We start from the raw sequence: 57,671 nt of genomic DNA, 5'->3' as shown, positions 1-57,671 counted from the left end.
ATGCGTCACTATGGGGGCGATTCGATATCCGCCTCAGTGGCAGTCATCCCCTTTTACGGGTGGTTGAACGGATGATGAACTGGCGATCGAGGATGAGCGGTATCGCAACCGGGGATCAGGGTATATTTGTCCATCGGGCACTCTTCCGAAGGATTGGTGGATTTCCACAACAACCGCTGATGGAGGATGTGGAGATCAGCAAACGCTTGAAACGGCATGCTTCACCCCGCTGTTTGCACCAACAGCTGATCACCTCGAGCCGTCGCTGGGAGTCTGCTGGAATTTTACCGACAATCCTGTTGATGTGGGGATTGCGTCTCGCCTATTGGCTGGGTGTCAGTCCGCAACGACTGGCGGATTATTATCGCAATCATAGACACTGACCTCCGATGACCAAGCCATCCAGAGCTGTGCTCATCTTCTCCAAGCTACCCGAAACGGGCAAGGTGAAAACCAGACTGATACCGGAACTGGGTGCCGAGAGGGCAGCCGAACTCTATTGCCGACTGTTGGATCGTCAACTTGCCTGGCTGACAGCTGAGACGGATTACTCAATCCAACTTTGGCTTACACCTTCAATCGACCATCCTCTGATCCAACAGTGGGTCAACACACCGGCTCTGAGTCTCTTTTTACAGCAGGGTGAGGATCTGGGTGAACGTATGATGCATGCCGCCCACAGCGCCTTGCAAAGCTATCGGCAGGTCGTCCTGATTGGGGTCGATTGTCCGGCATTGACTCCGGTCCACCTGCAACAGGCCTTCGCCTGGTTGGAATCACACGATGGGGTATTGGGGCCAGCTCAGGATGGGGGATATGTGCTGTTGGGGTTGAAATCAACACCCCGGGCTCTGTTTAAAGACCATCACTGGGGGGAGGCCGATGTGGCCGAAACCACCCGGGAGGCTATGCAACAGCTGGGGTGGCGTTGGCGGGAATTGCCATTGCTCTGGGACCTCGATCGAGCCGAAGATTTGGCGCAACTCGAGACTCTGGGTATTCCACTGAACTGAATGGTGTGGAAACCTGCTGAGCCGTATCAGTTTACCGCGCGGTGACGTTTGATCTGCCAGAGCCCGGTCATAGCGATCAGCAACACAATAAGGATCAGTGCCGGCAGATCCAGGAGCGGTACTGCAATCGGGTTGGCCATCGTGGTCGCCCCCGGAATGAATGTCAGGGTGGTCGTCCAGGCGCCGCCATCGGAGGCCAGTGCCGTATAGGGAATCAGGGTTGTCAGTGTGGCAACACCATTGTTCCCAGCAATGTTCAAATCACCGGCGAAATTGGGTGTGTTGGTGAAGATCACATTGGTCCAGTCAGCTAGCGTGAAAGTCTGTGATCCGCCAGGGGTAGCGCCGCCGGTGATGGTCAGGGAACCGGAAATAATGTTGCCCAGGGGCAGCGGATTGCCATCGGCGACAACCGTGTCATCCCAGGTGAAAGAACCGTTCCCGGTTTCACCGCCGGTGCCAGTGAAGGTGAAGCTGTGCCTCAGTTCGATGGCAAAGGCATCGGATATGAACAGCAGAAGGGCGAAAAGAGAGAGCAGGCGATAGAGATTGTGTTTTGTCATCATCACTGTTCAATCACTTCAGGTGAAGCGGCCAGGCCAACCTAACTTACCCTGGTGATACCTATAAAAAACTTACCAACACAGTGCACTTTATACGCCACACCAGGCCAGTGCAATGTTTTAGGGCCTGTTAACACTAATCCAATGCGCCCTGCTGGGTCTGTTTTTGTGTCCAGCAAGGCGCATTGGATTAGTGTTAACAGGCCCTAGGCCTTTCCCAGGGATTTGGAACTGCTGGTAGGCCTGGATTCCCCCTCTGGCCCATAGGTCTTGTCGCTGTTTGCAAATCCCCTCAGAACATCCAGGGCGTGGGCAACCTGATGCTGGTTGAGCTGAACGGCTCCGCCATTGATCTCATTCTGCTTCTGGCACGCCTCAAGCCGGGATGTGAGTTGATTCCACTGCTCCTGCAGCGCTGCATTGTCAGGACATTGCTGAATAAACGCCTCTGTTCCTTTACGGTCCGGGGTGAAACCCAGGGAGCCGAGCAGCTGGTTGTGCTGTAACACGCTCTGTTCAATCTGCTGCAGTTGCTGTTGCTTTTGTCCCAGCAGCTCTTCCAGCTTTTTCGATGGTGAGGATTTCAGCAGTTCAAACTCCTGGCGCAGCAGGTTGAGTAGCTGCTGTGAAAGTTCGGCTTCTATCTGTACGATTCTGACGAAGCTCATCTGCTGTTGTGGATTGATCATGATGAGTGTGAGTAGGCCTTAGTGCAGTGAAAGTTCCATCGCCAACATTTTGTCGGCGCAGGTCTGGGGATCGATGGTAAAGCTGCCATTGGCCAGTGCCTGCTGCACGGCTTCAACTTTCTGCGCATCGACGATCGGCATATTGGCAATGCGTCCTTCGAGCTCCTGAAGTTTGCCTGCATCCCCCGTGATATTCAGGCTGTCACCTCCACCTGTGGTTGAAGCGGCGGTTGCCGCTTTGCCACCTTGGGCCTTGCCGCTGCCTTTTGCTTTGCCGCTTTTACCCGTACCTTTCAGGCTACGACTTGAAAGACTGTTGATTTGAATGGGCATCGCGATACCTCAGTTTCCCGGATCTGGACTATTCTGCCACGGGCAGGGAATATTCCAATCATGATTTCAGTTTTTTTTCACCTGATTGTTTGGATTGTATACCTCAGTCGACCATCACCAAACCCTTTGATACCACTCTGGCCTCTACCTGCTTTTTCGATTTGGTGTTCATAACGGTTATCAGATCACCAGGATTACCCTGTTTCATGGCTTTCCCCTGCATCCGTACCTGGATGCCACCGGCACCGGCCACAATGGTAACCGGATCGCCACGTTTGACCGTTTTTCTCACCACCAGCATGGATGGTGTGACCACCTGGCCCCGGCGAATGGTGCGCTTCGAAGTCTGACCGGTAACTTCTTCGACGGTCTCGAAATAGCCTCGCAGCAGGTGACTGGTATCAGAGACTTTGATTTTCAGGTCCTTGGTGGTGATCGCCTGTCCCCGGGGCAGGTCGCGAACCGCAACGACCACCGGTGCCTCAATGGAGACATTGGCAGAGATATAGATTGACCAGGGACTGGGTGTCTGACAGCGGACCCCCACGGTTGTGCGGCCCAGTTTGACCCCGCCTGGTGGACTGAACGCTTCCAGCGGCGCTTCGCAGCGGGCCAGCTTGAGGCGGTGGTCCAATGGGGTGATTTTTACACTCGCCCCTGCCGTATCCTGGACCAGTGTTGTCTCCAGGTACGCTTTGGCAGCCTTCGCGATCGCCTGGTGGGCGTGGTGTTCGCTTTCCAGTGGCTGGCCCGATAAGCTGCCGGATAGTAGCAGTCCGAGCAGCAGTGTAGAGCCAAGTGTGAAAGGGTTGATCATTCGGTTTCTCCATGCGCTTCCATTGTAATTATGCAAACAATGTGCCGAAAAGAACGATCATTGAACCTGGCCTAAAGGTCAACGCTGACAAGCCGCCATACTTATTACTGTACTTCAGCGAAAACTGCATATTTGAAGGTGGCAAACCATGGCGTCAATGTTAGACAGTGTTGACCAAAGGACAAAACTGGCCGGACAAAACCGTCTTGAACTCTTGCTGTTTCGTCTTGCGGGGCGTCAGGTTTTTGGCATTAATGTGTTCAAAGTGAAGGAGGTTGTGCAGTGTCCTCCCCTGACCGCATTGCCAAGAGCCCATGAGAATATCCGTGGTGTGGCCTCGCTGAGGGGAAATAACATCCCGGTGATGGATCTCTGTCATGCCATCGGCGGACCCAAAATGGGCAATGCCACGGACTATTTCATCATCATTACGGAATACAATCGCCGTCTGCTGGCATTTCTGGTGGGCAGTGTGGAGCGTATCGTCAACACCCACTGGGAAGACATTCTGCCGCCCCCGCAAGGGGTGGGCCGCAACAGCTATATGACAGCGGTTACCGAGATCGAGGGGACCCTGGTTGAGATCATCGATGTTGAGAAGGTATTGAGTGAAGTGCTGGGTATCGATGAAGAGATCACCAAACCGATCGATACCGAAGGGGCTGACCTGGAGGCCTACAAAGTGTTGGTGGTGGACGACTCCATGGTGGCCCGCAATCAGATCAAAAAGGTGCTCGAAGAGATTGGCCTTGAAACCATTCTGGCGAAAGATGGCAAAGATGCTCTGACGCACCTTGAAGCCTGGTCTGAAGAGGGTAAGGTGAGTGATTGGCTGGCGATGGTTATCTCGGATATCGAAATGCCGAAGATGGATGGATACTCCCTGGTGAGCGCCATTCGTGATAATCCCAAGCTTTCCGATCTGTATGTGATCCTTCACTCTTCACTGAGTGGTGTGTTTAATGAGAGTATGGTGAAAAAGGTTGGAGCAAATCAGTTCCTTGCCAAGTTCATGCCCGATGAGTTGGTTGGTACCGTAACCAAACGAATGAAAGAAATTTCATAAAAATTAAACACCTAGGCATAAAATAACAATTTCTACTATGTACAATCGACACGCGGCCATTTCGTCTGCTGACTATGATGCTTTTAAGGATTTTCTCCAGCAGGCCTGCGGTATTCTGCTGGGAAACGGCAAGGAGTATCTGGTCTCGAGTCGTTTGAACAGTGTGATGAAAGAGGCGGGCATTGCCACCCTTGGTGAACTGCTGAAGCAGATCAAATCACCCATTCACTCACGCCTGAAGGTAAAGGTCATCGACGCCATGACCACCAATGAGACCTTCTGGTTTCGAGATATCGGCCACTATATCCTGCTAAAGGAGACCATCCTACCGGATCTGAATCAACAGATGAGTGGTTCCATCCGAATCTGGTCCGCCGCCTGTTCCAGCGGCCAGGAACCCTACAACATCAGTATGATTGCGGATGAGTACCAGGCGGCGAAAGGACGGGGCCGTCAGGTTCAGATTCAAGCCACCGACATCTCCAGCAAGATCCTCGATGAAGCCCGGGCGGGGGTCTATTGCGGCCTGGCGGTTGAACGGGGGTTGACCCAGGAACAGCGGCAGCGCTTTTTCAATCCGAAAGGGGATTGCCTGGAAGTGAAGCCAGAGATCAAACGGCGGGTCAATTTCAAGCCGATGAATCTGGCCGACAGCTTCCACCCCATGGGGCGCTTTGATGTGATCTTCTGCCGTAATGTATTGATCTATTTTTCAAACGAACTGAAAAAAGACATCGTTGAACGGATGGCGGATATCCTCAACCCCGGCGGCTATCTGTTTCTTGGTTCCACCGAATCGATCAATCAGCTGACCAATCGGTTCGAGATGAAAGTTGGGCATGGCGGCATCTCCTACCGACTGAAAGACTAGGCTCAACAGGCCGATGTCTATCGGCGTCTCTCGCAAACGCTCTCCTGCCAAACGCTAGTCCGCTGTTTTCATCCTATCCGGTTCCTCAATCCAACGGCAAAGCTTGCCGTTTTGCGGCAGTCGCTTGCCGTCGCACAGGTCGGTAGGCTGTACGCGCGCTCGTTCAACCCAGCAATCACCCACTGTTTCAGCCAGTTAAAGCAATTGGCATGCTCCCTGCTACTTGCTCAGTGAGTCATTTTATCCAGTGGAGCATCTGATGGACTTCGACAACCTCTTCGGCATACATGAGCGGGCCCTGGTTCTGCGCTCCCAGAGAGCGGAGATCCTATCCGCCAATCTGGCCAATGCCGACACCCCGGGTTACAAGGCGAGGGATATCGACTTCAAAGCGATGCTGCAACAGCAGATGGGCGACGGCATGCGAATGGCCACCACCAGCAGCGGCCATATCCAGGCAGAGTCAGGAACCGTGCCACCGGCACAGCTGCTCTACCGGGTGCCGAGTCAGCCTTCACTGGATGGCAATACGGTGAATAGTGAGCGTGAGCATGCGGCCTTCGGTACCAATGCCATCGAATATCAGACCAGTCTCAATTTCGTCAACAGCAAGATCAGTGGTCTTCGTAAAGCGCTGAAGGGTGAATAGTCATGTCCATCTTCAAGATATTTGATACGGCAGCAACCGGCATGGGCGCCCAGACACTGCGCATGAATCTGGTGGCCAGCAACATGGCCAATGCGGATGCGGTAAGCAGCAGTCTCGATGAGACCTATCGTGCCAGACAGCCGGTGTTTCAGACCATGCTCGATCAGTTCAATCCGGATGCGGTTGCCCATGGTGTCCGCATGGCCGGTGTGGTGGAGAGTGATGCACCGTTGATTCAGGAGCATGCACCGGATCATCCGCTGGCCAACGAAGAGGGTTATATCTTCCGTTCCAACGTCAATATGGTTGAAGAGATGGCCAACATGCTCTCAGCCTCCCGTTCTTATCAGAGCAATGTGGAAGTGGCGAATTCCGCCAAGCAGTTGTTGCTTGCCACCCTGCGCATGGGTCAATAAGGAGACCGTTATGACAACCGGCATCGTTTCCGCCTACAACCAATATGAAGACATCGGCCTGGTCAGAGAGCCAGAGACCAATCAGTCCGAACAGGGACAACTCGGCCTGGAAGACTTCATGAATCTACTGGTCACCGAGCTGACCCATCAGGATCCTTTCAAGCCGATGGAGAACTCCGAGATGGCCACCCAGGTCTCTCAATTTGCCACCGTATCGGGGATTGGGGATCTGAATGACTCGTTTAATGATCTGCGTGGCGCATTGACTTCCAACCAGGCCTTGCAGGCAGCCAGTCTGGTCGGTCGGGATGTGCTGGTTGAGAGTAATGTGGGTGTATTGAACGAAGGCGAGACCGTACAGGGCAGTCTGGTACTGCCGGCCTCGGCCAGCAACATCACCCTCCGGGTTACCAACAGTACCGGCGAACTGGTACGTGAGCTGCCGCTTGGTACCCATGAGGCGGGTAACCTCTCCTTCAGCTGGGACGGCTATGACGATGCCGGTCACTATGCGGGTGACGGCTTCTACCAGATTACCGCCACTGCCAGCGTCGATGATGCCGAGATGGCCCCCACCGTACTGGTATCGGCCCAGGTGGAGAGCGTCAATCTGGGTGGTTCAGGCGGTATCCAGCTCAACCTGGACGGCCTGGGGCAGGTCTCCATGAATGACGTGGTACAGATTCAATAAACAAAAGGTTTTTAGATTGGATGGGCGGTGTCCATTCAGTGAATAGACAGGAGAAAAAAGATGGCATTTCGTATCGCACTGAGTGGTCTGGATGCAGCTTCCACCGATCTGGAAGTTACCGGACACAATATCGCAAACGCCAGTACCGTTGGTTTTAAACAATCCCGCGCCGAGTTTGCAGATATCTATGCCAACTCGATCAGCGATGTGAGCAGTTCGGTGCCAGGTCGTGGTGTGCGGGTGACCCGGGTTGCCCAGCAGTTCTCCCAGGGCAGTACCGAGTTCACCTCCAACAATCTGGATATGGCAATCAATGGTGAAGGCTTCTTCGTGATGGAAGACTCAGCTGGTGATCGTTCCTACTCCAGGGCCGGGGCATTCTCCGTGGATCGTGATGGTAACGTGGTTGACCAGGCCGGATCCAGGCTGCAGATCTTTCCGCGTATCGGAACAACCGGCAGCCTGTTCAACACCGGTTCAACTGTCGACCTCAACCTGCCGGTGGTTTCGGGTACACCGCAAACCACCTCAAGCATCGACGCAACCCTGAATCTGAGTGCTTCCGAGCAGCCGCCTGCCGTCGCCCTGGATCCGACTGCGGCGACCTTTACCTTTCCACCCGATCCATTGAGTTACAACCACTCAACCGCAACCACCATCTACGACTCACTGGGTACCGCGCATACTGCAACCATGTTCTATGTCAAAGTGGCGGATAACCAGTGGAATGCCTTCAGTTTCGTCGATGGTAACAATGTCACGGTGGGTGGTAACACCTTTGCCGATATCCAGTTCACCAACAGTGGCGCCCTGGCCGTCAGCACCGGTGATGTGGATGCCCTGGGTAATGTTGTTATCGACGATTTCAACCCAGGCGGTGGTGCGGCCGATATCAGTGGTATGACCTTCAACTACAGTGCCACCTCACAATTCGGTTCTGGATTTGCCGTTAACGAACTCTCCCAGGATGGTTTCACCTCAGGCCGACTGAGTGGTGTGGATGTGGATGATTCCGGCATTGTATTCGCCCGTTTTACCAACGGACAATCAGAGCCTCTGGGTAAGATTGCCCTGGCGCGTTTTTCCAACACCCAGGGTCTGCGTCAGATCGGCGATACCAACTGGGCGGAATCCTTCGCCTCGGGTGATGTGCAGATTGGTGAGGCCGGTACCAGCAGTTATGGACTGATCCAGTCCGGTGCGCTGGAGAATTCCAATGTGGATTTGGCCAAACAGTTGGTCAACCTGATCACGGCACAACGTAACTTCCAGGCGAATGCGCAGGTGATCACCACAGCGGATGCGGTAACCCAGACCGTCATCAATATCAGATAGTCATGACTTCTGATTGACTCTCAAGATTCGTAGGGTGCGGCATTCCGTACCCTACTCTGATCACACCTAGGGTTGGGCAGTCCCACTGAGTTCCTGGCAATCACCACTCCCTGATTTACTGACCAGGTTTTAGCAAGAAACGCTCAACGCTGTTGATAACCTCGGTATTCTGCAAGATGCGCATATGACCGAGCCCCCTGGTTATCTGGAGTTCACTGCCCGTCCAGGCGGCGTGTACCGCTCTAGCATTGGAAACCGGGATATATCGATCCCGCGAGTCATGAATGATCAAGCCTGGAAGTTCGGCAGCTCGAACCCATTCCGGTAGGGATAACCTGGACCACATCTCTTCACCAAATCGTTGCTCAAGACGGCGCTTCACTTGATTGACTACCGCAGTATTCATTCCCAGGATTTTAATAAACTGCTGCAATAGGGTAGTGACGTCCTTGGGTGGTGAAATACAGACCACAGAGCTGGCCCGGGCACCGTTTGCGATTGCATGCAGAGTGCACATGCCACCAAAAGAGTGGGCGACTACGGCCGTATCTTCCCCGGACTCTTGCAGTAGTTGAGTGATAACACCACTGATTTCAAGGATGTCTGTACTGTTACCTGAAGATTGACCATGTCCAGGCGCATCAAATGCAGTGACCTGGAAGCCCTGACCCACCAGCGCCTCCACCAGCGAGGCCATCTGCCCGGCATTGCCGTTCCACCCGTGTGTCAGCAACACGGGCGCACCCTCGCCCCATCGATAGATGCAGACAGACTTGGTGCCAAATCTTCTGACTTCAGTGCTGGCCCGCGCCAATACCCGTTGCTCATCAAGAGTCACGGAACGATGCTGGGTGCGATACCAGAAGAATGTGGCCAGTCGCCCGGCCAGATAGGGAGATACCCGTGTCAGGGCGGAGAAGGCGCACTGAATCGGTGTGCGTTTGTGCATGTTTTTGCGCTTGCTTGGTGCGGATATGGCTTGTGTGGTCGATAGGGGCATCTTCGTTCTCCTCAGGGCAGATTGCCGGTGTTGAAAAAAATATAGCCCTGGACTAGGGTGTCAGTAAGAGTCATAAATGACATCTTTAATGCTATATTCGCCATCATGAAAACAGCCGTAACCGTTGCCATAGTCGTGATAGAAGAGTGCATGGCCTCGGCCATTGCCGGTTCCATCGATATGCTCTACGCAGCCAACAGAATCAGTGAGGCGATGGGTAAACAGCAACTGCCCCGTTTCGAGTGGAAAGTGGTTTCCGTGTCAGGCCTGCCGGTGAAAACAGGCAATGGCATGCTGCAGGCGGTGGATTGCAGCTTAAAGGGAATACGCCATGTGGATGTGGTCTACATTCCCGGAATGTCTGTCATCGATGAAACCCGCCTGGTCAACATCCTAGAAAACAACCGACCGCTGATCGATTGGCTGGCCAAGCGCGCCGCCGGGAAGAGCCTGATCACCAGCAGTTGCACCGGCAGTTTTTTCGTTGCTGAAGCCGGTTTACTACAGGACAAGCAAGCCACCACTGGCTGGCCCGTGGAAGGCCTTTTTGCGGCCAGATATCCGGATATCCGGCTGGACAGCAGCGAGTTGCTGGTGGCCGCGGGTTCCATTCTCAGTGCTGGTGCATCCACCTCCTATCAGGACTTGATGCTGGAAGTCATTCGGCGTTTCAGCCATAGCCGGGTTGCCCATTTGACCGCCCGTTACCTGTTGCTCGACAGCAGTCGACACTCGCAGGCCGCCTTCCGGGTCAGCAGTGTGCGTAAATATGATGACCCGGTGGTTACCAAGGCCCATGAACTGATGCAGAAGAATCTGAGTGATCCACAGCCGGTTCCTGAACTCGCCGCACACCTGAATGTCAGTGACAGGACACTGATCCGGCGATTTAAAAGCGCAACGGGTCAGGGACCCAATGCCTGTTTACAAAACCTAAGGATCGACCGGGCAAAGTGGCTGCTTGAGAGTACTGGCAAGTCTCACGAAAGCGTAGCCAATAGCGTGGGTTATACAGACGTCAGTTCCTTCAGACGTCTGTTCAAGCGCAGCATCGGCATGACCATGGGCGAATATCGAAAGCGTTTTAGAAGCAGACGTCAGACTGGGAGGTCGACCCCGATGCACAGGTTTCAGAAGCGTGCCTGACCGGATGGTTTCCAGCGCCACCAGCTGGTTTGCAATGATTCACTGAAATGGTACATATACAAATTTATTCATCGACAATTTTTTGTTAGCTATCAGAATGATAGGCGCCATAGTAGTGTTATCTCCACTGATGGTTATTTGCGAGATTTCGCCTATTGTGAAGTAAAAAAATCCTTTGTCTGAACTCACAAAATATGGGTGCAAAGATGCAATGTAGTGTGTTGATTGCTAACACTCGTTTAGTGTCGGAGTTTTTTACACTCTAGTGATGGTTTGTTTAAATTTGATTTAATTTAGTAGTTAAATTCCTATTTTTATGTGGTGTTGCCTGTAAATACAGTGAGTTATAAATAGTGGCAGCATATTTGCTAGTATCTGGATATCGAACAATCGTTATTATAGGTACTCACAGAATGAATCGATCTCAAATAGTTGCTGCAGTTTGTCTGCTAACTGTTAGTGGGTTTGCTCACAGTAATTTGATTGTGAACGGTGGTTTTGAGTCACCCGGTATTACCAGTGGCTGGACCTATGGAGCGGATCCCACAGGGGGTTGGCAGGGTGACAATATTGAAGTCTGGGCCTCCGGCTTTCTGGGTGTTGATTCTTACGAAGGCAGCCAGCATGGTGAACTGAATGCCCATGCCTACGATGGAACCGCCTGGAGTATTTACCAGTCTTTCGATTCCGAATTGTCTAACGTGTATGACATCAGCTTCGCCTATCGTGCCAGACGGAATAGCTCGGAAGCCTTTCGGGTCACTTTGGAAGATGACAGCGGCACTATCCTGGATCAGCTCGTTGATGACCATGTGACCGGCCAATGGAACTTCTTTGCGGATAGCTTTTTGGGTACTGGTAGTGAAATTACATTGACCTTTACCTCAATCACCCCGACGGCAGGCACTGTAGGCAATTTCCTCGATGCGGTTGCAGTGACGAAAAAAGTGCCTGAGCCTTCGACTTTGGCGCTGTTTGGTGTCGGTTTGGCTGGATTGGCCTACAGATCCCGTCGGCGCAAGCAAGCTTAACCAAAACTCCTTAGCTACGGTTTTGGAAATCCAGCTTCTCCCGAAGCTGGATTTTTTTTGCAAGCTACGGTGGCAAGGATATACAACAGACTAAGTGTATTTGGCCCCCAGAGTTAACTATCTTTTAGTTATTATTTAAGTTTGTTAAAAAACCGTGATAGGAATCTCCAACAAGGTTATCGATAAGCCTGAGGACGTATGGGGAGGGTGGATGTTTGATGCTAGCCCTACTGACTCAAGAGAGTCAGCCCGTGAGCTATTCTTCAAGTCTGATTTACGGGAAAATGACACTGTCTAACATTCAGTGTCAACCATCAAAAGAATAAGAAACGGTTCTTGTGGTGTAAGTACTTTCTCTAAATGTGGTGAAATATGAGTAAGCCGGTAATTATCCTTTGGAGTATTTTAAGTTTTATCGTATCGGGAATATACGTCTTTTACGGCTTGATGATGTTGCAGGTTGAACAGTTACCAACACTACCATTAATTTCCGCTACAATGGCATTTGGCTATGGATTAATAACAATTTATTTATTGTCGCTAGCTTGGACAAAAACTGATAAAAGCGTAGTGCAAATGACGAAGTATATAGCTGTAACTATGTTCGTTGCACAGATTGTTCTTACTCTTGATGTTGGGATGATAAGTGGTTTTGAGTGGCTTGGTATTCTGATTGTATCGCTAATGGTAGGGATAAATTGGATCTCAATTAAAAGTGTTACAGAATACCATAACCAGGTTTAACAACGATCTCTTGCCGACTATCTATCTGTGGCTTTATAAGAACCTTAGATCGAGAATTCCACCTCTTATCGATTGCTAAGCTGAATAAAGGAGTTAAATCAATTAAATGCATTTCTGGGTTTTCGGCTATTGAACTGCTCACACAAAGATAAGTACTGCTGAGTGCTGCTTGGCATCGATGTTCTCGCTCGGGTGATGTCTGCGATCAGTTCAACTCCCTGTTCCAGCATGTAACGGGCATCGAATTCATCCAAAATGTCATTTCCGGTTTTTGATTCTGCTTGTTCTGCTGTGTGGCGTGTTATTGCTTCTCCAGCTACGACGAACTCTACCCAAGCGTCAAAAATATCGGGATCGGTTCTGAGAATCTCACACTTTCTTCGCGCCATACAGGCATAGTGTCTGATCATCGATTCCATCTCCTGAAGTCCGTGGTTGTTCCGCAGGCATCCGACCATGTGTTCGGCGACTTCATCGATATTCTGCATGGTGAGTGCTATCTTCACATAGCGGGATTGGTAGAAATCCTCGATCGACATAACGAAGGCTTTAAAAGGTTCACCCCATAACTCATCGATTCCTGCATCGCCATTTCGATGGCGGGCCAGCTTGCCGAGCTCCAGTGCCTCCTGCAGGCACTCTCCGCAGGTGCGCATCAACTCATTATCGGGTTTTATATGAACACCACAGGCTTCAAGTTCGACCAGTTGCTTAAAGATATCCGCTGCGCGATTGAACAGAGCACCTGCCAACATTGCGCCTCTTACCCGCTTCTTCCTGGGGTCTGATTCAATCTCGTAATCGGTTCGAACCTTGTCAAGCAGGCGTCCAGGGATATTGATTCCATGCTCCATATGGTTGAATAAACGGCGGGTGAGGGATTGAATCAGCAGTTTTTTGTCAGACAGGTTGTCCACCGGTGCATGGTAGCGCTTGATCCAATAGCCGTCGTAGAAAATTCGCTCCACCCCGTCGATGACTTTCATAGTGCCGTTTTCTGGAATCTCGTCATTCATGTTGATCGCTATTTATTTTTTCAATCAGATGATATCCACCAAGTGAGTGACAACATAATAGATTATTTTAGTAGGATTTGTTGATTCAGATATGAATGACTAATATTGAGAGATAAAGGCTCGGGGGAATAGGTGATATGAGATCTTTTTCGTTACCTGCATTTTTAAGCGCTATGATCACGATCTGCTTTAACACACAGGTCGTTGCGGAGCCTGTCAATCAGTTGGTTTTGGCGTCCGAGATCAACTGGGAACAGTTAAATCCTGCCCGTGGAGACAAAAGCCCTCAAGCGGGAACACTCTGGGGAGACCGGAAAGGGAGTGTGCCAACTGGCTTTCTTGCCAAGTTTGTGGATGGATTCTCGTCGCCGCCTCACATTCATAACGTCACCTACAGAGCTGTGGTCATAAGTGGAACAATCCATAACGATGATCCTGATGCGGCGGATATGTGGATGCCTGCCGGTTCCTTCTGGACTCAGCCAAAAGGTGAGGTGCACATCACCTCAGCCAAGGGTAGTACCAATATTGCATTGGTTGAAATAGAGAGAGGGCCCTACCTGGTCCTGCCGGTTGAGAAGGCATTTGACGCTGGGGAGAGGCCGATTAATGTGGTTGCGTCGAATATCGTTTGGGTTGATCCCAAAGGGGGTGCGCTCTCCTCTGACGGACCTAAGGTTGCCTATCTTTGGGGTAGCCTGAAAGCGGGTCAGGCCAATGGTACTTATGTTAAATTACCAGCTGGATTTGAAGGCAGTATAAAAAGCAGTGGATCACTATTTCGCGCCGTTGTGATAAAGGGTGTTGCTCAATATCGGGTTAGTGAAGCTGAGCTAAAACACCTGCTTCCAGGTAGTTATTTCGGCTCCAAGGGAGCTTCGACACATCAACTCTCAACCACGGCGGGTGAAGAGAGCCTCATTTATATACATACAAACGGTAAGTACGAAATTGTTCCGAAGTAGTGTCTATCGGGCGAACAGGTCTATCTTAACTCTTTAATCAGTCATAAGGTAAAGGGCTGTATTGGTATCTATGTCCACACAGCTGTCCCGTTAACTTCGAAGCTTATGTAGTTAACTGATGAATTGTCTTTAGCTTCTCTTGCAGATTGGGCGTTGAGTCATAAAAAAACTCGTGCAGCAGGGGATCAAAGCTGCTGTCTTTCACTCACATGAAACGCTTCGCGTACACCCTCTCCCCAACCCCTCTCCCGTAAAGGGAGAGGGGCTTTAAGATCTGTGTGGGTTAGACTGAAAGTTAGTGGCGCCGCAATGAAATGTCCACGTTGTTTACCGTTACGAATAAAGGCTACCGCCTGTTTTTTGTGCATGATGGCTGTGATCGACTTTTGGATGTTGATTGTCCGCGCACTCTATTACAGCAGCCACTCCAATCACTTTCAGTAAATGGGCATCCAGACCCAAATTTACATTCATGAAAGGATGCCTAACGAGGTTTAACGCTGGTAGAGCGCTTCCAATTCAGCAACCCCAAGTTTGTGGCTATTGAGCATGTAACCTACCAATGCGGCCGAACTTTCAGGTGAAATTTCCAGTTGTTTCACATCCAAAGCAAATACTCTGAATTGGTAACGGTGAGCCTTGTCACCCTTTGGTGGGCAGGCGCCGCCAAACCCCGCTGAACCATAATCGGTGCGGTGCTGGACCATGCCGGGCACACCGTACTCAGATCTGGGATTGCCTGTGCCCGACGGCAGCTCCTTTACTTTTAGTGGTATGTTGTAGGCGATCCAGTGCCACCAGCCACTACCGGTAGGGGCGTCCGGGTCATAGGCCGTAACGGCAAAGCTTTTCGTGCCTTTCGGTGCGTTGTGCCAAGTTAGTTGAGGCGAGGTGTTTCCACCATTACAGCCGAAACCTTGATATTCCTGAGCTTTGGGCATTGGTTTACCGGCTTCGATGTCGGTGCTGGTGAGCTCAAAACCCTGTGCCAATGGAGATAATGTTAAGGTCATGGCTGCTATAAGCAGTTTGTATGAAGGCATGGAGGTCTCCTGCAAGCGTAAAATAACAGTTATTATCAGTCAGTCGGACAGCTACTGGATATCGCAGACATTGATATCCATTGATGCGTGGGCCTTTTTCCGGCTTACGCGACTGCCAGTAACGTCAAAAAATTAACTGACACTATCAGGATAGGGATCTTGTGCGGGCAGATTCGCCTCAAGCGCTCGATTTCTGCTCTTCATCGCTCACACGGGTCTTTTTCAGCTCTATGGGAGAGAGGCCGAAGCGACGTTTGAATCGTTCACTGAAACGGGAGTGGGAGCTATAGCCTACAGCTTCGGCAATCTGACCCACTGGCCAGAAGGTCTCCTGGAGGAGGGCGAGGGCGGCCACCATACGGCTCTCTTCCAGCACCTCTCGGAAGCCAATCCCTTCTTCGCTGAGACGTCGGCGCAGTGTTGATTCGCCGATGCCAAGCCGGCGACAGACCTCTCCGGCACTCCAATCCCGTGCAGGATCAAGCGTAATAAGTTGGGCAACCCGTGCGTGCCAACTGGCCTCACGGTCGAGCAGGAGATTGCCGGCAACACCGGTGCGTGCCAGTAACATCAGGATCTCGACCTGACGGTGTCTGGCCAGGGTAGGATCAACCGGGTGGCGGATACACCATTCAACCCATTGGGCCATGGCGGCTACCAGGTCCATGGGTGCTGATACATTCCATAATGGTTGGGTATCAGCTGGAATTTCCGAGCCATAACTGCGCCTGAATTGTGCAATGCTCTCCTGGGAAAATGCCATGGCAAGGCCGAGATAGGGTCTTCCCTGATGATCGGGGTGGTTGCCGACTTCTACGCTAGCGCCACCGGGGAGCAGCAACAGCTCGCCAGGTAGGACCTCAATCCGTCGTTCACCCAAGGCAATGATCTTGCGCCCGCTTACCACCAACACGATGAGGGGCTGGTGAATGGGGACATTGCGTAGAGCCTGTGCCTGTCTGCAGTGAAAAACACCTACACCGCCGAGTGGGGTGTGTTGCGAATCAGCGTCGAGGTGGTTTAACAGAGTGTCGCGAATACCCCCCAGAAGTCGACGAGCCGGCTGACTGGGCTCTGTGATACGGGGATCTGCCGTGGATGATGATCCAGCTGAATTCCGGTGATGACTCAAGTAATCTTGAAGCTGATCTTGATTCTGCTTGTGTTCAGGCTGTCCGGACATCATGTCTCCTATCAAGCTAACCCGGAATGGCTTGTTGATCTGTAGCAAAGTATGACAGTAAATCGGCTACAGAATAACTGTTATTAAACATGATTTATTCTGCCAGCATGGCGACATAGACAAAATCTCCCAATCAACGTCGCATTACGGCGAACAATCAGGTAGAAGAGCCAAAGTCCGATTGTGGTTTGATCGGCATCTGAAGCCGTGCTGAGGTTGTATATTCTGTTTGATCGCCAGGGTGTCAACAATGATAGATTGAGGTGGTTAAAAACTGGCGTCATCAGAGTCTCCCACTTTGATTGCGTTTCTGTCCACCAGCGCCACTGTGATCTGACAGTCGACATAGTTCAATTTACGATCTGTGTATTTCATTCTCACGATCAAAAATCGATCAGTCACACAGAATTGTCGAACTTTGGGTTATTCCATTGCTAACGATACGATTTCCAGATTATGCATATTCAGGTGTGTGGAAGCCGGCATACACAAAATACATTTAAGTCAGTTATCTTTGTATCGTATTCGATCACTTTTAAAACCAACCACTACAAGCGTGATGAAACTGGAGCAAACGTTATCCACAGAATGCGCTAAATTAGGTTTACGTAGAGGTCGAGGATAGTGATCCATGAGCAAAAACCCGGTAACCATCTATTATGGCGAGTCACTCGGTCGGTATGGGTTTGGCGATGGGCATCCCTTCGGCCCTGACCGGATCGAGGCGTTCTGGCAGGAGACAGTGAAACGAGGTCTGGATAAGCAGGTAACCATCGCAACGCCTCAACAGTGTGATGACACACCACTACTTGCCTTCCATACAGAGAGTTACATTAATCTTGTAAAACGACAATCTGCCGCAGGTGGAGGCTATCTGGATCAGGGTGATACCCCTGCGTTTGCTGGGGTATATGAGGCTGCCACCACGGTGGTTGGGTCGGTATTGGCTGGTATGAATCAGATGCTTTCCGGGGATCACCCCAAGGTGTTTGTACCGATCGCCGGGCTGCATCATGCCAAGCGTGATTCCGCTGCAGGCTTCTGTGTCTTCAATGATGCGGGTGTGATGATCGAGAATCTGCGCCTGACCCAGGGAATCAGTCGTATCGCCTATGTGGATATCGATGCCCACCATGGCGATGGCGTCTTCTACGCATTCGAGTCCGACCCGGATCTGATCTTTGCCGATATTCATGAGGATGGTCGCTTTCTCTATCCTGGTACCGGTGCTGTTGAGGAGAGAGGCAAAGGGGCGGGGAAAGGGCGTAAACTCAACCTGCCGCTCCCGCCATTGGCGGATGATGAGATGTTCCACAAGGTTTGGCCGATGGTTGAGGAGTTTGTTCGACAGGCCAAACCTGAACTGATCATTCTTCAGGCAGGTGCGGATAGCGTTGAAGGGGATCCCATCACTCACATGGCTTTTACACCGGCTGCCCACGCCCATGCAGCAGCCAGTTTAAGTCGACTCGCCAATGAGTTTTGCCAAGGGCGCTTTATCGCTTTGGGTGGGGGAGGCTACAATCGGACCAATCTTGCGCTGGCCTGGAACGATGTGGTCAACGCGATGGTGGAGTCGGGTTAACAGTTAACTATCATTTCATAGGATCAGATTTGGGCTTACTCTCGGAACCCGGGGTCCATGAACAATAATATTTCATCCGCATTGCTGGCAATAATCTCTGTATGAGTATTACATCTCCCTCCAAAGTCAATCTTGGGCTTTTTCCTACACCCATCACCAAGCTCAGTCGTCTCAGTTCACTTCTGAACGGCCCGGAAATATTCAAGAAGCGGGATGACCTGAGCGGTTTGGCGCTCGGAGGCAATAAAACTCGAAAACTTGAGTATCTGTTTTACGATGCGATAAGCAAGGGTTGCGATACTGTGGTAACGGCTGGCGCTGCACAGTCAAACCACTGTCGGCAAACGGCTGCCGCAGCCGCTCTACTGCATAAGGCGTGTCATCTAGTACTTGGTGGCGAACCACCCGACACGGCAAACGGCAATCTTATGCTGGATAAGCTGTTTGGTTCCCGTGTGCATTGGCGTGGCGCTCATCGCAAAGGTGAGGATATTCCTGAGATTGTTGAAGCGTTGAAGAGAGAGGGCAGCCAACCCTACATGATTCCCTATGGTGGCTCGAATGAAATTGGCGCTTATGGTTTTGTCCACGCCATGGCGGAACTGGAGATGCAGTTGGATACTTCGGCAATCACCCACATCGTTTTTGCTTCGAGCTCCGGTGGCACGCATGCCGGTATGATGCTGGGCAGGGTTTTGTTGCATAAGGCGTATCGTTTGATCGGCATCAACATCGACAAAGGTGAAAACAACACGATCCCTTTCGATGATTTCATTATCGATCTGGCAAACAGAACCAGTCTCTCTATCAACAGTAACCACCGTTTCACGACTCAAGATCTGATCCTCAACGGGGATTATGTCGGAGAGGGATATGGGGTAATTGGTGAACTGGAAAGAGAGGCGATCTCTTTGATGGCTGAAAATGAAGCCATTCTGCTCGATCCGGTCTATACAGGCAGGGCGATGGGTGGTTTGATCGATATGATCCGTGGCGGTGAATTCAGCAAAACAGATAAAGTCCTTTTTTGGCATACCGGCGGGATTCCTGCACTGTTCGCCTATGCAGACTCCCTTTAGGCCGGGGTCGATTGTCTGATAATCCGGATCAGGCTGTGTAGAGCTGGGAAGCCACCAGGTAGGAGGCAAACAGCAGCCAGGAGAGTGTGAGCAGTACCCAGGGCAGCTTATTGGGCGATTGCGGCAGAGCGTTGCTGTTATTAGCTTGCTCGGTTGTTTCAGCATCGGGCTGTTTACTGCGTTGTTCCTTCTTGCGGCGTTTGTCCATCTCCCTGAGCTTGGCCTTGTGCTGCTTTTTGTACTGATCTATGCCTTTCTGGATACCCATAGCGATCAGTTTGGTTTGTTCCTTGGTCTGACCTGGGCGCTGAGTGGCACGGGCGATCTGCATGGCTTCAGTTACAGTCTCTTGGGAGGGGGTCTGGTTGTTTTTGCTTTTGGCCATCTGTGTTTATCAATTGATTATGGTCGTGACATTATCGCGAATTTTTGGATTTTTTAGAATCTCAAATGACGTTATACGATTTTGTGTTAGGTCAAGTTTTTTATCGATTCGGTAAACCGGCTTTATAACGGTGAGGCAGCGGTAGTAAGTTGATATGGAATATCGAACAGTGAGAAGTTGTAGGGCTTGTTAACGACAGGCCAGTAATCCCTTAAAGGTAGAATCTATGGCAATATAGGAACGGATTTCATTGTATAGCTTAAGTAAGGAAAGATAAATGATAGGGAGGAGTTGGGGGCTTATCCTCAATTTGATCCCACTTATGGTTATCCGGTCAGCTACTATTTCGACAAAACAGATAACAGTTGTGATGGAGAATCGTTGTTGATCAGAGATTTTCAGTAGCATTCATAGGTGGTTTGGATCTTCAAGCAGTTGAGTGGAGGTCTTTTTTACAGACATTCAACAGAAGATATTCTCATCAGACCCTATTTGGTGGGGCATAGCCCCACCCTACACCCTGAAATCCATGGTAGGGTGGGGCCATGCCCCACCAAATAGGGTCTGAGTAAGCACCATTCAGGGTTGTTTTTTATGGCCTTGTGCAGATTATGAATCTTTGATCGTCAGTCACTGCCCTGGCTTATACCTTGCAAAATTAAGTGCTAGATTGCTTTCAGCTAGATGAAACGTATTTATTCCGGACACTAGGGCCTATTGGATTCTTGTTAACAGGCCCTAGTGGGCTGGTGCCGGGATGACCTAGGCAGAATGAATCCCTTTCTCCTTTCTGAAGTCTGCTTGAAATACTCGTTAACTCCTATCTTCAATCTTCATAAGCAGCTGTTTTTACAGACTGGTCCGTAAATTGCAGAGTTCTTGTCAAAGTCGACCAAGTGAAGATTTCAAGACAGGAGCCAAACCATGGATCGCATGCTTTACGTCGCGATGAGCGGTGCCAAAGAGACGCTGATGGCACAGGCGAGCAACTCCAACAATCTGGCCAATGTGAACACCCCGGGATTCATGGAAGATCTCAACCAGTTCCGCAGTATGCCTGTGTTTGGGCCCGGTTACCCCACCCGGGTCTACGCCCTGGACGAGCGCCCTGACATCAATTTCCACAAGGGCAGCCTGCAGACCACCGGCAATCCCCTGGATGTGGCGATCAATGGCGAGGGCTATTTTGCTGTACAGGCCCCGGATGGCTCCGAGGCCTATACTCGCCGTGGCGATCTCAAAGTGGATGCCAATGGCCTGGTGACGAACGGCGAAGGTTTGCCGGTGATCGGCAATGGTGGACCGCTTGCCTTGCCGCCCATGGAGCGTCTCGAGATCGCGCCGGACGGCACCATCACGATTCTCCCCGAAGGCGCCACCCCGGAAGCACTGGCCATCGTTGACCGGGTCAAGATGGTCAATCCACCACGGGACGCGCTCTACAAAGGCGAAGATGGTCTGTTGCGCATGAAAGAGGGGGGTGAGGCGGACGCGGATGCCGCTACCCAGCTGGTTTCAGGCAGCATCGAGAGCAGCAACGTAAATGTGGCTGACGCTCTCGTAAACATGATTGAGCTTTCGCGCAAATTCGAGCTGCAGGTGAAGATGATGAAAAACGCCGAAGAGATGGATAAGGCATCGGCCAGCCTGATGAATATGAGCTGATGTTGGCAGGCAATTTGCACAATACCTATTAAACAGTAACGCAACGAGGAAGAGACTATGTACCCGGCACTGTGGATCGCTAAAACCGGATTGGATGCTCAGCAGACCAACATGTCTGTGATCTCCAACAATCTCTCCAATGTAAATACCACCGGCTTCAAGCGTGATAGGGCCGTGTTCAATGATCTGATCTACCAGAACCTGCGTCAGGTAGGTGCTCAATCCTCTGAGAATACCGAGCTGCCATCGGGTCTGATGGTCGGCACCGGTGTGCGGGTGGTGGCGACTCAGAAAGAGCACAGCCAGGGCAATATCGTACAGACCGGCAACTCCCTCGATGTGGCGGTTCAGGGTAAAGGCTATTTCCAGGTACTGCATCCGGACGGCAATATCGTCTATACCCGTGACGGTACCTTCAGTCTTACGGCAGACGGCAATATCGTCACCCCCAACGGCTATGAACTGCAGCCGGCGATGACCGTACCCAGCAACGCCACCAGCCTGACCGTCGGTTCAGACGGTGTGGTCTCGGCACTGGTTTCCGGTAACAGTACCCCGACCCAGATCGGTCAGGTTGAACTGGGCTACTTCGTCAATCCCCAGGGTCTGGAGCCGATTGGCGACAACCTGTTCCGTGAGACCAATGCCAGCGGTGGGGTGAACACGGCGATCCCCGGAAATGACAGTACCGGTACCTTGATTCAGGGGGCGTTGGAGAGCTCGAATGTGAATGTGGTTGAAGAGCTGGTGAATATGATCGAGACACAGCGGGCCTACGAGATGAACTCGAAAGCAATCTCCACTACGGACGAGATGCTCTCCTACGTCAATCAGCAACTTTAACGGGATAACGGGGTGATGGGCAGACTACACAAAATCTCCTGGTTGGGTTTGATGATGTTGGCGATGGTCGGTTGCCAGAGCAGCGCCCCTGTGCGTGATGCCGCCTATGCGCCGATCCGTCCAGTGCTGCCGCCACCGGCGCCTACCGGCAACGGCTCCATCTATCAGTCGGGTTACGAGAATGCCTGGTTTGAAGATCAGCGCGCCCGTCGGGTTGGCGATCTGTTGACCGTGCAGCTGGTTGAAAGCACCCAGGCGAATAAATCCGCCTCTACCTCAACATCGAAGAGTTCAAACAACAGCCTGACCAGCCCGACGTTGTTCGGTCAGGCGATGGAGTTCAATGTGCCCGGATTCGTGCCCATCGCCAACAACAAGGATGTCAACCTGGGATTCGATCTGGCCTCCGAGAATGATTTCAGCGGTGACGGCAGCGCCTCCCAGAGCAACGCTCTGAGCGGCAGTATCACTGTCTCGGTGATTGAAGTGCTGCCCAACCGTAATCTCTACGTGCGTGGTGAAAAGCGTATCGGAATCAATCAGGGTACCGAGTATGTTCGGCTCTCCGGCATTGTGCGGCCCAGTGACATCTCCCCCACCAATACCGTCGTCTCGACTCGTATTGCCGATCCGACCATTACCTATAAAGGTGAAGGTGCGTTGGCGGATGCCAACTCCATGGGTTGGCTCTCCCGGTTCTTCAACAGTGTGCTCTCTCCCTTCTGAGGTATCTGAGATGAAAGCTCTTGTGAAACGCTTCTTACTGGTTCTGGCCGTCATGATGATGACTGCACAACCCCTGTTGGCTGAGCGCATCAAAGATCTGGCGTCGATCCAGGGGGTACGTAACAACCAGTTGATCGGCTACGGTCTGGTGGTGGGGCTGAACGGGACCGGCGATAAGGATACCGATTCACCCTATACCATCAACAGCCTGAAAAACCTGCTCTCCCAGTTGGGGGTGCAGATCCCTGAAGGGGTCAACATCAAACCAAAGAATGTGGCGGCGGTAATCGTGCATGGCGATCTGCCCCCATTCAGCAAAGTCGGCCAGAAACTCGATATCACCGTCTCCTCTCTGGGTAATGCCAAAAGCCTGCGCGGCGGCACCCTGTTGATGACTCCATTGAAAGGTGCCGACGGCAACAACTACGCCCTGGCCCAGGGTAACCTGGTGGTGGGTGGTCTGAGTGCGGAAGGTCAGGACGGTTCCAAGCTGACCGTGAATATTCCCAGTGCCGGGCGGATACCGAACGGTGCGACGGTGGAGCGGGAAGTCCCCAACAGTTTCAACAAGGCGCCGTTGCTGACCCTGAATCTGAATGATGGTGACTTTACCACCGCAATGCGGGTCGCCGAGTCGATCAACCTGACCATCGGCCCGGGTACCGCCAAGGCGGTGGATTCCACCTCCATCCGGGTCAATGCGCCGATCGATCCGGGCCAGAAGGTCACCTTCATCTCCATGCTCGAAGAGCTTGAAGTCAAACCCGGTGTCGCCTCGGCCAAGGTGATTGTCAACTCCAGGACCGGTACCGTGGTGATCAACAATCAGGTTCGGGTCTATCCCGCAGCGGTATCCCATGGCAACCTGGTGGTCAGCATCAGCGAGGATCCGGCGGTTTCCCAGCCGGCGCCGTTCTCCCGCGGTGGTAACACCGAAGTGGTTCCCCAAAGCCAGATCACTGTGACCGAAGAGGGGCAGAACCATATGTTTCTCTTCAATCCCGGTGCTTCACTTGATGAGGTAGTGCGTGCCGTCAATCAGGTGGGCGCCGCTCCCAGTGATCTGGTGGCTATTCTTGAGGCGTTGAAAGAGGCCGGCGCTCTGCGCGCAGAGTTGCTGGTAATCTGATGAACAACGTCTCTCCCTCCCTCTATCACGATTTTTCCGGACTGGCTGAGCTGAAACACCAGGCCCGGGCGGATCAGGGGGCAACCGCTGAAAAGGCGGCCCGGCAGTTCGAGTCTGTATTCATCCAGATGATGGTCAAGCAGATGCGTCAGGCCAGCTTTGGCGGCGGGGTGTTCGACAGCAAGCAGACTCGTTTTGCCCAGGATATGTATGACCAGCAGCTGGCGGTCCATCTGGCGGAGAAACAGGGGCTGGGTATGACCCCCATGCTGCGCCGTCAACTGGGTGGCGAGACCCAGGTAGCGGCACCAGAGCTCTCCGGCCTGGACAGCTACTGGAACAACCCGGCCACTCTGGCCCGCCGGCATGTGACCAATAAGCCGCCGGCTGACGCGGCTGAGCCAAACCTGCAGGCAACAGCGAAGATCGAATCTCCCGAGAGCTTTATCTCAACCCTCTGGTCATCGGCTGAAGCGGCTGCTACGGAATTGGGTCTACCCACAGAGGCTCTACTGGCCCAGGCGGCTCTGGAGACAGGTTGGGGCAGTCATATGATCTCTGCTGCCAATGGCAACAACAGCCATAATCTGTTCGGCATCAAAGCGGACCAGCGCTGGGATGGGGAGCGGATACGTAACGAGACCCTGGAGTATCAGGAAGATGTGGCGGTTCGCCGACGCGAATATTTCCGCAGCTATGACTCCTTCGATTCGAGTTTCCAGGACTATGTGGCCTTTCTCAAACAGAATCCAAGATATCGCGAAGCCCTCGACAGCACCCAGGATACGGCTGCCTATTTCCAGGCGCTGCAGGATGCGGGCTACGCCACCGACCCCAAATACGCGGAGAAGATCCTGCGGGTGATGGAGGGGCCGGAAATGCAGGCGGCGCTGGACCATGTCAAGAGTTCAGCCAGTCAGCCGATATAGCGAAATAGGAGGCGAGTAAGGTGAGTTTACAGTCCATAGGTGTCTCCGGCTTGGTCGCCACTCGGCTGGCTCTGGATACCACCGGTCACAACATTGCCAATGTGAATACGGATGGCTATAGCCGTCAGCGGATCGATTTTGCCACCCGTTTGCCGAGCCAGAGTGCCGTGGGTTTTATCGGCAGTGGTGTCGATGCCTCCGAAGTTCGTCGTCAATACGATGATTTTATTGCCGGCCAGATGCGCGCCAGCTCCTCGGTGGCCTCCGAGCTACAGGCCTATTTCGAAGGGGCCAAGCAGTTGGATGATCTGGTGGCCAATGCGGATGCCGGATTGCAGCCGGTGATTCAGAACTATTTCGATGCGCTGCAGGGGATGGCGGATGATCCAGCCTCGATCCCGGCGCGTCAGCTGGTCCTCACCGAGGCGGCCGCACTGGCCGACCGGTTCCAATATTTCGATCAGCAGTTCGACAGCATGCGTAACCAGATCAATAATCAGATCGGTTACAACATCGGTCAGATCAATCGCATAGCCGAAGGGATTGCCGAGATCAACGCCGATATCAAGATGGCCTATGGCAGTACCCCCAATGATCTGCTGGACAAGCGGGATCAACTGGTCAATGAACTGGCGGAGCTGGTCGATATTCAGGTTCTGGAACAGACCGATGGCGCCTTCAATGTATTCATCGGAAAGGGGCAGCCCCTGGTCATGGATACCGATGCGGCGACTTTGGGCACCCAACCTTCAACCATGGATCCAAGTCATCTGGAGATCACCTTCAACTATACCTTCGGAACCCAGGTGGTTACCGATCAGATGAGTGGTGGTGAGATCGGTGGCATGCTCCGATTCCGCGATGAGATTCTCGATCCGACTCAGAACCGGGTAGGCCTGGTTGCCCTGGGTATCGCCGAAGAGATCAACAACCAGAATCAACTGGGTCTCGATCTTGAAGGGCTGACCGGAACGGCCATGTTCGGCATGGGAACGGTTGACGTCTTTCCACGGCCCGGCAATGGCAGTTCCATCACCGCCACGATCAATGATGTGAGCAGCCTCACCGGCGACGGCTATGAGTTGAGTTATGACGGGGTTGATTTCACCCTGCGCAATATGAACAGCGGTGCGACCCAAGTGCTGGCCGCCGGACTGAATACGGTCGATGGTGTTGATATCGATATCAATGCGGTTGGCGCGACCCCCGGGGATACCTTCATCATCCAGCCGACCCGCAACGCGGCGCAGAGTTTCAATCTGCTGTTCGATGATGTTCAGCGTCTGGCTGCCGCCTCGCCACTCAGAGTTGCACCGGCGGTGGATGCCAACGGCAATCCACTGAATACGGGTAATGCCGGCATCACCCAACCTGCCAATACCAGCATGACCGGCCTGCCTCTGGCCAGTGGCTCCATCCAGCTGGTCTATGATGACCAGGGTGGCCCGACCAGTGGCTTCGAGGTCTACTACCCCGGCTCGGTTCCTGGTGTGGATCCATTCGACGATTTCATCACCTATGATGATCTGAATACCGCAACGGTTGCCGGTACTCAGGTGCCTGGCGCCACTTTCCCCTTGTACGGTGATATCAGTTTTACCATCTCGGGCGTGCCGGACGATGGCGATACCTTCATCATTGGCAACAATACCAGTGGCACCAGCGACAACCGCAATGCCTTGGGTCTGGTCAGTGTGCAGAACCAGAGCGTACTGCTGGGTGGCACCTCCACCATCGATGAGAGTTATGTCTCGATGGTCTCCGATGTGGGTTCAAAGACCCGCCATGCGGAACTCAATCTCTCCGCCCAGGAGAGTCTGTTGACCCGCACCAAAGAGGCCATGGCCGAGGTCTCTGGCGTCAATCTGGATGAGGAGGCCGGTAAGTTGATTCAGTATCAACAGGCCTACCAGGCGTCGGCACAGGTAATTTCAGTGGCCAGTACCCTATTTGACACACTGCTGGGTGCAGTTGGGAGATAATCTATGGAACGCGTCTCAACTTCCATACTATTCAGTCGCGGCATAAACAGCATGCTGGAGCGCCAATCCGCTCTGAGTCGCGCACAGTTGCAGATCTCCTCCGGCAAACGCATATTGAGCCCGAGGGATGATCCGCCTGCGGCCGCCCAGGCGCTGAATCTGAAGACCTCGATTACCCAGGTGGAGCAGTATCAGGCCAATGCAGACCGGGCCAGGGCCCGGCTGGATCTGCAGGAGGCAACCCTCGCCGGCGTGGAAGATATCATGCCCAGAGTGCTGGAACTCACCCTGCAGGGACAGAGTGATACCTACTCTGCGGAACAGAGAATCGCCATCGCCCAGGAGCTGAGGCAGCTGAACGATGAGCTGATGGCCCTGGCCAACACCCAGGACAGTGACGGCGAGTTTATTTTCGCCGGCTACAATGCGGATTCGATTCCTTTCACCAATCCGGCTGACGGGGTGTTTGCCTACTCCGGGGATATGGGTGTCAGAACCATCCAGATCTCCGCCACCCGGCAGATTCAGGACCGGGAGAACGGCTACGATGTGTTTATGAATCTGACCACCAGCGCCGGTGGCCAGCGCAACCTGTTCGAGACGGTGCATGGGATTATTGCCGGCCTTGAGGCCGATGCACCCAATGCGGCCTTTATCGATGACATCCATGCCGCCCATGAGCAGATCGGCGCTGTACGCGCCCGGGGCGGGGCAAGACTCAACTCCATCGAGGATCAGGGCCGGGTCAATGAGGATTTCATCTTCACCATGCAGAGCTCCCTCTCGGAGATCGAGGATATCGATCTGGCCGAGGCGGTGAGTCGCTTTGAGCAGGAGATGCTGGCGCTTCAGGCGGCGCAGCAATCCTTCAATATGGTGCAGAGCCTGTCGCTGTTCAACTATCTCTGATCGCTTTTTTCGCCAAAGGGTGCTTCTCACTGCGAACTGAGCAAGGTACCGGGGTAATTCTGTGCCTTGCGTTTAACTTCTTCTGCCGATTCGTGCTCTAGTGTACCTCGTCATAGATTCTGTACCATTCAGAGCCACCCCAATACGCCAGATCAAGGCGTGGCTTGCGGCTAGCCCCTTGCCGATTTGCTGAATGGTACAGAATCTATGACGAGGTACACTAGGTCTGAAATCCAGCCTTTTCATCAATCAGAAATTGGGTTTTTTGATTGACAAATAAATGATAATGATTATCATTTACATAGAATGTAATTATGTAGATGAGAGAAGGCCTATGCAGCAGATTGATCCCAAACCGGATACTAAACAAGCCGACACACCCATCTCTATTCCACGTCTAAGCAGTGAGTCTCTGCTACAAGGCCAGAGTCGATTGGTGATTGTGCACAATGGAGATGAGTATATTCTGCGTATTACCCGTCAGGGTAAGTTGCTATTGACTAAATGACAGCATTTTAAGGTTCACGCCAGCCGCGGGTATTGTTTGTGCCCACCAGCCAGCCAGATTCCTTCCAATAAACTTAAGGAGATTGGCATGGCATTAATGAAATCAGAAACCATATCCCAGCTTTTTCAACAGATGGAGCCTGAGTTAATCGAATCCCGAATCGGATTTCTGATCTGGCGTTACCAGGTCTCCCGTTCAAAGAAAATGGCGCGTGCCATCGTAACTCACATTGAAGCGCTCTGTAGCCATCCTGAATCAATTGAGTCAGGCGGAGTCGTCTGTGCTTATCGCCGCACACTTCAGATGTGGCGTGTACTTGCGGATGGCAACCCGGCCGCAGTCGAGGGGTGATGGTCTGATGTGTCTGAGTGATGAAAATCAATCGCCGTCGATGCAAAAGCCTCGAATCTTCAAACAGTTTGCTAAGCCGCAACGCCGTAAGCTCTGGGAACTTGAAGATCGCCTGCACTGTCCGGTGATCGGTACTTGCCTGACGATAGAAGATTTAAAGCGGGTGATACGCCAAGCCGGTGTTGTGATGGAGGTGAAGTCGAGTGACTTTGATTATCACGTGACTCTGGCCCATGCGGCGGGGGAGAAGAGTCGGGTTACCAGGAATCTGCAAAAATTACTCGATAAACGCTATCAGCGGCATCTGAAAAAGCTATCCAGGGTAAGCTGCGAGCAGGAGCTTGCAGCACACTGGGAACAGGCTCTGGCAGATGATGAAATCCCCGGCATGCTCTGGGCAGTCATCACACATCCACTGATGAGCAAGCCACTCTCCGATCGGGTCTATGGTGAAGTCCATATGCTTTCACACCTGTCGGGAAGGTCCCATCGCAAAGCCCTGGCCCGTATCCCCCTGCTGGAGGCTGAAAACGATGAGCTAAGCACCACCCTGAAAAAGCAACGGGCAATCCATGATCTGCACTTGGTGGAACGGGATGAAAGAATAGCAGCCTTGGAATCTCAGGTAACCAAACTACGCCAGGATCTCGTTACCAATCGGGAGGTCGAACTTACACCGGATAATCAGACCCTTGAATCACGTCATGAGCGTCTGCAATCCCGAAACGAGTGGCTGACACAGAACCTTGCCACCACTCGCCAGGCACTGGATGAACAGAGTGCACAGCACTCGGCACTGAATGAACTGTTGCTGGAAACCCGCGAGCAGTTGAAGCAAAGTGAGCACAATCTTGCTCAACTGGTGCAACACTTAAACGGCAACCCTCAGCCGACTAAAACGGTGCCGAATCTGAGCGGTCGTAAGGTGGTTTATATTGGCGGTCGCCGATCCCTGGCGCCCCACCTGAGATCTGTGGTGGAGGGGTGTTGCGGCAGTTTTATCCATCATGACGGTGGTGTGGAAGATAGCCGTGCCAATCTGGATAAAAAAGTGACCGGTGCCGATGTGGTTTTCTGTCCGGTTAACTGTATCAGCCACGATGCCTGCCTGAGAGTCAAACGATGCTGTAAACGCAATAATACCCAGTTTATTCCATTGCGAAGTTGCGGCGTTTCCAGCCTGTTAAACGGTTTACAGCTTGTCGCTCAGTATTAGGGCCAATTGGATTAGTGTTAACAGGCCCTAGGGCAGAACCCTCTGCCCACAGAGTTTACAGAGTCAGGTTTTTTTTAGGAGATGGCATTGTATGCCTGGCTTTTAAATCATTCACTCACCCTTCAGTTTGCGGGGCTTATCGGTTCGGAGTGCAAACCACTGATACATGGCCGGTGCTACGAGCAGTGTCAGTATCGTGGAGGTAAGCAAACCGCCAATTACTACGGCAGCCAGGGGTCTTTGCACCTCACTACCTGTGCTGCTGGCCAGCAGCAGGGGGATCAATCCCAGGGCCGTGGTTATAGCGGTCATCAATACTGGCCTCAAGCGTTGTGAAGCACCCTGCTTGCAGGCCTCTTCAATGGGGAGGCCCTGTCGTACCAGTTGGTTCAAATAGGTAACCAATACCATGCCGTTGGTCAGAGCGATACCAAACAGAGCGATGAAACCCACTGAGGCCGGTACCGACAGGTTTTCACCCAACAGCCAGAGGCTGATTACACCGCCTACCAATGCCAGAGGGATATTCAGCAGAATCAGCAGGGAGTTGCGGATTGAACCGAAGCTCATATAGAGCAGCAGAAAGATCAGACCCAGGGTAATAGGCACGACCAGTGCAAGACGTTGGTTGGCCTGCTGTGCCAGCTCGAACTGGCCTCCCCAGCTGATCAGATAACCGGGTGGTAGCTGGATATCCTGTTCGAGTCTGCGTTGTGCCTGTGCGACAAAGCTGCCGATGTCCCGGCCTACGATATTCGCCTGCACCGTGGCGAAGCGCTGGTTGTTCTCCCGGGTGATCTGTCGCGGGCCAATCAGGGTCTTGATGGATGCCAATTGCCCAAGTGGCAACCTTTCACCTGTGGGTGCAGTCACCAACAACCTGGCGACATCCTCCACAGTGCGGCGCTGCTCTTCCTGGTAACGAACATAGATATCGAAGCGGCGAACCCCATCGAATACCTGACCAGCGGTGACGCCTCCAATCGCGGCGCGAATGGTCTCCTGGACATCGACCAGATTGATACCGTAGCGGGCCAGGGCTTCTCGTTTGGGACGGATCAGCAGTTGCGGTGAGCCGATGAGCTGTTCGGTCTGCACATCTTCGGCACCGGGAATCGTCAGCAGTAGAGCAGCAATTTCATCTGCATACCGTTTGAGGATTTGCAGGTCATCACCATAGAGTTTGACGGCCAGCTCAGCCTTCACCCCACCCACCAGTTCATCGACAGTGAGTTGGATCGGTTGGGTCAGGTTGACCAGGATGCCGGGCAGCCCCGACAGTCGGTGGCGCAGTTCTGCTTCAATCGCCGCCTGATCGATATCCGGCCGCCAGGCTTCAATCGGCTTGAGCACCACCAGTGCATGAACCGTGTTGATTGGGTCTGCGTGGGCACCCACTTCGCCGCGGCCGATACGACTCACCACCGATTCGACTTCCGGAATCTGCATCATCCGCCGCTCCGCGATCATGGTCAGCCGTTTGGTTTCCTGCAGGGAGATTGATGGCGCCATGGTCAGGTTGACGATCAGATCACCCTCATTCAGCCTGGGGGTGAACTCCATACCCAGTTGTGTGAAGACACGTGCTCCGGTCAGTAGCAGGATCAGGGAGAGCGCTACAGCGAACCAGCGGTTGCGCAGGAAAAAGTGTAGTAGCGGTTGGTAGAAGTAGAGCAGCGTTCGCACAATAATCGGTTCCCCCCTCTGTCTGCGGTCATCCTGAGTCGTATGCTGTTGCTGCCAGGATTTGCGCCGGCGCATCAACAGTTCGGAAAATACTGGTGCTGCTATCAGGGCGAATATCAGTGATCCTAGCATCGCCAATGCCACGGTGTAGGCGAGTGGACGGAAAGTCTTACCCTCCACCCCTTGCAGCGTGAAAAGGGGTAGGAAAACGATTACCACGATGGTGATGGCGAACAGTATGGGTCGTGCCACCTCGCGACAGGCCCGGGCGACGGTTTGATGCCGGGACTCGTTGGGATCGGTTTTGTGCAGCAGACGATCCACGTTCTCCGCCATCACAATGGCTCCATCCACCATCATGCCAATGGCTATGGCAAGCCCGCCGAGGGACATCAGATTGGCGGATATACCGAACTGGCCCATCGCCAGAGTGGCGAACAAGACAGAGAACGGGATCGACAAGGCCACCACCAGAGAGGGTCGCAACCCCCCCATAAAGACAAGCAGTACAATGGCCACCAGGACAATCCCCTGCAACAGGGCATTTTGCACCGTAGAGACCGAGGCCCTCACCAGTTCACTCTGTTCGTAGTAGGGGACGATTCGGACTCCCTGGGGCAGTGCCTTTTGTATCTGTTCGACCTTTGCCTCTACCCGTTCAATAACCGTTGAGGCATTGGTGCCGTAGAGCTGCACCACCATGCCTGCGACCACCTCTTTCTCGCCATTGAGTGTTTGCAGGCCACGGCGGATCGCGCCACCCACCATGATGTCGGCGACATCACGCAGGTAGACCGGGCGGCCGTCATCCGTTTTCACCACAATGTTTGCCAGGTCATCCACACCATGAGCCAGACCTTCGGAGCGCACCACAAACTCTTCCGCGTTGATGCTCAGAAACTGGGCGCCCACATTGACGTTGTTCTCCTGGATACGCAGGATGATGTCGTGCAGCGACAGGTTGTAGCGCAGCAGGGCCTGGGGATCGATATTGACCTGGAACTGTTTTTCATGGCCGCCGATGCCGAGCACTTCGGTCACGCCGGGTACTGTCTGCAGCTGATATTTGACGATCCAGTCCTGCATGGTGCGTAACTCTGCCAGGCTGTATCTGTCTGAGGTGTCCTCCAGGTAGTAATAGAGGATCAGACCCATACCCGTGGCGATAGGCCCCATCTCCGGTTCACCAAAACCTTCGGGAATCTCCTCCCGCGCCTCCTGTAGACGCTCGCTCACCAGGCGGCGGGTGAAGTAGATATCCATATCATCCTCGAAGTAGATGCTCACCACAGACAGCCCGAAGTTGGAGATGCTGCGTATCTGCCGGATGCCCGGCAGTCCGGTCATGGAGACCTCCACCGGGTAGGTGACGTAACGTTCGATCTCCTCAGGCGCCAGGCCTTCGGTGATGGTGAACACCTGCACCAGGTTGGGTGAGACGTCGGGGAAGGCATCCACCGGCAGTTGGTCGTAGGAGCGATAGCCTGCCCCCATTACCAGCAACACCATGACCACCACCAGCAAGCGGTTATGCAAAGCAAAGTCGATCAGCTTTTCAATCATGAGGGAGTCCTAATGGGTGTGGCCGGCATGTTCCAGCGCAGCACGGTCAATCTCGGTCTTCAAGGCCAATACATTGTTCAACGCAAAGTGTTCGTCTTCGGCAAGGCCGTCGATAATCTCCACGACCTGGGGGGTCGAGCGGCCAGTTTTGACCTCCCTGGGTTCGAAGCCCGCTTCCGTTAGGATAAACATCAAGTGCTTGCCATCCATCTCGGTGAGGGCGGTTGCAGGTACCAGCAGGGCTGTCTCATCACCACTCACCTCGATTTCACCGGAGACAAACAAGCCAGGGCGCCAGGCTTCGTGCAGCTGCTCCACGACCACCCGGGCGGTTGCTGTCCGGGTGGTCTCATCCAGCGCAGGGCTGATAAAAGCGAGTTGTCCTTGTGCGTCGGGAATCTGTTCGCCGAAACGGATGGTTACCGGCAGTCCGCGCCTCACCAGGGGCAGGTCCCGTTGGTAGACTGTAAGGTTGATCCAGACGGATGAGAGGTCGGCGACCACAAAGGGTACATCAGCACCATCCTGTCCGATGACCTCGCCAATCGTGATATGGCGCTCGGTGACGATGCCGCTCAACGGCGCTGTCAACTGATAGGCACTGAAGCTGGTTACATCGAGCTCGGCTATCTCTGCGACCTGTTGCTTGGTGAAGCCCAGGGCATATAGGCTGTTGACAGCTTGGTTGCGGGCAATGACCGCCTCCCGGTAGAGCTGACGCGACTCATCGGCATCCCGCTTGGTGCCCACTTTTTCCGACAGCAGCCGCTTATTGCGCAGATGATTCTCCCGGGCGAGTTCAAGACGGGCTACTGCGGCCAGGTAGTCACTGCGTGTGGCAGCCAGCTCCCGGCTGGTCAGAACGGCCATCACCTGACCCGCCTCCACCTGGTCGCTGACCGATACGTTTACCTGTTGTACTCTACCGGCGACCATCGGGCTGACATGGGCGATGCGGTCGGCGTTGTAGATGACCTCTCCCGATAGATGCAATGTGCGGCTGATGTTGCCACGGGTTGCAACACCGACCTCGATGCCAAACTCTTTGATCACCTCCGGCGTTAGTTGGATCGCCTCTTCATCAGGGTGGTTATGCTCGGAGTGGTCATCCTCTCCCCCCTGCCCATGGTCGCTTTCTTCAAAGCTGTGCTGAGATGTGTGATCATGATTCTGTTCAGCATGATCATGTGGATGATCGGGCTCAGAGGCATGGTGTTGATGGTCGTGATCCTCAATCTCATGCTGATGCTCTGCATCTGAGTGCTGATCATCGATAGCCGGCTGCTCATCCGCGCGGGCCGATGACAGGAACCAGGCGCCTTGCGGTTGATTGGCAGCATAGCTGAGGCACATCACCAGGAGGCCTGAAATGGTTAGAGATTTCATACAAATTCTCCCGTTTCTGGGATCGGGAGTTGCCTGCATCTACCCGGCAGCCGGGTGGTAAAAGATCAACACCAGCAGTGCTTGATGGCACGCAGAACCTGCGGACAACGAATGGGCGGAAAACTGCCCCTGATTCAAGCGGCTGAATGATTGCAGAACAGACAACTCAATAGACACACTTGGACATCCATGAGTTGAATTTACCTAGGCAAGGTCTGATCAAGTCTGTCCAAACAATCACTGCGCAAACCGGCGCAGCAGTCCATTGGTCGGTCTCAGGATTGAGGGGGTCTCAGAGGAGGCGCTGTTGTCAGACTGACAAAAAGGTTGGGGGAAAGTCGGGTCTGCAGCATGGATTGAGTGATTTTTATAACCGGGTGGGACACATTCCTGATGCCGATCAGGTGAATGCCAAGATGGCAGCAATGATCGTCGTCATGATCGGCTTCATCATGGGCTAGTCCCGTGTCTGTCTGAGCTAGCGTATGTTGATGATCGATGGAATCCACGATATGTGTGTCATAGGCCCAGGCGGTTGAAAGCCCACCCAGGGAGAGCACGATGATGACAGCAATGAATTTCCGAACAGATGACATGGATTGGCTTGTATCGGCTGATAAGTGCTATCAGGCCCCGGTTTGTAAACAGATGAATTTATAGGTTAGACCTAAGCGGATTGTCCTGCAACAGGAACTAGGGTCTGTGAATACTAATCCAATACTCCCTGCTGGGCGCAAAAACAGCCCCAGCTCTTCGGGTTGCGCCTGAAAAAGCGCCATTCCGCGTTGCTCGTTGCTCATTTGGAACAACCAAACTACGCTCCTCGCGCCTTGATTGGCACTTTTTCAGGCACAACAGGGCGTATTGGATTAGTGTTAACAGGCCCTAAGCCGTGTCAGCAGATTGCAGAGACAGGGTTTTTATTGTCATTTCAACAATGGTGCTGAGTTCCTGTTTTGGTCTGCCTTGCCTGGCCAATACTGAAATCCCATATAAAACAGACATCAGATAGTCTGCCAGGACCTTTGGTTCAGCTGTGGTTGAAAGTCGTCCCTGACGCTGTTCCTGTTCGAACAGGGTGGTGAGAACCTGCTGGGACGCAAGCCCCATGTTTTGCAGTGACTGGGTTATCTCCTCAGGTATGCCGGTCCCACCTGCTTCACAGCTACTTTTTACATACAGGCAGCCCTTCGGGGAGCTCGTGTCGCTGACCAATTCGATGATGTTATTCATATAGTGGCGTACGCGCTGAGCCAATGGCTTTTCGTCAGGCGTGGTGAGCTGCTCGAGCAGAGGTGCAGCGTAGCGGGCCATGTAACGCTCCAATGCCGACTGAAAGAGCTGTTCCTTGTTGCCAAAGGCTGCATAGAGGCTCGGTTTGTTGATGCCCAGTTGTTCGGTCAGATCGCTGACTGAGGTACCTGAATAGCCGTTCTCCCAAAACAGGCGCATCGCCTTGTCCAGCGCTTCTGACTTATCGAATGATCTCTTCCGGCCAACACTCATTGCATGCTCTTTGGCTTTTTGCTGTTGATGCTTGACATTATGTACCGATCGGTATAGTTTTTCAATATGTACCGATCGGTACAAAATAACCCTATTATTTCGAGGTATCTATCGATGAATTCAGTAAAAGATCGGGTAGTGCTGGTGACCGGAGCCAATCGGGGTATCGGCAGGAGCATTGTGGAAGAGTTTTTCAAAGCCGGCGCAAAGAAAATCTACGCCGCTGCACGCAAAACGGAATCTCTTGGCCCGTTATCAGAAATCTATGGCGATCAATTGGTACCCCTACAGATAGATCTGCATCAGCCGGAGACCATTATCGAGGCCGCAACGGTTGCTGCTGATGTAGAGATTGTCGTCAACAATGCGGGTATGTTGAACGTAGCCAATCCCCTGGCGAGCAATGCCGTGGTGGCGCTGCAGGATGAGATGGAGGTGAATGTCTATGGCTTGATGCGCATGGCCCAGGCCTTCGCGCCAATCTTGAAAGCCAGTGGGGGCGGGGTGCTGGTGCAGCTCAATTCAGTCGCGTCGATGAAGAACTTTGCCGATTTTGCCACCTATTCAGCGTCCAAGGCGGCTGCCTACTCCATCACCCAGGGATTGCGTGATCTGTTGAAAGAGCAGGGTACCCAGGTAGTCAGCGTACACCCCGGACCGATTGCCACCGACATGGCCAACAGTGCCGGCCTGAGTGAGCTTGCCGAACCGGCTGAGCTGGTGCCCCAGTGCATCCTTGCAGCCATCGAGTCGGGCGAGTTTCATGCCTTCCCGGATACCATGGCCAAGCAGATTGGCGGTGTCTATCATGAATTTGCGAAAAATATTGTCGAGGCAGATCTGATGGCCGGTTGAATCCATCCGTCTTAATGGGCCTAAAAAAGCGGATTTATTTTGCCCGTGAGCCGGCAGTTATTGCCGGCAAAGCGGCAGGAAGTTAAAGCACAAGATCATTGCCGGTTCGTTTTGGTCGGGCTATGCTGGGTTTAAAATCAATAAAAAACAATTGGTTATAAATGTATGGCTGTTAAAGTCATCTACTTCTTAAAAGACAATTCAGGTTAAAGTTCTCCGCCTTGAGGCCGTTACAAATAGCGGAGGCGGTAAATACCAACAATTGAATGGTATATCCGCTAAATGCAAATCGCCGGTGATCGAGCGCTTAATCATAGATGCCATCATCGGTATAGATAGAGGAATTAGTCATGGCAATCACAGTCAACACTAACGTTTTTTCCCTTGCCGCACAGAAAAACCTGAATCGTACACAATCCGATCTTCAAACTTCCGTTCAACGCCTCTCCTCCGGTCTTCGCATCAACATGGCGAAAGACGACGCCGCCGGTCTGGCGATCGCCCAGTTGCAGACTGCACAGGCTCGCGGTTTGACCGTAGCACAGCGTAACATTGCTGACGGCACATCCTTCCTGGGTGTTGCGGATGCAACCCTGCAGTCAGTCAGTGACATGATTCAGCGTCAACGTGAGCTCTCCGTACAACACGGTAGTGGTCTCTACACCGCAGCACAGCAGGCTCTGATGTCTGTTGAATTTGATGCGCTTACCGCAGAAATCACCGCTTCATTGGGTCGTGCGACCTTCAACGGCACCGCCGTATTCGGTGGCGGCGGCACCATCGTGGTCGGTGCAAACACAACTGAAACCATCGACATTTCAGTTGCCGCCCTGGCAGCCCGTACCGCTGCGATCTCCAATACCGCAACGGCTGATGCCGACCTCAACGCGGTTTCAACTGCACTTGCCAACATTGGTGGGCTGCAGAGTCGTCTGGAACAGGCCGGCCGTGTTGCCGCCAGTATGGAAGAAGCGCAATATGCTGCTGCCGGACGTATCATGGATGCTGATTTCGCCCGCGAAACAGCGAAATTCACCAGTGCTCAGGTTATCCAGCAGGCAGGTGTTGCAGCCCTGTCCCAGGCCAACTCGATTCCTCAGTTGGCATTGAGCCTGCTGCAGTAAGGTAGGGTCCGGGGGCGCTCGCCGCCCCCGGGTGCTAAACTTGGAACATATACAGTAGGGTATGACCATGCCAAACGTAATCACTGATTTGGCCAATCAATACGCCTATAAACGTGACGTTCCCAGTACTGATGGCAAGAGTAGCGTTGAGATACAACCGAAGAGTTCCGAGCCGGTAAAAATCTCACCGAAACAAGATCAAGCACTGGAAGAAAAGTCTGCGATTGATCCCTCTGAGCTGGCCAGTAAGGTAGAGAATCTGAATCAGCTCGTCTCAAGGGATCTGGAGTTCAGCGTGGACGATGAAACCGGGCAGCAGGTACTGAGAGTCATCGATTCCGAGACTGGAAAGGTGATCCGTCAGGTGCCTTCGGACCAGATCTTGCATGTTATATCTCAAGTTCAAAAGGCCACAGAAGGGATGCTTCAAGGCGTACTGTTGGACGACAAGTTTTAAGATTGAAACTGCTCACTTGTTAAGAGGGGCATAACTGAGATGACTATAGGCTTTTCAGGGATAAGTACAGGGTCCGACTGGAACTCGATCATCAACCAGCTGTTGCAGATCGAAAGTCGGCCCCTGACCACCCTGCAATCACGTGAAAAAGAGATCGATGAGAAGATCAGCGACTTCGGGCTGGTCAAAAGTGCCATCGATACCTTCAATTCCACCGTTGAAGAGCTGACCAGCTCCACCGGTTTTGCTGCGTTTAATGCCACCTCAACCGAAGAGGCGGTGCTCACCGTCTCTGCAGACTCCTCTGCGGTACCGTCCAGTTATGATGTCGTGGTCACCCAGTTGGCGGAACGCGACAAGATTGCCTCCTCGGCCTATGCGGATGCCATCACGGCCGTCGGTACAGGTACCCTGTCGATCACCGTCGACGGCAATACCATGGATCTCGTGCTGGATGGATCCAACAACACCCTCACGGATATCCGGAATGCGATCAACAGCGCCACCGACAACCCTGGGGTTACCGCAACGATTCTTAATGAAACATCCGGAAGTCGTCTGATTCTGACCAGTGAAGAGTCGGGTCTGGCCAGCGCCATCACAGTCAGTGTGGCGGATGGTGACGATGCCAGTAATACGGATGCCAACGGCCTGTCCAGGCTGTTTCACATCGGCGTGGGCGGTGACGGCCTGGCCGAACAGATTGATACCGCCCAGGATGCGATCCTGACCATTGATGGATTCAGCATCACGGGTGCCTCGAATACAGTAACCAGCGCCATTTCCGGTGTGACCCTGAGTCTGACCGGTGCCGGTTCATCCACCATCAATATCACCCGCGACAATACCGAGATCGAAGAGCGAATCAGCGGTTTTGTCGATGCCTACAATACCCTGATCTCCAAGATCGATGAGTTGGAAGCAGGTTCTCTCTATAATGACAGCAGTCTACGGCGTATCAAGCAGGGTTTTGTCGATGTCATCAACCAGACCGTGGATATCGCTGGTGATACGGCCTATCTCTTTGAAATCGGCATCACCCGGGACAGAGATGGCGTTTTATCGGTCGATAGTAGTGAACTTTCCACCATCCTGGCCGATGACTTCAATAGAGTGACACAGATACTCTCTGAAGCAACCACGGGCTATGCGACCAGGTTCTACAACTATACCGAGTCGTTATTGCAAGTGGGGGGGCTGCTGGACAGCAAGAATGAGACCCTGAACAGTCAGAAAGACTCTGTGCAGACTCAGATCGAACGTCAGGAGTTGCGTTTGCAGACTTTTGAGGCCAAGCTCATTGAGCAGTTTGCCGCACTCGATCAGACCATGGCGGTGTTGACCAGTACCAGTGAGTATCTGACCAATCAGCTTTCGTCATTGAATAACAGTAACAACTAGCCTGGTTTAGGGTTAGACTTTAATCGACCACCAAGAAGGTAGAATGATGGTAAAGAATCCGGCTATCAACAGTTATCGTCAAGCAGCCTCATCCGAGGCGATGTATGCTACCCCTTTTCGGTTGGTACAGATGCTTATGACCGGTGCGCTGGACGGCATGGCGAATGCCAGAGGCTCGATTATCCGCAAGGAGCATGAGGCCCGTAACAATGAAATCAAGTGGGTGATCTCGGTGATCGATGCCTTACGCGGCGCCCTGGATTTTGAACAGGGTGGCGAGATCGCCAACAATCTCGATATGCTCTACGACTACATGATCCGTCGCCTCTTCACTGCGAATGTTGAACAGGATGTGGACGCCCTCGATGAAGTGATCTCCCTGTTGAAAGAGATCAAGACCGCCTGGGATGCCATGCCGGAAGTGATCCAGAATGCGTCCAATATCAAGGATGTGGTTAGAGATCTGTAGCGGCTTGCCTTCTCCAATCTGACTGTGGGGGGCCTATTGCGTGTCTCAGCTTCAGCAAAATCTCAGCCAGGCGCTTGAACTGAGCCAGAAGATATGCACGCTGGCACAGGAGGCTGCCTGGAGTGAAATGGAACAGGCGGACAGACAGCGGATTATCCTTCTCGAATCCATCTTCAGCGATGCGGATTTCCAGCTGAAATCTGATCACTATGAACCCCAGTTGCGAAAGATTGTTGATCTCAACGAGCAGGCTCTGGTGTTCTGTGCTGATGCCAGAGGCAAACTGAACCGGCAGGGTAAGTCACTCAAGGTCGGCCGGCAGGCGCTCTCGGCCTATAAGAAGAACTCTTTTGACTAGGAATTGAGCCGACGGGCTAGCCGAGGATCAGCTCCAGGACCACTTTGGTGCCGAAATAGGCCAGCATCAGCACCACAAATCCGCTCAGAGTCCAGATCAGGGCCTTCTGTCCACGCCAGCCGAACCGGTAACGTCCCCACAGCAGGGTTCCAAATACCAGCCAGGCGATAATCGACAGGATGGTTTTGTGCGCCAGCTGCTGCTGAAACATGTTTTCCAGAAATGCGAATCCGGAGAGCAGGGCCAGACTGAGCAATACAAAGCCCACTGCAATCATTTCGAACAGCAGGCTCTCCATGGTCTGCAGTGGCGGCAGGGCGCGGATAAAGCCCCCCGGATGGCGCTGGCGCAAGTGGTGATCCTGAATCGCCAGCAGCACCGCCTGAACACTGGCCAGGGTAAACAGGCTGTAAGCGAGCATCGAGACCAGGATGTGTATGGTCAGTCCGGAAGAGAGCTGGCCACTGAGAAAATGGACCGTCTGATAGCGGTTCTCCAGAAAGATCGCTATGGCGGCAATCGGCATGATGAAAATGCCTAGATTCTCAACCGGCTTGGTCAGACTTGAGATCAGCAGCAGGAGTGCAATGGTCCAGGCAATCAACGACATGGCATTGAAAATACCCATATTGAATCCCGACGCGGCCATCAGATTCTGGTAGTGGGGGATTGCGTGCAGCAGGATACCCAGAAAGCCCAGACCCAGGGCCAGTGACCTGGGTAAACCTGAACCAATGCGGCCGTTGAACAGGCGCAGTGCGATGACGGTTCCCGATGCCAGGTAGGCGATAATGGCGAGTGTTGCGGTCAAAGGTGAAACTTCTCTTGAAATCAATCAACTTAGGCCGGATATTCGCACATTTGACTGCTGCTGTGAAAGGGAGATGTTCAACACCTGCCAACTTCTTTGCGGCAAAAGCAGATTTTACGGGAGCAGATGGCTCGAGCTGGTATATAATCACCGGTTCGATGCACCCGGCGCTGTTGATTGAGGAGACGATATCCTCAGTGTCGAAGTGGAAATTCAAGCGGACTCGAGACGGATATGTTTGACAATCTGACACAAAGACTGGGCAAGGTTCTGACCAATTTACGGGGCCAGGGCCGCCTGACGGAAGAGAATATCAAGGAGACCATGCGTGAGGTGCGCATGGCTCTGCTCGAGGCGGATGTAGCGCTGCCGGTGGTGCGGGAGTTTGTCGATCAGGTGAAGCAGAAGGCGATGGGCGAAGAGGTGATGAAGAGCCTCACCCCGGGCCAGACCCTGATCAAAATCGTCAACGATGAACTGGTTCAGGTGATGGGTGAGGCCAACGAGTCTCTCGATCTGACCGTCCAGCCGCCAGCGGTGATCCTGATGGCTGGTCTGCAGGGTTCCGGTAAAACCACCAGTGTCGCCAAGCTCTCCCGCTGGTTACAGCAAGAAGGTAAAAAGAAGGTCAGTGTGGTCAGCTGTGACGTCTATCGTCCCGCTGCGATCGACCAGTTGCAGACGCTCTCCAAAGAGGTGGAAGCCAATTTCATCCCCAGTCAGGGCGATGAGAAGCCGGTTAAAATCGCCAAGCGGGCGATGGAGACGGCGAAGCGGGATTTTGCCGAGGTGCTGATCGTCGATACCGCCGGTCGTCTGCATGTGGACGGAGAGATGATGGAGGAGATCAAGCAGCTCCATCAGATACTCAGTCCGGTTGAGACCCTGTTCGTGGTCGACAGCATGACCGGTCAGGATGCGGCGAATACCGCCAAGGCCTTCAACGATGCCCTGCCACTGACCGGTGTGATTCTCACCAAGGCGGACGGTGATGCGCGGGGCGGTGCGGCCCTGTCGATCCGACAGATTACCGGCAAACCGATCAAGTTCATCGGTGTCGGGGAAAAGACCGATGCCCTGGAGCCTTTCCATCCGGATCGTATCGCCTCGCGGATTCTCGGTATGGGCGATGTGCTGACCCTGGTGGAGGAGGTCAGCCGCAAGGTCGACCAGGACAAGGCTGCCAAGCTGGCTAAGAAGCTGCAGAAAGGCAAAGGCTTTGATCTGGAGGACTTCAAGGAGCAGATGCTGCAGATGTCCAAAATGGGTGGCATGAGTGGGCTGCTCGATAAGCTGCCCGGTATGGGCGAGCTGCCCGATCATGTGAAAAATCAGGTGGATGACAAACAGGTCGGGCGCCTGATCGCGATCATCAACTCGATGACCCCCCATGAGCGCGCTTTTCCCGCAGTGATCAAGGGTTCAAGAAAACGCCGCATCGCTGCCGGTTCAGGCACCCAGGTGCAGGATGTGAACAAGCTGCTGAAACAGTTCACCCAGATGCAGAAGATGATGAAGAAGATGAAGGGTGGCGGCATGAAGAAGATGATGCGCGGACTGGGCGGCCGATTCCCCGGGGGTGGTATGCCTGGCGGCGGCATGCCCGGTGGTGGCGGTGGATTCCCCTTCTGACTGCCCTAAACGGCCCTGTGGGAGAATGGTTAACTTATCCGAATAAGCCGCAAATGACCGCCAATAACCGTAAAATGCTGCGAATAGCTTTCAAATTACAGCCTCCAATGGGTACATTCGCGGTGATTGGCGGTTAACCTTCAGGCTGGTCCTGCATCTCCAGTAAAATTGGGGCGTAAATGCCTTAAGTTAAGCGCCATTCACCCTATAGGCTATTTATATAAGGGGTGGTTTAGGCTATAGGCGCTAAAAAATGCCGATTTGGGTCTTCACATTGGGGCAATCTTAGCTATAATACGCCGTTTCCCGCCGGCCGGTCCGGTGTGTTAACAAATTTTCAAGGGTACATCATGGTAACCATACGCCTATCTCGAACTGGTGCTAAGAAGCGTCCGTTCTACCACATTGTTGTCACAGACAGCCGCAATGCTCGCGACGGCCGCTACATCGAGCGCCTGGGCTTCTTCAATCCCGGTGCTGTCGGTGGTGAAGAGGAGCTGCGTGTCGATCAGGATCGTATTGAGCACTGGGTCTCCAAGGGCGCGCAGCCCAGCGAGCGCGTTGCAAGCCTGCTGAAACAGGCTGCCAAGCAGCAGGCTGCCTGACAGGATTTGTTTCGTCCAGGCCTGACAGCCGCTCAGGACAGAGACAATGTCAGATAGAGAGATGATCATAATGGGCCGGGTTTCTGGCCTGTTTGGTGTCAGGGGGTGGCTCAAGATCTACTCCTACACCGCACCGAAGGAAGGGATCCTCGGTTACAAGCAGTGGTATCTTAAGCGCCAGGGTGGCTGGCAGGAGTTCAAAGTTATCGCTGGACACCCCCAGGGCAAGGGGATTGTCGCCCAGCTCGCAGGTTACGATGATCGTGACCGGGCTGCGGAGCTGATCGAGAGTGAAATTGCAGTCGGCAAGGATCAACTGCCGAGTTTGCCCGCCGGTGAATACTACTGGACCGATCTGGAAGGATTGCGGGTAGAGACCCTGGAAGGGGTCGACCTGGGGCGGGTCTCCCACCTGTTCGAAACCGGTGCCAACGATGTGCTGGTGGTGAAGGGGGATCGGGAGCGATTGATTCCCTATACCATGGGAGAAGCGGTGCAACGCATCGACCTGGATGCCGGCTTGATGGTGGTTGACTGGGACCCGGAATTCTAAGCCATGCGCTTTGATGTGGTCACCCTGATGCCCGATATGTTTGACGCACTCAAAGGAGAGGGTGTGGTAGGCAGAGCGATCAGCCGAGGGTTAGCCCAGGTTGAACTCTGGAACCCAAGGGACTACACCACAGACGTACACCGGACTGTGGATGATCGGCCTTACGGTGGTGGGCCGGGTATGGTGATGAAATATCAGCCCATGCAGCAGGCCATCGAGGCAGCGCTGGCTGAAAGCGAGTCGGCCAACGTGGTCTATCTGAGCCCACAAGGCAGGCGGTTTGACCAGCAGTGTGCCAAGCGGCTGGCAGAGAGTCGTCAGCCTCAGTTGCTGCTTGCAGGTCGATACGAAGGGATCGATGAACGGCTCATCGAACGTTATGTCGATGAGGAGTGGTCCATCGGGGACTACGTTCTGAGTGGCGGGGAACTGGCCGCCATGGTGGTTATAGATGCGGTGATCCGTCTGTTACCCGACGTACTCGGGGATGCGGATTCCGCAGTACAGGACTCTTTCATGGATGGGTTGTTGGATTGTCCCCATTACACCCGCCCGGAAGAGATTGATTCGATGTCGGTGCCGCCGGTTTTACAGAGCGGCAACCATGAAGCCATTCGCCGTTGGCGATTGCAGCAGGCGCTGAAGCGCACCCTGGCACGACGCCCGGAGCTGTTGGAAAATCGTCAGCTGACGGCGGAAGAGAAAACGTTTTTAGCAGAAATCAGTGCAGCGTCGGGAGACGCGAAGCAAACACAGGAGCAATAGACCATGAGCAATATCATCGCAGAACTCGACGCCGAGCAGATGAGCCGTGAGGTTCCCGATTTTGGCCCAGGTGATACCGTTGTTGTTCAGGTTCGGGTCAGAGAGGGCGAGCGTGAACGCCTGCAGGCCTTTGAAGGTATCGTCATCGCCAAGCGCAATCGCGGCCTCAACTCAGCCTTCACCGTCCGTAAGATCTCTCATGGCGAAGGTGTGGAGCGTGTCTTCCAGACCTATAGCCCGACTGTCGCTTCCGTGAAAGTGACCCGTCGTGGTGATGTGCGTCGCGCCAAGCTCTACTACCTGCGTGGTCGTACCGGTAAGGCGGCCCGTATCAAAGAGAAGATCTAAGCGCGCCTTTCACGGCACGTTGGAGATCCGCCCTCTGCCTTATGGCAGGGTGGTAAAAGATAGAAAAAACCCCGGTCTGTCGGCCGGGGTTTTTTTATGCTCTGCTACCGCTAAAAGAAACCTCAAACCGGTGGGCCCGGCTCTGACTTGTGATAATCGGCCGGGTGGGGCTGGCGGGTCAGCAGGTTGTGGATCTGCCAGTGTTCGTTTTCCGGTATGCAGTCGTCGATGGTCACCGTCTTCCCCTGCTTGGTCGCCACCGGTTTGCCGTCCTGATAGAGAATCCGGTGCCCCAGTTGTGCCGGGATACGCTTGCCGGGGGTGATGATGCCGGTGAGATTCAGTGGGTCGGCACTGCTGATGGTGATCTGCTGTCGTCGCTCCGGTCGTCTGGCCAGTTCCCTCAGTTGGCCAACCGCTTCGGGTAGGGCGAAATGTTCTCCGGCAAAACCTTCCACGAAACGGCCACCCCGGATATCTCCCCGTGCCTCCATGCGTCGCAGGGCATAGAGCAGATCCCGCCAGGGAGGTAGGCCCTGTTCCCTCTCCAACAGTTTACGAAACACCACCCCATAGCGGTTCAGCAGGATGCGGGCGAATTGCTCGCTGCGCTGTAACCGACCCTCGATGGGCTGTGTCGGACGTACCAGTGACCATCGCCCACCTGAGGCCAGCGGGGCCTGTAACGGGTTGCGGCGACGACTCGGTCGGCGACCCTTCTGAGGGGTGATCATGCTGCGCAATCCCTGGAATTGATCGGAGGTCACCAGACCCCAGGCCACCAGCTCACCCAGACCGTTCTCCAGCTGGGTCTTGAGCAGGCCGGTCTGCTGCTTGAGTTCATCGAAGAAGCTGGCGCCCCAGTTCTTCAGTACCTCGAGAATTTTAACCGCCGTTGTGCTGAGCCCTTCAATGGAGAGCTCATCCTGCTGACGCCAGTGGGGGAGGTTGGTTCTCAGGATGAAGGCCAGCGGGGTGGTCTTGATGGCCGGATTTTTAGGGCCTTTCTGATGACCTTCCGGTTGATGCAGGCGCAGCCAAACCAGTTGGCCTGAACTGCACAGCTGGTCGAGCTCCCCGGAGAAATAGGGCTGTAACCGACTGGGCAGCACCTCCTCCTCCCAGCTTGCTGCGGGCAGGCTGAACCCTTCCAGCTGGCCGATCACCCGTTGCAGAGCGTGGCTCCCTTCGGCAGGCTCATCCAGCCCCTGCCAGTTGAACAGAAAAGCCATGAATTCGCCTGGGCTTACCGGGGCGATTTCGTTACGCAGTTGTTTGAGGGTATAGCGGTGAATACGGGCCAGCAGGCCCCGCTCACACCACTGAATATCAGATTGGGATGGCTCGAAATGGCCTTGAATGGCATAGCCCTCCTGCTCCAGGCTGGCCAGTGCCTGATCAAGCTTGGCGGTAGAGAGTCCCAGGGGTTTAGCCATTTGTGCCACGGTGACCGGTCCCAGACTCTCCAGCCGACTACGCAGGATCTCGATCATGGCTCTGTCAGAGTTCTCCGCCTCCTTGGCTGGAAGCGGCTCAATGGCTGGTTTAGTCTGACCATCGGGACAGACGATGCTCAACGCCTGTAACCGTTCTGCGGCTACCCACAGGACCTGGTTGTCGAGCTTCAGGCGGGTGGCCCGTCGTTGTTGCTGCAACGCTCCGAGGTAGTTTTGCCAGGTGGGCAGATCGACAGGGGAGATCTCATCCTCGACAATGAAGCCGGTAATTACCAGGGCGTCATGCAGTTCGTCCGCGCTGCGAGGCTGGGGCCAGGCCTCCTGCTTGACCCGCTCGATGGCCTGTGGGTCGAGTTGACCCATCTCGGTGGCGTTACCCGCATCCATGCGTCGCTGCTGTACCGCCAGGGCCCGTCGCTCCTCCGCCGGGGTGTCGTCGAGGAAGGCGTAGGGTCGGGCATTGAGAATCTCATGGGCCATTGGCGACGGGGTGGGCAGATCCTTGGCGACCACCTGGATCTCGCCGGATTCGATACCCTGCAGCACACGCTTCAGACCATCGATGTCCATCAGTTCCCGCAGACAGTCCTGCAACACCTGATTTACCAGTGGGTGGTCCGGTACCTCCCGTTCTCCCTGGATATTCTCAAAGCAGGCGAGCTGATCCGGGAACACCAGTGCCACCAGATCTTCCGCGTCGTTGCGCTGGAAGGGGGCGGGTACCCGTTTGCCGTTGCGCATCCGTGGCACCGCCAACGTGATGTTGGTGACCCAGCGCCAGCGGGTGGGGAACATCGGGGCGGCCAGCAGGGCCTGGATCAACACCTGTTCGACACTCTCCGCCTTCAGGTAGCCTGCCGGCTCCTGCAGTGGAAAACTGTGGGTCGGCCCGAGTGAGAGGATCAGGTTATCCTCGTTGGCCGCCGCCTGCAGCTCAAAGTTGAAACGACGGCAGAAGCGTTTGCGTAGCGAGAGTCCCCAGGCTTTGTTGATGCGGGAGCCGAAGGGGGCGTGGATCACGAAGTGCATGTCCCCGGTTTCGTCGAAGAAGCGTTCGAAGACGATCTTCTTCTGACTTGGTACCAGACCGAACAGGGCCTTGGTCGCCGCCAGGTAGTCGACCAGCTGCTCGGCAGCACCGGACTGGAGTGCCAACTCCTGCTGCAGGTAGTCGAGTGCCGCCAGTTTCCCATCATCCAACAGGGTGTCGAGCTTTTCCCGCAGGCGGGAGACTGCTAGGGAGAGTTCATCACTGCGCCCTGGTGCCTCACCGAACCAGAATGGGATGCTGGGGGGGAGGCCGTGGGCGTCTTCCACGAATACCCGGCCCTGTTCGATCTTCAGCATTCGGTAGGAGAAGTTGCCCAGCTGAAAGATGTCCCCGGGCATGCTCTCAAAGGCGAAATCCTCATTGAGACTGCCGACGAAGAGTCCTTCGGGCTGCAGGATCACGTCGTAGTCGAATTGATCGGGAATAGCGCCACCATTGGTGATGGCGGTGAGGCGGGCGTTGCGTCTCGGGCGCAACTTGCCGTTAACCCCATCCCGGTGCAGGTAAGCACCCCGTCGGCCACGCCGGGTATGGAAACCGTCCGCCAGCATCTGCACCACTTCCAGAAAGCTATGCTGGGACAGTTGCCGATAGGGGTAGGCGGATTTAAACCTCTGGTAGAGTTCCTGTTCCTGCCACTCCCGGGCGGAGATTTCGGCGATGATCTGCTGTGCCAGCACATCCAGAGGCTGATCCGGGATCGGAATCCGGTCGAGCTCATCCCGGCGGATTGCATCGAGCATCGCCACCGATTCCACCAGGTCGTCACGACTGAGCGGAAACAGCCTGGCTTTGGGGATACCGCTGAGGTGGTGACCCGAGCGTCCCGCCCGCTGCAGGAAGGTGGCAATGCGATGGGGGGAGCCCATCTGACAGACCAGGTCCACCTCGCCGATATCGATGCCGAGTTCGAGAGAGGCGGTGGCTACGAGAGCCCGCAGGGAACCGGCTTTCAGGCGCTGTTCCGCATCGAGCCGGTGCTCCTTGGCCAGGCTGCCATGGTGTGAGGTTACTGCTTCATCACCCAGCTTGTCAGCCAGGGCGGCGGCCGCTCGCTCCGCCAGTCGGCGGGTGTTGACAAATATCAGAGTGGTGCGATGTTGTCGGATCATCTGTTCCAGGTGGCGGTAGATCTCGTCCCAGGCCTCGTTGGCCATCACCGCCTCCATGGGCGAGCCGGTAATCTCGATCGCCAGATCACGCTGCCGGACATGGCCGGTATCAACAATTGTGCAGGCGTTGTGGGAGGGCTCCTGCTGCACTCCTGTAAGAAAACTGGCCATCACCTCGATCGGCTTCTGAGTGGCGGAGATGCCGATCCTTACCGGGGCTCTGTCACACAATGCACTGAGTCGTTCCAGGCTCAGGCTCAGATGGGCACCCCGTTTGTTACCCGCCAGGGCATGGATCTCATCGACGATGACACTGCGTACCGATTTCAGCATCTCACGTCCGGAGTCGGAGGTGAGCAGAATGTAGAGTGATTCCGGGGTGGTCACCAGAATATGGGGTGGCGAGCGTCTCATCATCGCCCGCTCCGACTGACTGGTGTCGCCGGTACGCACCATGGCGCGGATCGGCACATCCGGGTAGCCCATCTCCAGCAGCGCATCGCGGATGCCGTTCAGCGGCAGCTCCAGGTTCTTATGGATATCGTTGGAGAGGGCCTTCAATGGGGAGACGTAGAGAACCGTGGTCTCATCCGCCAGAGGTAGACTCAATCCCTGCTGGACCAGATGGTCGATCGCTGCCAGAAAAGCGGCCAGGGTTTTACCTGATCCGGTGGGGGCGGAGATCAAGGTGTTCTTTTCAGCCTGTATCGCCGGCCAGGCCAGCGCCTGAACTTCGGAAGGAGATCCGAAATGCTTTTCAAACCAGCTGTTGACTGCAGGGTGAAAGTGAAAGGATGACATCTCCTAATGATACTCCATAGAAAAATAGCTGTTCTGATATCTAAATTAATACAGGTTTACAATTGATTATGTTGGCGTATGGGTTATCCCTAGTAGTCAGATAAGCGTTCACTGAGATAAGGTCAAAACAACCATGAAATGCAGCGGAGGGACCCGTGAGCACGCCGAATCTCTTCACAAACAGCACCCAAGCCCAGTCGTACACGGCAGTTAACAGCGGCATGGAAAGCGCACAGCAGTCAGAGGGCGAGACCCTCTTTCAGCAGGCCAGTCAAAGCCACCAGCCGGATGTTCTGGTCAAGCGCCAATTTGAACAGCGCAACCAAACTCAGAGAAACAAACTCGCCAACGAGTTCATCTCCTCAGCCGGCCGAGAGGGCATCAGCCAACTGGCAACAACCCCGGATGGCCAACATGCTCTTAGCGTGGTGTACGATCATACTGGAAGTGATGGCAGAGGATTGATGTGTCAGGTGCATGAGGAGCAGGGAAGCACGGCAGTCGACTATACCGGCAACCGAAATGAAAGCCCAAGTGGACAATCCGATGATCCACTGAGTGTGAGTGATGCAGGTGTGGAAATCGGGCCGCGTCCAAGTCTATTGCAATACACAGCTATGACCTCCGGCATAGGCTATGGGCTGGCAGAAAATACGGTGAAAGGCCTTGTTCAGATAGGTGTTGTGGTTGGAAAGGAGAGCCCAGATTTAAAAAATGTCGATAACCTCGAATATGCCGGAATCGATGAGCTCCAAGCGGAGCGCAGAGAACCTGGGTTGACTCTACCGAGTTGGGAGGATGTAGGTAATGCGCTTAAGGAAGGTGTTCAAGCGACAAATGAGGCGGTAAAGACAGCTAAGGAAAAAGGGGAATATTTCGAATCTGGCAAAGCAATGTCAAATGACCCACTGCTGCAGATGACAGGACTGGGAGATATGGCAGTGTTTGGTGCCATGGCAAGAATGGGGAAAGCAGCGAAACTCGATTCTCTGGTTTCCGGAAATGCTAAGATAAAGGCGGGTGAAGGAAGCGCTAATCAGATAAGTGATGATAAATTCAGTAGAGCGCAAAGTACTGATAGTGTTTCCAGTGTTGGTGAAAATGGTACGGTACAGGCTGAGTTATACGTTGCAGAAGCTAAATGGACTAATTTAACGCTAAGTGAACGTCATTTCCCAGGTCGAGTATCTATCCCTAAAAAATCAGGCAATACGATGCTAATAGTATCCCCCAAAGAGGCTGTCGCAGATTTATCAGAAATCCATAAGCTAGGGAATGAGATTCGAACAGGCGAAAATTTCACAGTCTCTTCAGGACGGGTTTATGGTGTGCATAATGATTCCATTCATCCTGTTAGTGGCCCAGGAACGGTTGATATAACATCTTCCGAATACAATATACTTGTGACTGCTCGCAAGAAAGGTTTAGAAAAAGCACAAATGTCACTTGATATGATGACCAATAAAGGGATTTTTTCTCAAGAACAGTATGACCGGACAAAGATGCTACTTGAGTTAATGAATAAGAAGGGTGACTGATGTGAGTAGTTCGTTACAATTTTTTGTTGAGCAAAGATTGGATGAGGATAAATTAATCAATCATTTGAATTTATATTTGTCCAGGGGAGTTGAATCTATAGATTTTCCGTTAAGCGATGCCGATTTTTTTCTTCAAGTGCAAGATTACTCTGATGGCTTTTGTATGGGACTAAATATTTCATGGAGAGATGATCAAGAGTTGGATATTGATGGATTTGAATTGGCAAAATCTATTGCTAGAGAATTCACATCAAATATTTTGGTAGAAAATATTGATGAAGAGAATGGCTGGTGGTTGATTGATAGTGCTGGAAATAGGTTTGTTGTTAGAGTCGAAGAGCTTGAAGATGGAATTACCATGGATAGCAAATTCGATAAGGTCAAATTTAATTGAAATGTAGTTTCCAAATATATATGAGTCTCAGGCTTTTTCGATGATGTTATAGTCGGTGGTTTTCTAGTTTAATGTGCAAAATAGTAAAGAAGTAAAAGAGGATATCCGTAAATCAAGCTGATTCGGCAAGAGATTGGAAATATACAACATAACTGATTTAAATAGCCGCCTTAAAAGGGAGTAACGTGGGGTCAGAGAACAAATAATTTCAATAGTCGAGAGTTTTGTTCTCTAACCCTTAAAGAACCACAAACGGTTCAGTTATATTACAAGTCGATGATAACCTGCTTGATGCTGTTGTCTTCCGGATAAGGGGTAACCTGGAAGTAGAGGGATTTCATCAGGTCGAGCATCTTGAAGTTGTTGCTCAACACCTCACCCTCCATTCTCTCAAGGCCCCGGTCTCTGGCAATCCCCATCAGGTGGTTCATCAGCTTGTGACCGATCCCCTGTCGTTGCCACTCATCGGCCACCACCAAGGCGAATTCACAGCTGCGCTTGTCGGGGTTGATCACATAGCGGGCAACGCCCAGCTCCACCTCATGATGTTCATCCTCGGTAACCGCAATCAGGGCCATTTCGTTGTGATAGTCGATCTGGGTAAAGCGGGTGAGCATCTCCGGAGTCAGTTCCTGAATGGAGCTCATGAAGCGGAAATACTTGGCCTCATTGGAGAGCTGACGGGTGAAGTTCTGCTCCAGATCTGCATCTTCCGGCCGGATCGGACGGATCACAATGTTGATGCCATTGGGCAACTGATTGCGGGCGACAAGATTGACCGGGTAGGGATGAATCGCAAGATGGTGGTAAGGGTCGGTGGAGGGACGTGGGTAGTTGACCCGAATCCTGGCATCCACCGCCACAGCGCCCTGATCATCAAGAATCAGCGGATTGATATCCATCTCCTGGATCCATGGCAACTCGCAGGCCATGCTGGAGACCCGCAGCAGTACGTCCACCAGGGCTTCCCGGTTGGCGGCGGGCATGTGTCTGAACTGGTTGAGCATCTTCGACGCTTTAGTGCGATCGATCAGATCACTGGCCAGACGTCGGTTGAGTGGTGGCAGGGCAATGGCCGAATCCCCCATCACTTCAACCGTGGTGCCACCGCTGCCGAAGCTGATCACCGGACCGAACACCGGATCCCGGACGATACCGATCAGCAGCTCCCGACCGTTCGGACTTTGGTACATCTGTTCAACGGTCACCCCTTCGATTGTCGCCTCCGGACGGGTCTCTTTGACCTGTTCGATCAGATCCCGGTAGTTGGTGCGGACCGCCTGGGCATTGTTGATATTCAGACGGATACCGCCTGCATCGGATTTGTGCGAGATGTCCGGCGAGAAGATCTTCATCGCTACCGGAAAACCGATTGATTCCGCCAGGATCAACGCTTCGTTGGCGGATCGTGCGATGCCGTTACGTACCGCATTGATTCGGAAGGCGCCCAGTAAGGCAAAGGATTCCGGTTCGGAGAGAACTTTGCGCTGCTCCGAGAGGGCGCTTTCGATGATCAACCGGGCACCCTCGGCGTCAGGTTGTTCATGACGTCTGGAGCTCTTTGCCGGGGTCTGCATCAGTAAGCGCTGGTTCTCCTGATGGGATGAGAGATAGTAGAAAGCATCAACGGCATTTTCCAGAGTACGGAAGGAGGGCAGTTTGGCATTGTTGAACAGCTTGCGCGCATTCTCGATTTGCTTGCCGCCCATCCAACTAGTGAGGATCGGCTTCTTATGTTTATCCGCCAGATCGATCAGCTCCTGCGCCACCGCGTCGGGTTGGGTCATTGCCTGTGGGGTGAGGATGACAATGGTGCCATCGACCCCCGGGTCGTTAAGGCAGATATCCACCGCAGCCCGATAGCGCTCCGGGGGAGCTTCGCCGATGATGTCCACTGGATTACCGTGAGACCAGACCTCGGGCAGGGCTTCATTGAGTGCCGTGATGGTATCGTCGTTGAAGGACGCCAGTTCGATGCCCAGATCCGAGGCCCGATCCGCCGCCATGACACCTGGGCCGCCACCATTGGTGATGATCGCCAGTTTGTTGCCGTAAACCCGGTATCTTGACGAGAGGGCCTTGGCCGCTGAAAAGAGTTGGGAGATGGTTTCCACCCGCAACACACCGGATCGTGACAGGGCGGCAGAGAAAGTCTCGTCGCTACCCACCAGGGCGCCGGTATGGGACATGGAGGCTTCCGCACCGGCGGCGTGGCGTCCCACTTTCAACACGATGACCGGTTTGATACGGGCTGCAGCACGCAGTCCGCTCATGAACCGGCGGGCATTCTTGATGCCTTCCACATACAGCAGAATGCTGTCGGTTTTAGGATCGGATACCAGGTAGTCCAGGTAGTCACCGAAGTCCAGGTCGGCTGAGATACCGGTGGAGATCACCGTGGAGAATCCGATGTCGTTCACCTCCGCCCAGTCGAGGATCGCGGTGCAGATCGCACCGGACTGAGAGACCAGGGCAAGATTGCCCGACTTGGCGTTGTTGTTGCCGAAGGTGATGTTGATTCCCTGGTCAGGACGGATCAGGCCGAGACAGTTCGGTCCGATAAAGCGGATGCCGAACTCCTTGGCGACTTCCACAATCCGCTCTTCCAGACGCAGACCGGCTGGTCCCGATTCTCTGAAACCGGCAGAAAGGATAATCATGGTTTTTACGCCATGCAGACCGCAGGCCTCGACAATCGCCGGAATGGTCTTGGCCGGTGTGGCGACAACGACCAGCTCAACCGGCTTGCCGATCTCTTCGATCGTCTTGTAGGCTTTGACTCCCTGTATCTCTTCATGCTTTGGATTGATCGGATAGATCGCGCCTTTGTATCCGCAAGAGATCAGGTTTCGAAATACCACTTCGCCAACCGAGTTTTCCCTTTCACTGGCTCCGAACATGGCGACGCTTTTCGGTGAGAATAGTGGGGTTAAATAGTGTGATTGCATGAGTTCCAGCCTATTGAACTTCTAGTGAAAAATATTGAGAGTACATGTCCGTTGTTACTCACGGAGGCACGGTGTGATAGTCTGAATTAAAGCATATCCAAGGTGACGTCGATGAGCATTCAGGTTATCGGCATGAATGGTTGGAAGTTTACCGATAATAGATGACAAATTCTTTACTTAAGTAACGGTTTTTAAAGATCTTATAGTGAGTATTAGGCTGCTTAATGAAGTGGCCGTATAGTTTGGGGGTATTTTGTGAGAACGGCCTATATTACCCACCCTGATTGCCTCAATCATGATACGGGTGTGGGACATCCTGAAAACGCTTCGAGACTGCAGGCGATCGATGATCGTTTGATGGCGGCACAGCTCTACGATTTTCTGCGTCACTATGATGCACCGGAGGTTACCCGGGAACAGTTATTGCGTTGTCACGACGAAGCTTATCTGAACCAGGTTGAAAAACTGATGCCGGAATCGGGCCATGCCCACCTCGATCCGGACACGGTGGTGAGTCCGCAGAGTCTGCAGGCCGCCAAACGGGCCGCGGGTGCTGTGATCAAAGGGGTCGACCTGATCATGCAGGAGGGATTGAAAAATGCCTTCTGTGCGGTGCGACCACCTGGCCACCATGCGGAGCGCATGAAGACCATGGGATTCTGCGTCTATGGCAACGCCTCGGTGGGTGCGGCCCATGCCATGGCGGAGTATGGACTGGAGCGGGTGGCGATACTCGACTTCGATGTGCATCACGGCAATGGCAGTGAAGATATCTTCCGAGATGACAGACGGGTGATTGTCTGTTCGACCTTCCAGCATCCTTTCTATCCCTACACGGCGATTGAAGAGAGCCCGGACCATATTATCTGTGCCCCGCTGGAGGCAACCGCGAAGAGCGCGGAATTCAAAGCGGCGGTGACAGACCACTGGCTACCGGCGTTGAATCACTTTAAGCCGCAGATGATCTTTGTCTCGGCTGGATTCGATGCCCATGTGGAAGATGATATGTCAGGGGTCAGCCTGACCGAAGCGGACTACCGCTGGGTTACCGAGCAGATCCTGCAAATTGCCGATGACTATGGCGAGGGCAGGGTTGTCTCTGTGTTGGAAGGGGGTTATGAACCCCATGCCCTGGCACGCAGTGTGGAAACCCACATCAGGGTGTTGATGGATCTGCACTAAGCGCGATCAGACCCGCATCACGGCGACCCGGCTTCCCGAAGTACCGTGGCGTCGAACCTCAAGAATCATGGCCGGGACCCCGCGTCCCGGATCGATGATCCGTTCGACCGCATACATGGAACTCAACAGTTTGGGACGGGCATGGCGGGAGCCGGTGGCTTCAACGACCCGCATGTTGCCTCCCGTCACGGACTGGTTTACATAGGAGTCGACAACCGCCACATGTCCTGGACTGCGTCGGACTGAGTTACCGTCCATCCAGACCAACAGATCTCCCTGCTGAATTGTGTTCGGATCGTTCACCGCCCGGTTTGCCTGGAAATAGGAGGCGGCACCGGTGTTTCGTACCGTGTTGTCTGTATAGTTTCGTTTGCCGCAAGCTATCAGATAGTTGGTGACAAAACCTGAACAGTCGATACCGAGGTGGTCGTCGCAAAAGGTCTGCAGGTTATGTTGATTGACCGTCTGTAACTTATTGGAACGCACGGCCCACTCCAGAGCCAGTTCATAATCCCCGGGGGCACCTTTACCCATTGCCGCATTGCGGATTCGGTTTTTGTTTTGGTTGAACCAGATATCGCTGCGCGAACCTCTTGACACAGTCCGGTAGTCGCGCAGCTCCTCCGTGCCCTCATCCCAATCCATCATGAGGTAGTTTCTGAGGGTGACGCTGTGGGTCGTCTCGCGACAGGTTCTTGAGGCATGGTCATCAACTGCAGACCTGATCCTGAGGCGTCGATATCTTTGCATGAATTCTACAGGTGTCGGCATGGTGCTATTCCTTTATAACCAGGTTGATGGATCGATGTTTGATCGGTTCCGCATCAGTCTGGCGGTGTACGGATACAAACTCTCTGTTGCGCTTTGTCAGCCAGTTGTTGCAACTGCACTCTGGATAGTTTCTGCTGCTCGATGACATCGGTGACGCAGATCTCAGTCGCCGAGATCTTTGCCACGGCGAAGAAGGTAGTGGTGACCTGATCCGGCTCATCGAGATTTTCATGAGCATGAACCTCTGCAATGAGCGCGACTGGTTTTATTCCGCTGGATAACTCTGCAACCCGCCATTCGGCCTGTTCACCAAGATGAAACATCTCCTTCGTTACCACCGCCTGATAACTGAGTGGAAATGGTTGCTGTGAATCAGGCCTGATCTCTATCGATTTTCGACCAGCCCCCACTTTACGCACGATAAGCTGGTAACCGGCTACACCGGGGCAAACTTTGTAGGGCGTGCTATTGGGATCCGTCCGGTCGGTGAAGGCCTGACAGTTGCTGAGGCTTGTGAAAACAGACTTGAAACCCGAATTCTGATAGGTAGCGAAGCAGCCGGACAGAATCACTGCCAGGGTGATGGCCGATATCAGGTATGAGGTTTTACTGTTTTGCTTTGTCATGTTCACGCCTCCATGGTTGTGATTCTAGATTTATGCAAACTTGCTTAAAGGTAATTTTTAACAGTGCAGTAGGCAATTTTTCTCATTACGGATTTTGCAGGCTAGAGCGCAAAGTGCATTGAAAACAGTCAGTCGACCCAAAGGGTGAGCGAAGTGTGAGCTCCATGTCTGGTGATATCTGGATCCCGGCATTTGTCCACTTCTGTCTGGAATAAATACGTTTCATCTAGCTGAAAGCTATGCAGCACTTGATTTTGAAGGGTATATGCCCTGAAAGTGAACTAATTAGTCGCCAGGTTAATAAAGCGCCCTGAATGGTGCTTACTCAAAGTGTATTTGGTGGGGCATGGCCCCACCCTACACCCTGAAATCAATGGTAGGGTGGGGCCATGCC

General features: G+C 53.5%; 56 protein-coding genes (1 of these 56 running past the window's edge). 38 read left to right on the top strand and 18 right to left on the bottom strand.

Annotated features, from left to right (window positions below; translation table 11 throughout):
* Positions 1-383, top strand: the 3' portion of a protein-coding gene (locus AC4IE8_RS18360; protein WP_490791667.1) for a TIGR04283 family arsenosugar biosynthesis glycosyltransferase. 307 nt of this gene lie to the left of the window's left edge; 383 of the gene's 690 nt are visible here — the last part of the coding sequence; the start codon falls outside the window, past its left edge; its stop codon occupies positions 381-383.
* A 6-nt stretch (positions 384-389) separates the two neighbouring features.
* Complete coding sequence (locus tag AC4IE8_RS18355) at positions 390-1,013, top strand: TIGR04282 family arsenosugar biosynthesis glycosyltransferase (protein WP_068987990.1); 624 nt, start codon at positions 390-392, stop codon at positions 1,011-1,013.
* 26 nt (positions 1,014-1,039) lie between these two features.
* Here the strand turns inward: AC4IE8_RS18355 and AC4IE8_RS18350 are convergent, their stop codons facing one another.
* The 4 genes from AC4IE8_RS18350 to flgA all read right to left on the bottom strand — a co-directional run bounded on the left by AC4IE8_RS18350 (position 1,040) and on the right by flgA (position 3,415).
* Complete coding sequence (locus AC4IE8_RS18350; RefSeq protein ID WP_490791666.1) at positions 1,040-1,579, bottom strand: hypothetical protein; 540 nt, start codon at positions 1,577-1,579, stop codon at positions 1,040-1,042.
* 203 nt (positions 1,580-1,782) lie between these two features.
* Positions 1,783-2,265 carry a flagella synthesis protein FlgN gene (locus AC4IE8_RS18345; protein WP_068987992.1) on the bottom strand — a complete coding sequence of 161 codons (483 nt, stop codon included), beginning with the start codon at positions 2,263-2,265 and terminating at the stop codon, positions 1,783-1,785.
* Between the two features lie 18 nt (positions 2,266-2,283).
* The gene (flgM, locus tag AC4IE8_RS18340) at positions 2,284-2,598 is read right to left on the bottom strand and encodes a flagellar biosynthesis anti-sigma factor FlgM (RefSeq protein WP_068987993.1); all 315 of its coding nucleotides are present in this window, start codon (positions 2,596-2,598) and stop codon (positions 2,284-2,286) included.
* Between the two features lie 103 nt (positions 2,599-2,701).
* The gene (gene flgA / locus AC4IE8_RS18335; protein WP_068987994.1) at positions 2,702-3,415 is read right to left on the bottom strand and encodes a flagellar basal body P-ring formation chaperone FlgA; all 714 of its coding nucleotides are present in this window, start codon (positions 3,413-3,415) and stop codon (positions 2,702-2,704) included.
* 148 nt (positions 3,416-3,563) lie between these two features.
* On the opposite strand from flgA, the gene AC4IE8_RS18330 reads away from it, so the two are divergent.
* From AC4IE8_RS18330 to flgE, 6 genes are all read left to right on the top strand, one after another.
* Entirely contained in the window at positions 3,564-4,481 is a 918-nt protein-coding gene (locus tag AC4IE8_RS18330; RefSeq protein WP_068987995.1) for a chemotaxis protein CheV, read from the top strand.
* Between the two features lie 37 nt (positions 4,482-4,518).
* Positions 4,519-5,352, top strand: a complete 834-nt coding sequence (locus tag AC4IE8_RS18325) for a CheR family methyltransferase (RefSeq protein ID WP_068987996.1) — start codon at positions 4,519-4,521, stop codon at positions 5,350-5,352.
* Between the two features lie 259 nt (positions 5,353-5,611).
* Positions 5,612-6,001: a flagellar basal body rod protein FlgB gene (gene flgB / locus AC4IE8_RS18320; RefSeq protein ID WP_068988589.1), complete on the top strand. Its 390-nt coding sequence runs from the start codon at positions 5,612-5,614 to the stop codon at positions 5,999-6,001.
* Positions 6,002-6,003: 2 nt separating this feature from the next.
* A complete protein-coding gene (gene flgC, locus AC4IE8_RS18315) occupies positions 6,004-6,417 on the top strand; it encodes a flagellar basal body rod protein FlgC (RefSeq protein WP_068987997.1) in 414 nt (137 codons plus the stop codon).
* Positions 6,418-6,427: 10 nt separating this feature from the next.
* Positions 6,428-7,108: a flagellar hook assembly protein FlgD gene (locus AC4IE8_RS18310; RefSeq protein ID WP_068987998.1), complete on the top strand. Its 681-nt coding sequence runs from the start codon at positions 6,428-6,430 to the stop codon at positions 7,106-7,108.
* A 60-nt stretch (positions 7,109-7,168) separates the two neighbouring features.
* Positions 7,169-8,443 (top strand): flagellar hook protein FlgE, encoded by a 1,275-nt coding sequence (gene flgE / locus AC4IE8_RS18305; protein WP_068987999.1) that lies wholly within the window; start codon positions 7,169-7,171, stop codon positions 8,441-8,443.
* A 115-nt stretch (positions 8,444-8,558) separates the two neighbouring features.
* Here the strand turns inward: flgE and AC4IE8_RS18300 are convergent, their stop codons facing one another.
* The gene (locus AC4IE8_RS18300; protein WP_068988000.1) at positions 8,559-9,443 is read right to left on the bottom strand and encodes an alpha/beta fold hydrolase; all 885 of its coding nucleotides are present in this window, start codon (positions 9,441-9,443) and stop codon (positions 8,559-8,561) included.
* Between the two features lie 105 nt (positions 9,444-9,548).
* Here AC4IE8_RS18300 and AC4IE8_RS18295 point away from each other — a divergent pair, with 105 nt between their 5' ends.
* The 3 genes from AC4IE8_RS18295 to AC4IE8_RS18285 all read left to right on the top strand — a co-directional run bounded on the left by AC4IE8_RS18295 (position 9,549) and on the right by AC4IE8_RS18285 (position 12,364).
* Entirely contained in the window at positions 9,549-10,589 is a 1,041-nt protein-coding gene (locus tag AC4IE8_RS18295; protein WP_068988001.1) for a GlxA family transcriptional regulator, read from the top strand.
* A 485-nt stretch (positions 10,590-11,074) separates the two neighbouring features.
* Entirely contained in the window at positions 11,075-11,620 is a 546-nt protein-coding gene (locus tag AC4IE8_RS18290; RefSeq protein WP_490791665.1) for a PEP-CTERM sorting domain-containing protein, read from the top strand.
* A 372-nt stretch (positions 11,621-11,992) separates the two neighbouring features.
* Positions 11,993-12,364, top strand: coding sequence for a hypothetical protein (locus AC4IE8_RS18285; protein WP_490791664.1), 372 nt, complete (start codon positions 11,993-11,995; stop codon positions 12,362-12,364).
* 98 nt (positions 12,365-12,462) lie between these two features.
* Here the strand turns inward: AC4IE8_RS18285 and AC4IE8_RS18280 are convergent, their stop codons facing one another.
* Positions 12,463-13,380, bottom strand: coding sequence for a hypothetical protein (locus AC4IE8_RS18280; protein ID WP_490791663.1), 918 nt, complete (start codon positions 13,378-13,380; stop codon positions 12,463-12,465).
* 137 nt (positions 13,381-13,517) lie between these two features.
* On the opposite strand from AC4IE8_RS18280, the gene AC4IE8_RS18275 reads away from it, so the two are divergent.
* Complete coding sequence (locus AC4IE8_RS18275; RefSeq protein ID WP_490791662.1) at positions 13,518-14,345, top strand: DUF4437 domain-containing protein; 828 nt, start codon at positions 13,518-13,520, stop codon at positions 14,343-14,345.
* Between the two features lie 494 nt (positions 14,346-14,839).
* On the opposite strand, the gene AC4IE8_RS18270 is transcribed toward AC4IE8_RS18275, so the two are convergent.
* Both AC4IE8_RS18270 and AC4IE8_RS18265 read right to left on the bottom strand, forming a co-directional pair.
* The gene (locus AC4IE8_RS18270) at positions 14,840-15,388 is read right to left on the bottom strand and encodes a YbhB/YbcL family Raf kinase inhibitor-like protein (protein WP_068988005.1); all 549 of its coding nucleotides are present in this window, start codon (positions 15,386-15,388) and stop codon (positions 14,840-14,842) included.
* Between the two features lie 178 nt (positions 15,389-15,566).
* On the bottom strand, positions 15,567-16,571 hold the full coding sequence (locus AC4IE8_RS18265) for a helix-turn-helix transcriptional regulator (RefSeq protein ID WP_490791661.1): 1,005 nt from the start codon (positions 16,569-16,571) through the stop codon (positions 15,567-15,569).
* A 631-nt stretch (positions 16,572-17,202) separates the two neighbouring features.
* Between AC4IE8_RS18265 and AC4IE8_RS18260 the strand changes: the two genes are divergently transcribed.
* Positions 17,203-18,156 (top strand): acetoin utilization protein AcuC, encoded by a 954-nt coding sequence (locus AC4IE8_RS18260; RefSeq protein WP_490791660.1) that lies wholly within the window; start codon positions 17,203-17,205, stop codon positions 18,154-18,156.
* Positions 18,157-18,257: 101 nt separating this feature from the next.
* A complete protein-coding gene (locus AC4IE8_RS18255; protein WP_490791659.1) occupies positions 18,258-19,235 on the top strand; it encodes a D-cysteine desulfhydrase family protein in 978 nt (325 codons plus the stop codon).
* Between the two features lie 28 nt (positions 19,236-19,263).
* Here AC4IE8_RS18255 and AC4IE8_RS18250 read toward each other — a convergent pair whose 3' ends face one another.
* On the bottom strand, positions 19,264-19,620 hold the full coding sequence (locus AC4IE8_RS18250) for a DUF2956 domain-containing protein (protein WP_490791658.1): 357 nt from the start codon (positions 19,618-19,620) through the stop codon (positions 19,264-19,266).
* 924 nt (positions 19,621-20,544) lie between these two features.
* Between AC4IE8_RS18250 and flgF the strand changes: the two genes are divergently transcribed.
* The 10 genes from flgF to AC4IE8_RS18200 all read left to right on the top strand — a co-directional run bounded on the left by flgF (position 20,545) and on the right by AC4IE8_RS18200 (position 29,878).
* Complete coding sequence (gene flgF / locus AC4IE8_RS18245) at positions 20,545-21,285, top strand: flagellar basal-body rod protein FlgF (protein WP_068988010.1); 741 nt, start codon at positions 20,545-20,547, stop codon at positions 21,283-21,285.
* A 57-nt stretch (positions 21,286-21,342) separates the two neighbouring features.
* On the top strand, positions 21,343-22,128 hold the full coding sequence (gene flgG / locus AC4IE8_RS18240; protein WP_068988011.1) for a flagellar basal-body rod protein FlgG: 786 nt from the start codon (positions 21,343-21,345) through the stop codon (positions 22,126-22,128).
* Between the two features lie 12 nt (positions 22,129-22,140).
* Positions 22,141-22,854 (top strand): flagellar basal body L-ring protein FlgH, encoded by a 714-nt coding sequence (gene flgH, locus AC4IE8_RS18235; protein WP_490791657.1) that lies wholly within the window; start codon positions 22,141-22,143, stop codon positions 22,852-22,854.
* A gap of 52 nt (positions 22,855-22,906) precedes the next feature.
* Positions 22,907-23,983, top strand: coding sequence for a flagellar basal body P-ring protein FlgI (locus tag AC4IE8_RS18230; RefSeq protein WP_490791781.1), 1,077 nt, complete (start codon positions 22,907-22,909; stop codon positions 23,981-23,983).
* The gene (gene flgJ / locus AC4IE8_RS18225; RefSeq protein WP_068988014.1) at positions 23,983-24,912 is read left to right on the top strand and encodes a flagellar assembly peptidoglycan hydrolase FlgJ; all 930 of its coding nucleotides are present in this window, start codon (positions 23,983-23,985) and stop codon (positions 24,910-24,912) included. The genes AC4IE8_RS18230 and flgJ overlap by 1 nt, the downstream gene beginning before the upstream one ends.
* Before the next feature lie 20 nt (positions 24,913-24,932).
* Entirely contained in the window at positions 24,933-26,894 is a 1,962-nt protein-coding gene (gene flgK / locus AC4IE8_RS18220) for a flagellar hook-associated protein FlgK (protein WP_490791656.1), read from the top strand.
* A 3-nt stretch (positions 26,895-26,897) separates the two neighbouring features.
* Positions 26,898-27,803, top strand: a complete 906-nt coding sequence (gene flgL, locus AC4IE8_RS18215; RefSeq protein WP_068988016.1) for a flagellar hook-associated protein FlgL — start codon at positions 26,898-26,900, stop codon at positions 27,801-27,803.
* 334 nt (positions 27,804-28,137) lie between these two features.
* Positions 28,138-28,311: a hemin uptake protein HemP gene (gene hemP, locus AC4IE8_RS18210; protein WP_490791655.1), complete on the top strand. Its 174-nt coding sequence runs from the start codon at positions 28,138-28,140 to the stop codon at positions 28,309-28,311.
* Positions 28,312-28,398: 87 nt separating this feature from the next.
* On the top strand, positions 28,399-28,662 hold the full coding sequence (locus AC4IE8_RS18205) for an ATP dependent RNA helicase (RefSeq protein WP_490791654.1): 264 nt from the start codon (positions 28,399-28,401) through the stop codon (positions 28,660-28,662).
* Positions 28,634-29,878, top strand: coding sequence for a DUF2325 domain-containing protein (locus tag AC4IE8_RS18200; RefSeq protein WP_490791653.1), 1,245 nt, complete (start codon positions 28,634-28,636; stop codon positions 29,876-29,878). The genes AC4IE8_RS18205 and AC4IE8_RS18200 overlap by 29 nt, the downstream gene beginning before the upstream one ends.
* A 111-nt stretch (positions 29,879-29,989) precedes the next feature.
* On the opposite strand, the gene AC4IE8_RS18195 is transcribed toward AC4IE8_RS18200, so the two are convergent.
* From AC4IE8_RS18195 to AC4IE8_RS18180, 4 genes are all read right to left on the bottom strand, one after another.
* Positions 29,990-33,127, bottom strand: coding sequence for an efflux RND transporter permease subunit (locus tag AC4IE8_RS18195; protein ID WP_490791652.1), 3,138 nt, complete (start codon positions 33,125-33,127; stop codon positions 29,990-29,992).
* A 9-nt stretch (positions 33,128-33,136) separates the two neighbouring features.
* Entirely contained in the window at positions 33,137-34,513 is a 1,377-nt protein-coding gene (locus AC4IE8_RS18190) for an efflux RND transporter periplasmic adaptor subunit (protein WP_490791651.1), read from the bottom strand.
* A 275-nt stretch (positions 34,514-34,788) separates the two neighbouring features.
* Positions 34,789-35,109: a hypothetical protein gene (locus AC4IE8_RS18185; protein WP_490791650.1), complete on the bottom strand. Its 321-nt coding sequence runs from the start codon at positions 35,107-35,109 to the stop codon at positions 34,789-34,791.
* Between the two features lie 289 nt (positions 35,110-35,398).
* Complete coding sequence (locus tag AC4IE8_RS18180; protein WP_068988021.1) at positions 35,399-36,019, bottom strand: TetR/AcrR family transcriptional regulator; 621 nt, start codon at positions 36,017-36,019, stop codon at positions 35,399-35,401.
* A 114-nt stretch (positions 36,020-36,133) separates the two neighbouring features.
* On the opposite strand from AC4IE8_RS18180, the gene AC4IE8_RS18175 reads away from it, so the two are divergent.
* From AC4IE8_RS18175 to fliT, 6 genes are all read left to right on the top strand, one after another.
* Positions 36,134-36,874, top strand: coding sequence for an SDR family oxidoreductase (locus tag AC4IE8_RS18175; RefSeq protein ID WP_068988022.1), 741 nt, complete (start codon positions 36,134-36,136; stop codon positions 36,872-36,874).
* Positions 36,875-37,224: 350 nt separating this feature from the next.
* Complete coding sequence (locus tag AC4IE8_RS18170) at positions 37,225-37,998, top strand: flagellin (protein ID WP_068988023.1); 774 nt, start codon at positions 37,225-37,227, stop codon at positions 37,996-37,998.
* Between the two features lie 67 nt (positions 37,999-38,065).
* Entirely contained in the window at positions 38,066-38,455 is a 390-nt protein-coding gene (locus AC4IE8_RS18165; protein WP_490791649.1) for a flagellar protein FlaG, read from the top strand.
* A 39-nt stretch (positions 38,456-38,494) separates the two neighbouring features.
* A complete protein-coding gene (fliD, locus tag AC4IE8_RS18160; protein ID WP_068988024.1) occupies positions 38,495-39,856 on the top strand; it encodes a flagellar filament capping protein FliD in 1,362 nt (453 codons plus the stop codon).
* A gap of 43 nt (positions 39,857-39,899) precedes the next feature.
* Positions 39,900-40,325: a flagellar export chaperone FliS gene (gene fliS / locus AC4IE8_RS18155; protein WP_083218255.1), complete on the top strand. Its 426-nt coding sequence runs from the start codon at positions 39,900-39,902 to the stop codon at positions 40,323-40,325.
* Positions 40,326-40,365: 40 nt separating this feature from the next.
* Positions 40,366-40,683, top strand: a complete 318-nt coding sequence (fliT, locus tag AC4IE8_RS18150; protein WP_490791648.1) for a flagellar protein FliT — start codon at positions 40,366-40,368, stop codon at positions 40,681-40,683.
* A 16-nt stretch (positions 40,684-40,699) separates the two neighbouring features.
* Here the strand turns inward: fliT and AC4IE8_RS18145 are convergent, their stop codons facing one another.
* Positions 40,700-41,494, bottom strand: coding sequence for a cytochrome C assembly family protein (locus tag AC4IE8_RS18145; RefSeq protein ID WP_068988026.1), 795 nt, complete (start codon positions 41,492-41,494; stop codon positions 40,700-40,702).
* A 234-nt stretch (positions 41,495-41,728) separates the two neighbouring features.
* On the opposite strand from AC4IE8_RS18145, the gene ffh reads away from it, so the two are divergent.
* The 5 genes from ffh (at position 41,729) to rplS (ending at position 45,397) form a co-directional block, all read left to right on the top strand.
* On the top strand, positions 41,729-43,126 hold the full coding sequence (gene ffh / locus AC4IE8_RS18140; RefSeq protein ID WP_490791647.1) for a signal recognition particle protein: 1,398 nt from the start codon (positions 41,729-41,731) through the stop codon (positions 43,124-43,126).
* Between the two features lie 350 nt (positions 43,127-43,476).
* On the top strand, positions 43,477-43,731 hold the full coding sequence (gene rpsP, locus AC4IE8_RS18135) for a 30S ribosomal protein S16 (RefSeq protein WP_068988028.1): 255 nt from the start codon (positions 43,477-43,479) through the stop codon (positions 43,729-43,731).
* A gap of 46 nt (positions 43,732-43,777) precedes the next feature.
* Positions 43,778-44,284 carry a ribosome maturation factor RimM gene (rimM, locus tag AC4IE8_RS18130; protein ID WP_490791646.1) on the top strand — a complete coding sequence of 169 codons (507 nt, stop codon included), beginning with the start codon at positions 43,778-43,780 and terminating at the stop codon, positions 44,282-44,284.
* 3 nt (positions 44,285-44,287) lie between these two features.
* Complete coding sequence (trmD, locus tag AC4IE8_RS18125; protein ID WP_068988030.1) at positions 44,288-45,049, top strand: tRNA (guanosine(37)-N1)-methyltransferase TrmD; 762 nt, start codon at positions 44,288-44,290, stop codon at positions 45,047-45,049.
* A 3-nt stretch (positions 45,050-45,052) separates the two neighbouring features.
* The gene (gene rplS, locus AC4IE8_RS18120) at positions 45,053-45,397 is read left to right on the top strand and encodes a 50S ribosomal protein L19 (protein ID WP_068988031.1); all 345 of its coding nucleotides are present in this window, start codon (positions 45,053-45,055) and stop codon (positions 45,395-45,397) included.
* 122 nt (positions 45,398-45,519) lie between these two features.
* On the opposite strand, the gene AC4IE8_RS18115 is transcribed toward rplS, so the two are convergent.
* Entirely contained in the window at positions 45,520-49,818 is a 4,299-nt protein-coding gene (locus tag AC4IE8_RS18115) for a DEAD/DEAH box helicase (RefSeq protein ID WP_490791645.1), read from the bottom strand.
* Between the two features lie 155 nt (positions 49,819-49,973).
* Between AC4IE8_RS18115 and AC4IE8_RS18110 the strand changes: the two genes are divergently transcribed.
* Complete coding sequence (locus AC4IE8_RS18110) at positions 49,974-51,356, top strand: hypothetical protein (protein WP_490791644.1); 1,383 nt, start codon at positions 49,974-49,976, stop codon at positions 51,354-51,356.
* A gap of 1 nt (position 51,357) precedes the next feature.
* Positions 51,358-51,750, top strand: coding sequence for a hypothetical protein (locus AC4IE8_RS18105; protein ID WP_068988035.1), 393 nt, complete (start codon positions 51,358-51,360; stop codon positions 51,748-51,750).
* Positions 51,751-52,016: 266 nt separating this feature from the next.
* Here the strand turns inward: AC4IE8_RS18105 and AC4IE8_RS18100 are convergent, their stop codons facing one another.
* A complete protein-coding gene (locus AC4IE8_RS18100) occupies positions 52,017-54,698 on the bottom strand; it encodes a bifunctional acetate--CoA ligase family protein/GNAT family N-acetyltransferase (RefSeq protein ID WP_068988036.1) in 2,682 nt (893 codons plus the stop codon).
* A 255-nt stretch (positions 54,699-54,953) separates the two neighbouring features.
* Here AC4IE8_RS18100 and AC4IE8_RS18095 point away from each other — a divergent pair, with 255 nt between their 5' ends.
* Positions 54,954-55,880 (top strand): histone deacetylase family protein, encoded by a 927-nt coding sequence (locus tag AC4IE8_RS18095; protein WP_068988037.1) that lies wholly within the window; start codon positions 54,954-54,956, stop codon positions 55,878-55,880.
* 6 nt (positions 55,881-55,886) lie between these two features.
* On the opposite strand, the gene AC4IE8_RS18090 is transcribed toward AC4IE8_RS18095, so the two are convergent.
* Together AC4IE8_RS18090 and AC4IE8_RS18085 are read right to left on the bottom strand one after the other, a co-directional pair.
* Positions 55,887-56,651, bottom strand: a complete 765-nt coding sequence (locus AC4IE8_RS18090; RefSeq protein ID WP_083225917.1) for a CHAP domain-containing protein — start codon at positions 56,649-56,651, stop codon at positions 55,887-55,889.
* 53 nt (positions 56,652-56,704) lie between these two features.
* Positions 56,705-57,277, bottom strand: a complete 573-nt coding sequence (locus AC4IE8_RS18085; protein ID WP_068988039.1) for a hypothetical protein — start codon at positions 57,275-57,277, stop codon at positions 56,705-56,707.
* Positions 57,278-57,671 lie beyond the last annotated feature (394 nt).

The sequence above is a fragment of the Candidatus Thiodiazotropha sp. AKAK2 genome (assembly GCF_058244685.1).
Note: the sequence above shows the minus strand (reverse complement) of the source record. Positions and strands in the feature narration are given on the sequence as shown.

Coding starts and splice junctions, on each gene's coding strand:
- AC4IE8_RS18270 (WP_068988005.1), bottom strand. CDS start 15,388: ATGCCTTCATACAAACTGCTTATAGCAGCCATGACCTTAACATTATCT.
- AC4IE8_RS18205 (WP_490791654.1), top strand. CDS start 28,399: ATGGCATTAATGAAATCAGAAACCATATCCCAGCTTTTTCAACAGATG.
- AC4IE8_RS18200 (WP_490791653.1), top strand. CDS start 28,634: ATGGCAACCCGGCCGCAGTCGAGGGGTGATGGTCTGATGTGTCTGAGT.
- hemP (WP_490791655.1), top strand. CDS start 28,138: ATGCAGCAGATTGATCCCAAACCGGATACTAAACAAGCCGACACACCC.
- AC4IE8_RS18325 (WP_068987996.1), top strand. CDS start 4,519: ATGTACAATCGACACGCGGCCATTTCGTCTGCTGACTATGATGCTTTT.
- flgL (WP_068988016.1), top strand. CDS start 26,898: ATGGAACGCGTCTCAACTTCCATACTATTCAGTCGCGGCATAAACAGC.
- rplS (WP_068988031.1), top strand. CDS start 45,053: ATGAGCAATATCATCGCAGAACTCGACGCCGAGCAGATGAGCCGTGAG.
- AC4IE8_RS18085 (WP_068988039.1), bottom strand. CDS start 57,277: ATGACAAAGCAAAACAGTAAAACCTCATACCTGATATCGGCCATCACC.
- AC4IE8_RS18170 (WP_068988023.1), top strand. CDS start 37,225: ATGGCAATCACAGTCAACACTAACGTTTTTTCCCTTGCCGCACAGAAA.
- fliS (WP_083218255.1), top strand. CDS start 39,900: ATGATGGTAAAGAATCCGGCTATCAACAGTTATCGTCAAGCAGCCTCA.
- flgM (WP_068987993.1), bottom strand. CDS start 2,598: ATGCCCATTCAAATCAACAGTCTTTCAAGTCGTAGCCTGAAAGGTACG.
- AC4IE8_RS18180 (WP_068988021.1), bottom strand. CDS start 36,019: ATGAGTGTTGGCCGGAAGAGATCATTCGATAAGTCAGAAGCGCTGGAC.
- trmD (WP_068988030.1), top strand. CDS start 44,288: ATGCGCTTTGATGTGGTCACCCTGATGCCCGATATGTTTGACGCACTC.
- AC4IE8_RS18355 (WP_068987990.1), top strand. CDS start 390: ATGACCAAGCCATCCAGAGCTGTGCTCATCTTCTCCAAGCTACCCGAA.
- rimM (WP_490791646.1), top strand. CDS start 43,778: ATGTCAGATAGAGAGATGATCATAATGGGCCGGGTTTCTGGCCTGTTT.
- flgJ (WP_068988014.1), top strand. CDS start 23,983: ATGAACAACGTCTCTCCCTCCCTCTATCACGATTTTTCCGGACTGGCT.
- AC4IE8_RS18185 (WP_490791650.1), bottom strand. CDS start 35,109: ATGTCATCTGTTCGGAAATTCATTGCTGTCATCATCGTGCTCTCCCTG.
- AC4IE8_RS18100 (WP_068988036.1), bottom strand. CDS start 54,698: ATGCAATCACACTATTTAACCCCACTATTCTCACCGAAAAGCGTCGCC.
- AC4IE8_RS18300 (WP_068988000.1), bottom strand. CDS start 9,443: ATGCCCCTATCGACCACACAAGCCATATCCGCACCAAGCAAGCGCAAA.
- AC4IE8_RS18310 (WP_068987998.1), top strand. CDS start 6,428: ATGACAACCGGCATCGTTTCCGCCTACAACCAATATGAAGACATCGGC.
- AC4IE8_RS18115 (WP_490791645.1), bottom strand. CDS start 49,818: ATGTCATCCTTTCACTTTCACCCTGCAGTCAACAGCTGGTTTGAAAAG.
- flgG (WP_068988011.1), top strand. CDS start 21,343: ATGTACCCGGCACTGTGGATCGCTAAAACCGGATTGGATGCTCAGCAG.
- flgB (WP_068988589.1), top strand. CDS start 5,612: ATGGACTTCGACAACCTCTTCGGCATACATGAGCGGGCCCTGGTTCTG.
- AC4IE8_RS18090 (WP_083225917.1), bottom strand. CDS start 56,651: ATGCCGACACCTGTAGAATTCATGCAAAGATATCGACGCCTCAGGATC.
- flgF (WP_068988010.1), top strand. CDS start 20,545: ATGGATCGCATGCTTTACGTCGCGATGAGCGGTGCCAAAGAGACGCTG.
- rpsP (WP_068988028.1), top strand. CDS start 43,477: ATGGTAACCATACGCCTATCTCGAACTGGTGCTAAGAAGCGTCCGTTC.
- AC4IE8_RS18265 (WP_490791661.1), bottom strand. CDS start 16,571: ATGTCCGGACAGCCTGAACACAAGCAGAATCAAGATCAGCTTCAAGAT.
- AC4IE8_RS18250 (WP_490791658.1), bottom strand. CDS start 19,620: ATGGCCAAAAGCAAAAACAACCAGACCCCCTCCCAAGAGACTGTAACT.
- fliD (WP_068988024.1), top strand. CDS start 38,495: ATGACTATAGGCTTTTCAGGGATAAGTACAGGGTCCGACTGGAACTCG.
- AC4IE8_RS18350 (WP_490791666.1), bottom strand. CDS start 1,579: ATGATGACAAAACACAATCTCTATCGCCTGCTCTCTCTTTTCGCCCTT.
- AC4IE8_RS18190 (WP_490791651.1), bottom strand. CDS start 34,513: ATGAAATCTCTAACCATTTCAGGCCTCCTGGTGATGTGCCTCAGCTAT.
- AC4IE8_RS18165 (WP_490791649.1), top strand. CDS start 38,066: ATGCCAAACGTAATCACTGATTTGGCCAATCAATACGCCTATAAACGT.
- AC4IE8_RS18195 (WP_490791652.1), bottom strand. CDS start 33,127: ATGATTGAAAAGCTGATCGACTTTGCTTTGCATAACCGCTTGCTGGTG.
- AC4IE8_RS18175 (WP_068988022.1), top strand. CDS start 36,134: ATGAATTCAGTAAAAGATCGGGTAGTGCTGGTGACCGGAGCCAATCGG.
- AC4IE8_RS18260 (WP_490791660.1), top strand. CDS start 17,203: ATGAGCAAAAACCCGGTAACCATCTATTATGGCGAGTCACTCGGTCGG.
- ffh (WP_490791647.1), top strand. CDS start 41,729: ATGTTTGACAATCTGACACAAAGACTGGGCAAGGTTCTGACCAATTTA.
- AC4IE8_RS18285 (WP_490791664.1), top strand. CDS start 11,993: ATGAGTAAGCCGGTAATTATCCTTTGGAGTATTTTAAGTTTTATCGTA.
- AC4IE8_RS18255 (WP_490791659.1), top strand. CDS start 18,258: ATGAGTATTACATCTCCCTCCAAAGTCAATCTTGGGCTTTTTCCTACA.
- AC4IE8_RS18230 (WP_490791781.1), top strand. CDS start 22,907: ATGATGATGACTGCACAACCCCTGTTGGCTGAGCGCATCAAAGATCTG.
- AC4IE8_RS18330 (WP_068987995.1), top strand. CDS start 3,564: ATGGCGTCAATGTTAGACAGTGTTGACCAAAGGACAAAACTGGCCGGA.
- AC4IE8_RS18295 (WP_068988001.1), top strand. CDS start 9,549: ATGAAAACAGCCGTAACCGTTGCCATAGTCGTGATAGAAGAGTGCATG.
- flgA (WP_068987994.1), bottom strand. CDS start 3,415: ATGATCAACCCTTTCACACTTGGCTCTACACTGCTGCTCGGACTGCTA.
- AC4IE8_RS18345 (WP_068987992.1), bottom strand. CDS start 2,265: ATGATCAATCCACAACAGCAGATGAGCTTCGTCAGAATCGTACAGATA.
- AC4IE8_RS18275 (WP_490791662.1), top strand. CDS start 13,518: ATGAGATCTTTTTCGTTACCTGCATTTTTAAGCGCTATGATCACGATC.
- AC4IE8_RS18280 (WP_490791663.1), bottom strand. CDS start 13,380: ATGAATGACGAGATTCCAGAAAACGGCACTATGAAAGTCATCGACGGG.
- flgC (WP_068987997.1), top strand. CDS start 6,004: ATGTCCATCTTCAAGATATTTGATACGGCAGCAACCGGCATGGGCGCC.
- flgE (WP_068987999.1), top strand. CDS start 7,169: ATGGCATTTCGTATCGCACTGAGTGGTCTGGATGCAGCTTCCACCGAT.